This window comes from Butyrivibrio sp. AD3002, from assembly GCF_000420905.1.
Taxonomy (GTDB): Bacteria; Bacillota; Clostridia; order Lachnospirales; family Lachnospiraceae; genus Butyrivibrio.
The window spans coordinates 1-57,671 of record NZ_ATVV01000021.1; the positions used below are offsets into that span (position 1 = coordinate 1).

At 43.4% G+C, this 57,671-nt stretch carries 45 protein-coding genes, 2 tRNA genes and 2 riboswitches (1 of these 49 running past the window's edge); of the genes, 7 read left to right on the forward strand and 40 right to left on the reverse strand.

Going from position 1 to position 57,671, the window contains the following annotated elements:
- From tnpA to G596_RS0114070, 5 genes are all read right to left on the reverse strand, one after another.
- On the reverse strand, nt 1–212 hold a 212-nt coding region (gene tnpA, locus G596_RS0114050), incomplete at its 3' end, for an IS200/IS605 family transposase (protein WP_022762471.1).
- A gap of 178 nt (nt 213–390) precedes the next feature.
- Nucleotides 391–786: a response regulator gene (locus tag G596_RS22290; protein WP_022762472.1), complete on the reverse strand. Its 396-nt coding sequence runs from the start codon at nt 784–786 to the stop codon at nt 391–393.
- 137 nt (nt 787–923) lie between these two features.
- Nucleotides 924–2,417 carry an alanine/glycine:cation symporter family protein gene (locus G596_RS0114060; protein WP_022762473.1) on the reverse strand — a complete coding sequence of 498 codons (1,494 nt, stop codon included), beginning with the start codon at nt 2,415–2,417 and terminating at the stop codon, nt 924–926.
- A 116-nt stretch (nt 2,418–2,533) separates the two neighbouring features.
- Nucleotides 2,534–3,775, reverse strand: a complete 1,242-nt coding sequence (locus tag G596_RS0114065) for a DNA polymerase Y family protein (RefSeq protein ID WP_026671352.1) — start codon at nt 3,773–3,775, stop codon at nt 2,534–2,536.
- A gap of 27 nt (nt 3,776–3,802) precedes the next feature.
- Nucleotides 3,803–5,314: a leucine-rich repeat protein gene (locus tag G596_RS0114070; RefSeq protein WP_022762474.1), complete on the reverse strand. Its 1,512-nt coding sequence runs from the start codon at nt 5,312–5,314 to the stop codon at nt 3,803–3,805.
- A gap of 106 nt (nt 5,315–5,420) precedes the next feature.
- Between G596_RS0114070 and G596_RS0114075 the strand changes: the two genes are divergently transcribed.
- A complete protein-coding gene (locus G596_RS0114075) occupies nt 5,421–6,779 on the forward strand; it encodes a hypothetical protein (protein ID WP_022762475.1) in 1,359 nt (452 codons plus the stop codon).
- Between the two features lie 88 nt (nt 6,780–6,867).
- On the opposite strand, the gene G596_RS0114080 is transcribed toward G596_RS0114075, so the two are convergent.
- From G596_RS0114080 to G596_RS0114100, 5 genes are all read right to left on the reverse strand, one after another.
- Nucleotides 6,868–7,914, reverse strand: coding sequence for a M42 family metallopeptidase (locus tag G596_RS0114080; RefSeq protein WP_026671353.1), 1,047 nt, complete (start codon nt 7,912–7,914; stop codon nt 6,868–6,870).
- A 63-nt stretch (nt 7,915–7,977) separates the two neighbouring features.
- Nucleotides 7,978–9,342: an MATE family efflux transporter gene (locus G596_RS0114085; RefSeq protein ID WP_022762477.1), complete on the reverse strand. Its 1,365-nt coding sequence runs from the start codon at nt 9,340–9,342 to the stop codon at nt 7,978–7,980.
- Nucleotides 9,343–9,468: 126 nt separating this feature from the next.
- Nucleotides 9,469–9,984, reverse strand: coding sequence for a hypothetical protein (locus G596_RS0114090; RefSeq protein ID WP_022762478.1), 516 nt, complete (start codon nt 9,982–9,984; stop codon nt 9,469–9,471).
- A 32-nt stretch (nt 9,985–10,016) separates the two neighbouring features.
- The gene (locus G596_RS0114095) at nt 10,017–10,739 is read right to left on the reverse strand and encodes a hypothetical protein (RefSeq protein ID WP_022762479.1); all 723 of its coding nucleotides are present in this window, start codon (nt 10,737–10,739) and stop codon (nt 10,017–10,019) included.
- Between the two features lie 136 nt (nt 10,740–10,875).
- Nucleotides 10,876–12,540 carry a sensor domain-containing phosphodiesterase gene (locus G596_RS0114100; RefSeq protein WP_022762480.1) on the reverse strand — a complete coding sequence of 555 codons (1,665 nt, stop codon included), beginning with the start codon at nt 12,538–12,540 and terminating at the stop codon, nt 10,876–10,878.
- Nucleotides 12,541–12,707: 167 nt separating this feature from the next.
- On the opposite strand from G596_RS0114100, the gene G596_RS0114105 reads away from it, so the two are divergent.
- Nucleotides 12,708–13,145 (forward strand): PH domain-containing protein, encoded by a 438-nt coding sequence (locus G596_RS0114105; RefSeq protein ID WP_022762481.1) that lies wholly within the window; start codon nt 12,708–12,710, stop codon nt 13,143–13,145.
- A 46-nt stretch (nt 13,146–13,191) separates the two neighbouring features.
- On the opposite strand, the gene G596_RS22295 is transcribed toward G596_RS0114105, so the two are convergent.
- From G596_RS22295 to G596_RS0114165, 12 genes are all read right to left on the reverse strand, one after another.
- Nucleotides 13,192–14,322, reverse strand: coding sequence for a D-alanyl-D-alanine carboxypeptidase family protein (locus G596_RS22295; RefSeq protein WP_022762482.1), 1,131 nt, complete (start codon nt 14,320–14,322; stop codon nt 13,192–13,194).
- A 6-nt stretch (nt 14,323–14,328) separates the two neighbouring features.
- Entirely contained in the window at nt 14,329–15,393 is a 1,065-nt protein-coding gene (locus G596_RS0114115) for a tetratricopeptide repeat protein (protein WP_022762483.1), read from the reverse strand.
- A 48-nt stretch (nt 15,394–15,441) separates the two neighbouring features.
- A complete protein-coding gene (locus G596_RS0114120; protein WP_022762484.1) occupies nt 15,442–15,816 on the reverse strand; it encodes a RidA family protein in 375 nt (124 codons plus the stop codon).
- 30 nt (nt 15,817–15,846) lie between these two features.
- On the reverse strand, nt 15,847–16,089 hold the full coding sequence (locus tag G596_RS0114125; RefSeq protein ID WP_022762485.1) for a hypothetical protein: 243 nt from the start codon (nt 16,087–16,089) through the stop codon (nt 15,847–15,849).
- Between the two features lie 12 nt (nt 16,090–16,101).
- A complete protein-coding gene (locus G596_RS23955) occupies nt 16,102–17,406 on the reverse strand; it encodes a GDSL-type esterase/lipase family protein (RefSeq protein WP_022762486.1) in 1,305 nt (434 codons plus the stop codon).
- Nucleotides 17,407–17,430: 24 nt separating this feature from the next.
- The gene (locus tag G596_RS0114135; protein WP_196805231.1) at nt 17,431–18,705 is read right to left on the reverse strand and encodes an MBOAT family O-acyltransferase; all 1,275 of its coding nucleotides are present in this window, start codon (nt 18,703–18,705) and stop codon (nt 17,431–17,433) included.
- Nucleotides 18,706–18,814: 109 nt separating this feature from the next.
- On the reverse strand, nt 18,815–20,227 hold the full coding sequence (locus G596_RS0114140) for a tetratricopeptide repeat protein (RefSeq protein ID WP_022762488.1): 1,413 nt from the start codon (nt 20,225–20,227) through the stop codon (nt 18,815–18,817).
- A 33-nt stretch (nt 20,228–20,260) separates the two neighbouring features.
- Nucleotides 20,261–20,428 carry a hypothetical protein gene (locus tag G596_RS25275; RefSeq protein WP_022762489.1) on the reverse strand — a complete coding sequence of 56 codons (168 nt, stop codon included), beginning with the start codon at nt 20,426–20,428 and terminating at the stop codon, nt 20,261–20,263.
- A gap of 46 nt (nt 20,429–20,474) precedes the next feature.
- Nucleotides 20,475–21,875 (reverse strand): bifunctional folylpolyglutamate synthase/dihydrofolate synthase, encoded by a 1,401-nt coding sequence (locus G596_RS22310; RefSeq protein WP_022762490.1) that lies wholly within the window; start codon nt 21,873–21,875, stop codon nt 20,475–20,477.
- Between the two features lie 10 nt (nt 21,876–21,885).
- The gene (locus G596_RS0114155) at nt 21,886–24,558 is read right to left on the reverse strand and encodes a valine--tRNA ligase (protein WP_022762491.1); all 2,673 of its coding nucleotides are present in this window, start codon (nt 24,556–24,558) and stop codon (nt 21,886–21,888) included.
- Between the two features lie 492 nt (nt 24,559–25,050).
- Entirely contained in the window at nt 25,051–27,459 is a 2,409-nt protein-coding gene (locus G596_RS0114160; protein WP_022762492.1) for an ATP-dependent DNA helicase, read from the reverse strand.
- A gap of 78 nt (nt 27,460–27,537) precedes the next feature.
- Entirely contained in the window at nt 27,538–27,768 is a 231-nt protein-coding gene (locus G596_RS0114165; protein ID WP_022762493.1) for an HPr family phosphocarrier protein, read from the reverse strand.
- Nucleotides 27,769–28,039: 271 nt separating this feature from the next.
- Between G596_RS0114165 and asnA the strand changes: the two genes are divergently transcribed.
- Together asnA and thiT are read left to right on the forward strand one after the other, a co-directional pair.
- A complete protein-coding gene (gene asnA, locus G596_RS0114170) occupies nt 28,040–29,050 on the forward strand; it encodes an aspartate--ammonia ligase (RefSeq protein WP_022762494.1) in 1,011 nt (336 codons plus the stop codon).
- A gap of 98 nt (nt 29,051–29,148) precedes the next feature.
- Nucleotides 29,149–29,251: riboswitch (TPP riboswitch) on the forward strand.
- A 63-nt stretch (nt 29,252–29,314) separates the two neighbouring features.
- A complete protein-coding gene (thiT, locus tag G596_RS0114175) occupies nt 29,315–30,007 on the forward strand; it encodes an energy-coupled thiamine transporter ThiT (RefSeq protein WP_022762495.1) in 693 nt (230 codons plus the stop codon).
- Between the two features lie 14 nt (nt 30,008–30,021).
- Here the strand turns inward: thiT and addA are convergent, their stop codons facing one another.
- The 12 genes from addA to G596_RS0114235 form a co-directional block, all read right to left on the reverse strand.
- Nucleotides 30,022–33,702 carry a helicase-exonuclease AddAB subunit AddA gene (gene addA, locus G596_RS0114180; protein WP_022762496.1) on the reverse strand — a complete coding sequence of 1,227 codons (3,681 nt, stop codon included), beginning with the start codon at nt 33,700–33,702 and terminating at the stop codon, nt 30,022–30,024.
- Nucleotide 33,703: 1 nt separating this feature from the next.
- Entirely contained in the window at nt 33,704–37,294 is a 3,591-nt protein-coding gene (locus tag G596_RS0114185; RefSeq protein ID WP_022762497.1) for a PD-(D/E)XK nuclease family protein, read from the reverse strand.
- Nucleotides 37,295–37,432: 138 nt separating this feature from the next.
- Nucleotides 37,433–38,611 (reverse strand): phosphoribosylaminoimidazolecarboxamide formyltransferase, encoded by a 1,179-nt coding sequence (locus G596_RS0114190; RefSeq protein WP_022762498.1) that lies wholly within the window; start codon nt 38,609–38,611, stop codon nt 37,433–37,435.
- 188 nt (nt 38,612–38,799) lie between these two features.
- The gene (locus G596_RS0114195) at nt 38,800–39,507 is read right to left on the reverse strand and encodes an IMP cyclohydrolase (protein ID WP_022762499.1); all 708 of its coding nucleotides are present in this window, start codon (nt 39,505–39,507) and stop codon (nt 38,800–38,802) included.
- Nucleotides 39,508–39,557: 50 nt separating this feature from the next.
- A riboswitch (ZMP/ZTP riboswitch) is annotated at nt 39,558–39,641 on the reverse strand.
- A 50-nt stretch (nt 39,642–39,691) separates the two neighbouring features.
- On the reverse strand, nt 39,692–41,080 hold the full coding sequence (locus tag G596_RS0114200; RefSeq protein ID WP_022762500.1) for an amidohydrolase: 1,389 nt from the start codon (nt 41,078–41,080) through the stop codon (nt 39,692–39,694).
- Between the two features lie 345 nt (nt 41,081–41,425).
- Nucleotides 41,426–42,202 (reverse strand): amino acid ABC transporter ATP-binding protein, encoded by a 777-nt coding sequence (locus G596_RS0114205; protein WP_022762501.1) that lies wholly within the window; start codon nt 42,200–42,202, stop codon nt 41,426–41,428.
- Nucleotides 42,186–42,974 (reverse strand): amino acid ABC transporter permease, encoded by a 789-nt coding sequence (locus tag G596_RS0114210; RefSeq protein ID WP_022762502.1) that lies wholly within the window; start codon nt 42,972–42,974, stop codon nt 42,186–42,188. The genes G596_RS0114205 and G596_RS0114210 overlap by 17 nt, the downstream gene beginning before the upstream one ends.
- A 152-nt stretch (nt 42,975–43,126) precedes the next feature.
- Nucleotides 43,127–44,050: a transporter substrate-binding domain-containing protein gene (locus G596_RS22315; protein ID WP_022762503.1), complete on the reverse strand. Its 924-nt coding sequence runs from the start codon at nt 44,048–44,050 to the stop codon at nt 43,127–43,129.
- 306 nt (nt 44,051–44,356) lie between these two features.
- Nucleotides 44,357–45,160, reverse strand: coding sequence for a response regulator (locus G596_RS0114220; RefSeq protein WP_022762504.1), 804 nt, complete (start codon nt 45,158–45,160; stop codon nt 44,357–44,359).
- A 20-nt stretch (nt 45,161–45,180) separates the two neighbouring features.
- Nucleotides 45,181–46,473 (reverse strand): sensor histidine kinase, encoded by a 1,293-nt coding sequence (locus tag G596_RS23960; RefSeq protein WP_022762505.1) that lies wholly within the window; start codon nt 46,471–46,473, stop codon nt 45,181–45,183.
- A 51-nt stretch (nt 46,474–46,524) separates the two neighbouring features.
- Nucleotides 46,525–47,493, reverse strand: coding sequence for a hypothetical protein (locus G596_RS0114230; RefSeq protein WP_022762506.1), 969 nt, complete (start codon nt 47,491–47,493; stop codon nt 46,525–46,527).
- Entirely contained in the window at nt 47,490–48,158 is a 669-nt protein-coding gene (locus tag G596_RS0114235; RefSeq protein WP_207637798.1) for a hypothetical protein, read from the reverse strand. The genes G596_RS0114230 and G596_RS0114235 overlap by 4 nt, the downstream gene beginning before the upstream one ends.
- Nucleotides 48,159–48,358: 200 nt before the next feature.
- On the opposite strand from G596_RS0114235, the gene G596_RS0114240 reads away from it, so the two are divergent.
- A tRNA-Pro gene (locus G596_RS0114240) sits at nt 48,359–48,432 on the forward strand.
- A gap of 21 nt (nt 48,433–48,453) precedes the next feature.
- Nucleotides 48,454–48,524, forward strand: a tRNA-Gly gene (locus G596_RS0114245).
- Nucleotides 48,525–49,331: 807 nt separating this feature from the next.
- Here the strand turns inward: G596_RS0114245 and G596_RS0114255 are convergent.
- On the reverse strand, nt 49,332–50,954 hold the full coding sequence (locus G596_RS0114255) for a leucine-rich repeat protein (RefSeq protein ID WP_022762508.1): 1,623 nt from the start codon (nt 50,952–50,954) through the stop codon (nt 49,332–49,334).
- A gap of 166 nt (nt 50,955–51,120) precedes the next feature.
- Here G596_RS0114255 and G596_RS0114260 point away from each other — a divergent pair, with 166 nt between their 5' ends.
- Entirely contained in the window at nt 51,121–52,350 is a 1,230-nt protein-coding gene (locus G596_RS0114260; RefSeq protein ID WP_022762509.1) for a transglutaminase domain-containing protein, read from the forward strand.
- 2 nt (nt 52,351–52,352) lie between these two features.
- Here the strand turns inward: G596_RS0114260 and G596_RS0114265 are convergent, their stop codons facing one another.
- From G596_RS0114265 to G596_RS0114285, 5 genes are all read right to left on the reverse strand, one after another.
- Nucleotides 52,353–53,378 carry a helix-turn-helix domain-containing protein gene (locus G596_RS0114265; RefSeq protein WP_022762510.1) on the reverse strand — a complete coding sequence of 342 codons (1,026 nt, stop codon included), beginning with the start codon at nt 53,376–53,378 and terminating at the stop codon, nt 52,353–52,355.
- 257 nt (nt 53,379–53,635) lie between these two features.
- Entirely contained in the window at nt 53,636–55,414 is a 1,779-nt protein-coding gene (locus tag G596_RS0114270) for a DNA/RNA helicase domain-containing protein (RefSeq protein ID WP_196805232.1), read from the reverse strand.
- A 200-nt stretch (nt 55,415–55,614) separates the two neighbouring features.
- Entirely contained in the window at nt 55,615–56,550 is a 936-nt protein-coding gene (locus G596_RS0114275) for a DUF1848 domain-containing protein (protein ID WP_022762512.1), read from the reverse strand.
- Nucleotides 56,550–56,933, reverse strand: coding sequence for a hypothetical protein (locus G596_RS0114280; RefSeq protein WP_022762513.1), 384 nt, complete (start codon nt 56,931–56,933; stop codon nt 56,550–56,552). Before G596_RS0114280 ends, G596_RS0114275 begins: the two co-directional genes overlap by 1 nt.
- Nucleotides 56,934–56,963: 30 nt before the next feature.
- Nucleotides 56,964–57,671, reverse strand: partial view of an InlB B-repeat-containing protein gene (locus tag G596_RS0114285; RefSeq protein ID WP_022762514.1) — the 3' end only. The gene runs 2,334 nt beyond the window's last position; 708 of the gene's 3,042 nt are visible here — the last part of the coding sequence; its start codon lies off the right edge, out of view; it ends in the stop codon at nt 56,964–56,966.

Sequence of the window (57,671 nt, forward strand, 5' to 3'; positions counted from 1 at the left end):
ATACTCGGTGGGATCCTTACCAGCATATGTATGTGATCGGGGCATACCTCTGCCTCTATTATCTCTACACCTTTCCTCTTGCATAATGTACTGAGAATATTTGCAATGTCCTGCTTGATCTGACCATACGCAACCTTTCTCCTGAACTTAGGTGCAAATACTATGTGATACTTACACTCCCATCTAGTGTGTGATAAACTATTCATGTCCATTTTGGACTACCTCCTGTGCTTTACTTTGGTTGGCGAACCGTAGTAATTCTAGCACGGGAGGTTTTTTACTGTAAGCTGAAGCAGCTGTTGTCCCCCTGCATAGCAGGGGGTTTTATTAAAGATGCTACACAATAAAACAGCCCGGTGGCGTATACCACCGGGCGTCTTGTTCTCATAATTATTGCATGCCGTTCTGCTTCATGGCATCAAGTCTGTCCATGCAAGCTCTGATAGTCTGGAGCAAAGTCTCCGATTTGATCGGCTTTCTAATAAATTCAAGAGCTCCGTGCTTGTAGACTTCAAACTCGGTCTCTTCCTGCTCATTGGCAGTCATAAAGATAGCAAAAATATTTCTTCCGAAGCGCTCATGCATCTTATCCATCATCTCGAAGCCGTTCATCTTCGGCATCATGTAGTCGGAAAGAACGATATCGGGATGATACTGCTCGTATTCCTCAATAGCTTCCTCTCCGGAAATAGCAGTTATTGTCTTGAACTCTTTGGAAAGAATCTTCTCGAGCATCATCAGAATCATGTCATCATCATCAACAATCAGTATAGTCTTATCAGCCATTTGTCATCTCCCTCATAAAGATAAATCTTAATTGAAACGGATAAAACAATCATTATTTAATAACTAAATGTTCATACAAACATTGTAACTGATTGTGTAGACAATTTCCATATTATTCTGTGAATTTTTTAGACATATCAAATAGCGATTTCTTCCTCGTGCACCTTCTGAATCTCTTCAATAGCGGAAAGCATAGGTTTTACGTCTTTTCCCTTAATTTTTCTATCCACATAGTTCTGTGTAATCTTCATAACGGTGCCGCTAAGTGTAACTACACCGATAAGGTTCGGGATCGCCATCATGCCGTTGAAGGTATCGGACAGATCCCATGCAAGTGAGAGATCCATAGTAGAACCTACAAGGATGAAAAATACGAACAGGCACTGATATAGCTTGACCGCCTTTGTTCCGAACAGGTACTCAAAGCCCTTGCTGCCGTACTGGCTCCAGCCGAGAACTGTGGAAAACGCAAAGAACAGAATCGCAATTGCGATAAATGCCGATCCGAATTTTCCGAAGATAGTTGAAAAAGCCTCAGCTACAAGAGCTGTTGAAACCTGGTCTGAGATAACCTCTCCTGTATCGAGATTAACAAGTCCGCTGGATAAAACCGCAAAAGCTGTAAGTGTGCAGACAACGATTGTATCGGCAAATACTTCAAATATTCCCCACATTCCCTGAACAACGGGCTCTCTTACGTTGGAGCTCGAGTGAACCATAACCGAAGAACCAAGACCTGCCTCGTTGGAGAATACTCCTCTTTTCATACCCCACTGCATAGCGTAAGCGATTCCGCTTCCCACGATTCCGCCGCCGACAGCTCTCATTCCGAATGCACCCTTGATGATGGATGTGAAAACAGCACCGGCCTGATCAATGTTCATAACAACAACTACGATTGCTCCGATGAGATAGATGACTGCCATGAAAGGAACGAGTCTCTCGGTAACGGAAGCAATTCTCTTAAGACCTCCGACGATAACAAGTCCTGCAAGCACCATCAGTGTCACACCCGTAACGACATTAGGTACTCCGAATGCGGAATTCATATTTACGGAAATAGAATTGATCTGGCTCATATTACCGATTCCGAAGGAGGCAATAACGCAGAACACACTGAACATCACTGCCAGGAAAGCGCCTATAAATGCACAGCCCTTCTTGGATCCGAGTCCGTCCTTGAGGTAATACATTGCTCCGCCGCACCACTCATCTCTCTCATTTCTTCTTCGATAGTAGATACCGAGTACATTTTCGGAGAAGTTAGTCATCATTCCGAAAAATGCAACAATCCACATCCAGAAGATAGCTCCGGGACCACCTGAAACTATTGCGGCAGCAACACCTGCAATATTACCGGTTCCGATTGTAGCAGCCAGCGCGGTACACAGACTCTGGAACTGTGATATCTGCATGTCATCCTTATCGGTATGAGCTGTGACATGCTTATCTTTGAAAATACCGCCGATGGTATTTTTCACCCAGTGTTTAAAATGCGAAATCTGGAATACTCTTGTTAGTACAGTCATAAGAATACCGGTACCAACAAGAAGAATCAGCATGGGAAGTCCCCATACAAAACCATTTACCGCACCGTTGATGTTTTCAATGTTTGTTAGCAAATTCTCCATTAAAAAATCCTCTCCTACATCATTTTGAAAAAGGCGCTTCGGTTTTCACTCCGAAACGCCTTTGTTTACATTGGATAGTATATCACAGTAAAGTGCTAAAGTAAAATCTTTTTTATTTAATTTCCCTTTTTTATCGCGCCATCGCCAAACTTACCCTTTATTAGGCGTTCCATCTCCTCAAGTTTTTCACGCTTCTCTTCGCGCTGTTTTTCCTCCCTGATCTCCTGCTTGCCTGTTGTCATCCAGTCAAAGAGATTACCCTGGCGGTACTCACCGTTGTCAAGATTATCAACACCGACTCCGACTAGCCTTATTCCGATATCGTAATTGAAAAGTCCGTCCTCACCGGTTAGGAGTTTTCCCAGAAGAATCATCGCATTTTCATAGATGACATCTGCATTGTCCGTTGATTCCGACAGCTTCATCTGTCTGGAAAAACGCTTAAAGTCTGAAGTCTTAACCTGTGCTGTGACAGTTCCTCCGAATACTCCGTCCTTTTTAAGTCTGCCGGAGACTTTTTCCGAGAGCCGCCTTACAACAGGCGGCATGTCATTGTCATAGGACGCTGAGGTTATGTCATTAGCCATGGTGGTCTCGTTGGAGTAGCTCTTGGCATCCTCGTGCTCCGGATGAACGACGTCAGAGCCAAGGCCGTTTGCCGCATTATGAATGTATTCGCCAAACTTATCACCAAGCTGAGATTTTAAAAGCATCTCATCCATGGTTGCTGCATCGCCGATAGTCCTTATTCCTATTGACCTCAGCTTCTCGGCGCTCTTTTTACCACAGCCATAGAGATCGCCGATGTCGAGCGGCCACATTTTATCTTTTACTTCGTGAGGATATAATGTGTGGGTTCTGTCCGGCTTTGTAAAATCGCTCGCCATTTTCGCAAGAAGCTTATTCGTGGATATTCCCACATTAACCGTAAAGCCAAGCTCGGTGCGTATTTCATCCCTAATCCAGCCCGCAAGGGCAACGGGAGACTCACAGTTTAGATCCGTCACATCGAGATAAGCCTCATCTATGGAGACCTGTTCCAAAAGCTCTGAGTAAGACCTCAGAATGCCTATGAAGGCACGGGAATACTCTCTGTAGGTCTGAAAGTCACCCTTTACCACAACGAGATTCGGACATTTCTGCAGCGCACTGGTGATAGGCTCAGCCGTGTTTATCCCATACTTTTTAGCAGGAATAGACTTGGCTGTGACTATGCCGTGCCTAGTCTTTATGTCGCCTCCCACAACCGATGGAATAGTCCGAAGGTCAACCGCATCCGGGTTTTCCTTAAGCTGCTTGACCGCAGACCAGGACAGGAAGGCTGAATTTACATCAATATGAAAAATTGTTCTATTCACAGCGCCTTAATTATTCTGGATTGCTCTTTAATGTGCTTTCTTGTATTTCAGTTTTCCGTTCTTAGCTCCGCCAAACTTGTTGAGCTTTGACATTACAGTCTGTGCCTTCTTTTTAGACTGAGCATAGATTGTGAACTTCGCTTTTTTCTTAATCTTCTTGAAGCAATTCTTACCGATTGTTTTCAAGTTTCTGGAATCAATCACTACATTGCCTAGCTTCTTACATTTATAAAAAGCTTTTGCACTGATTTTCTCAATTGTAGAAGGAAGAATCACTGTTTTAATAGTGCTGTTTCCGCTAAATGCATTCTTCCCGATTGATGTAACATAGTAGGAAGCCATGTTCTCATCACATGCGTAATCAGGAATCACTACCACTTCATCACCGGTTTCAATTCCAATAACTTCAACCTTTGCATATTCTACTGCGCTATAGGTAACTCTGTACTTTATGCCGTTATAGGCGAATGTCTCACCCTCCGCCTTACGTGTAGGAGGCACCATGATGAGTGAGTTGGCAGGTGCACCGTATAAATTGTCATAGTATATTGACCCAAATCTTCCATTTACGAATTCACACATCTTATTGGGAAGCCTTCCATCTTCAGCTTCTTTTGGTGTATAGATAGTTGAAAGGTTTGAACAGTTCTTAAACATATAAGTATTATAATATAATGTAAGTCCATGCAAATTGACTGTTTTTAATGAAGTGCAATCTTGAAATGTATATAAAGCATTGCATTTTGCACCTTCAAGAGGGCTAAAATCAATATTTTTCAAGTTTGTACAACCTGTAAACATATAGTCAAAACCATAGCCAACCAGCTGGGCACTTCCTTTAAGTGAAGTTCCTTCGAATGAACTCAGATCAACAGTTTCCAAACTGGTACATCCATTAAACATATTGGCAAAGCTGTATGCCAACTTTGTATTAAATCCGTTTACATTGACATTTTTAAGAGATGTACAATCCTTAAACATGGATTCAAAATCAGAGACTCTTGATGTATCAAGCTTTGACAGGTCTATGCTTTCAAGGCTGGAACATCCTTCAAACATATGCTTCACGATATCAAAGCTCTCATTATCCCAATTTCCACCTTTTACACTTTTTAAATTGGTACACTGCTGAAACATTCCATATGCACTATCAAGTTCTGACCAGTCAACGCCGGTAAGATCTACTGTTTCAAGGCGACTGCAATACGAAAAAAGTCCTGGGCCTCCAAGAAATCTATATCCCGTATTTGTTATCTTGCATCCCTTTTCAAATTTTACATGCTTAATATATGTGTTTTGGGAAAATGTCTCTTTATATATTTCTGTTTCTCTCATTACACCATCGTACATAGCCTTAGCAGGAACAGTAATACTTTCACTTTTTCCATAGTACTGCTCGAGTATAAGTTTTCCATCTGAACTTAGATAATGACTGTATCCATCCAGTGGATCGCCCGATGCCTTCGAATCAAAACCAAACAACAACATTCCGGACAGCAGCAAAACAACTGCCATCAGCATTCCTTTCACCTTCTTCATAACTTTTCACCCTCCGTTTTGTGAACTATAATTTAACATTTATTCTATCATAAAAAGTGCTAAAATAATTGCATAAAACTATTTTCAGAATCTATTGGAGGGGGCCATGAAATTGAGTTATTTCAAGCGTATATTTATCTGTTTTTCTGTTATTTTTTCATTGCTTTTTTTATCTACAGTCAATATGATTTCTTACGCTGCTGGCAGTTCAAAAACTTTCACGAAACATTATGACACTTATAAGGACTGGTGGATCTACGACGGAAAAATTCCTGATATAGTAAGTAAGGATTTTAAGCCCGACAGCAAAACGCAAAAGCTCTTGGATGAAGCTGAGAAGAAGGGAATCGTAGATTTTGCTCCTGAAGATACTAGTGGGTATGAGGGAAAAGGTGAAGTCTATTATAAGGTAGTAGCCCAAACTCCTTCCTTCACCTTGTTCTTTGTTGGTGAGACCTGTAGGATGCTTCTGAAAACCGAGGATTCAAGCTATGTATACATTGATGTACCGGCTGTTTCTCTTCGCGGAATTTTCCCTGAATGCACTGAGTACGATCTTGACAGCGATGGCGATCCCGAGCTTGTCATCAAGCCTCAAATTCTGCATGGCACAGGTTACTATGAAGAATTTGTTCTCATAGCGGATATAGATAAAAAGTCCAAATGTACAGTGTACTTTTTAAATCCGGAAGCCTATCTGTCGGAAGTTGCTGAGCATGTTGAAGCCAAGGAGTCAAATGGCAATGTGTCACTTTACGTCGATGGAATAAAAGAAGGCACTGAAGTCGCTTCATCGGATCTAAGGGATGACTTTGAGCCCGGTCTTTATCTTGAAAATATAATATATTTCAGAGTCTATGACGGCATAATATGGATAGGTATAGAGCCTATGTTTGACGCCGCCAGCTTAAACAGTCCGGACGTGATGGTCTGGTATCCCGTAACCTATGAAGGGGACGGCAAATATTCCGGCGGCGAAATTGTATGCAGGCCCTTTGGCTACGATGTATATCAGAAAGTTACTGAATCCTTCACAGAAGACGATATGTACACCATCTGGGATAATCCGATTTTTCAAAAGCCGCTTCTTATAACCGCAAACAAAAAAGACAGCATCGACAAAAGCAAGACCTACGAAATACAAGTTTCTGCCTGCAAAGTCTCCATGATGAAAAACGGAAAGTTCACAGAACTTGGAACAATTGAAAGTGCCGACAAAAATCCCGTCTCAATGTCACCCGACGGAATCGTGGCAAAGGGCAAGCACTTTTTATATGTATACGAAGCCACTCCGGATTGCCGCGAGCTTGTAATCAAGGATGGAGTTGAGGACAACACAATCAGCAATTTCAACAATCACAAAGGATATATTCGAATCCGCAACGGAAAGGCCGAGAACATTACCAAGAACGAATATGAGGCGATTTATAAGACTTATGAAAATGCAGTTCCGATAGAATTCTAGAACAAGAGCCCCTCAATTTAGGAGTTCTCAAAAAAAATGGTGATCACTTTTAAGGAGTGGTCACCATTTTCACATAGTTCAGTTTTCATCAGAGCGCGTACTGAATAAGGAGTCTAAGCACATTCTCTGCTCCGTCTCTGTGGCTTCTCTCATAGCCGTGGGAAGCATACACGCCTGCACCGATAAGTCCGTGCTTGAGGTCACTTCCTGCACAGAGGGTTGCTTCTACATCACTTCCGTAATGAGGATAAATATCGATTGCATAGTCAGCGCCGCTATCTTTTGCAGCCTTCACAAGCCCCTGAACAACTGGATAGCTGTAAGGGCCACCGCTGTCCTTTGCGCAGATGGAAACCTGCTTTTCAGTACAGGTAAGTCCATCACCTACGCAGCCCATATCTACAGATATAGCCTCTGTGCAGCCTTCAGGTACATTGCCACATCCGCCGTGTCCAACTTCCTCAAACACAGTTATATGAGCATAAAGTGCTCTCTTGGGAGTTATCTTCTTTTCCTTGATATACTTGGCAAGACCAAGCAAAATTCCGACGCTGAGTTTATCATCAAGGAATCTTGATTTGATATATCCGGTTTTTGTTACTCTGACATTTGGCTCAAAGCAGACGATGTCGCCCACTGAGATGCCAAGCTTTTCGGTATCCTTTCTGTCCTTAACGTCCTCATCAAGCACAACCTCGCAGTTTTCCCAGGTTCTCTTGGTGTCGTTATACTCCCCGTTTACGTGAATGGATGCATTGTTGAGCTGGAAGGTACCCTCGTATATTCCGTCAAACTTTGTGATTACGCGCACATTCTCGGTCTCAGCATTATTGGGATTCATGCCTCCGAGATTCGTGAGCTGAAGTCTTCCGTTATCCTTTATGGTTGCCACCATTCCCCCAAGAGTATCTGTATGAGCCTCAAGCAAAAGGCCGTCCTTCTTGTCTTTTCCTGTGAGGTCAACGATCACACCGCCTTTATTTGTGATGGTCGCCTTAAAGCCAAGCTTTTTGAATTCCTTCTGAACCCACGCTGCGGCTTCTTCCGTATAACCTGTGGGAGAATCGATGTTCAGAAGCTTTGTGGTCTCATCGACTATAAAGTCTGTGTATTTTGTTAGTGATACTTTTTTCATATATGCCTCCGTTCTTTTATTTTTCATAAAAAGTCAACGTATAAAATATACCCCCAGAAGTCGTTACCCTTCCTCAATCTCTGCAATTCTTCTGCCGTAGACTCTCTTAAAGAAGAAGCCCGAAAGAATGAGTGAAGCAATCTCGGCAATGGGGAATGCCCACCATACAGCATTGACGTTGCCTGTCTGAGCGAGGAGCCAGGCGGCGGGGATAAGGACCACAAGCTGACGGCCTATTGAAACAGCCAGCGAATAGATACTCTCCGAAAATGCCTGGAATACCGAACCAAGTGCGATGCAGACACCGGCGATGGGGAAGCTCAGGCTGATAACACGAAGCGCCGGTTTTCCGATACTTATCATGTCATAGGAAGCATTGAACAGGCCGAGTAGTCTGTCCGGGATAATCTGGAAGGTTATGGTTCCGATTATCATGATAGTAGCTGCCAATGCAATCGAGAACTTCAGAGCCTCATTGATTCTGTCTTTCCTCTTTGCCCCGAGGTTATAGGCAAGAACAGGAATAAGTCCGTTGTTCAGGCCGAATACCGGCATGAAGAAGAAGCTCTGGAGCTTGAAATATACACCAAACACAGCAGTTGCAGTTGTTGAAAATGCAATAAGTATAAGATTCATGGCATAGGTCATGAGCGAACCTATGGACATCATCAGAATCGAAGGAACACCAACGTAGTAGATTTCCTTAACTATGTCTGCCTTGGGACTGAAAATAAGCGGAATTCTGAGATTTACATCTGGATTAAGCTTAAGGTTACAGTAAAGTCCGATACATGAACCTACAACCTGTCCGAAAACCGTTGCAAGAGCTGCACCGGCAACTCCCATCTTAGGTGCACCGAACATACCGAAGATCAGGATGGGATCCATGATAATGTTGATAATAGCGCCGGACATCTGCGAATACATACTGAAGAGTGTACGTCCTGTTGACTGAAGCATTCTCTCAAAGGTCATCTGGCAGAATACTCCGATTGAGCAGCAGCAGATGATGCTAAGATATGAAACACCGTAGCCTGCAATCACCTCATTATCAGTCTGTGTCATGAGGAACGGCTTTACGGCAAATATTCCGATCATAAGGAATACAAAATAATTTATGAAGGTCAGCATAAGAGTGGTGTTGGCTGCTCTGTCTGCCCTGTCGAAATTTTTCTCACCAAGTGATCTTGATAAAAGGGCATTCATACCTACGCCGGTACCTGCGCCGAGTGCAATCATCAGATTCTGAAGCGGAAATGCCAGGGTCACGGCAGTCAGCGCATTTTCATTGATCTGTGCTACGAAAATACTGTCCACCACGTTGTAGAGCGCCTGCACAAGCATGGACGCCATCATCGGCAGTGACATTGAAACAATAAGCCTTTTAACGGGCAAAACGCCCATCTTATTTTCTTTGGAATTTGACATCGATAACCTCTTTCAACTTGTTTTAATGAAAAAAGAATGCCCAGAGACATTCTTTTAACATGCTTTTCTATACTACTATAAACAAGTCTTGTTCACAACACTTAATGTCCTGTTTTCAATATATACTCAGTTTCTGCCATTATTGGTACTTGTATTATTGTTTGTACCATTTGTGCCGTTTGTACTGTTTGCATCATCTGAGTTCAGATTATTTGGATCGTAGGTGCTTGTGATTCCTGCGGCCTTATTAAAAATAGTGGCCAGCGTCCTTCCGTCATTTATGTGAAGCTCATGCCTGTACCAGCCTCCGGATACCTTTATGAAAAGAAATCCGTCACATCTTACGCTGGTTCTCCTCGTGCGTCTTACAGCCTTATCAAGGAAGTTGGCAAGATCGCTGCCGCTGTAGATATAAGCTGCGGGGATGTACCAGCCGTTGTACTTGCGGGTAAAAGTGTACTTACCGTAGGTTACGGTAGTATTACCTTCCTCGTCAGTACCGACTGTGATATTCATCTGATTTTCCTTGATAGACGTATTCGACTGCTTCGTAGTCGCTGCCTTCGCCGGTATGGACACCAGCGTGATCGCGAGAACGAAAGCAAACATCAACGCTCCAAGATTTCTAAATAATTTCTTCATAGCACTTACCCCATTAGAACAATCCGTAACAATTATCCTCTTATAACAAACGTCTCCTTTTCCTCTCCTATTATCTTCTTAAGTTTCTCCCTGGCTTCATCTCTCGAATCAGCCTCTACTTCTATTCCGAAAGCGAACATTTTTCTGTTCGCAAATCTCGCATTGTGTTCGTCGAACTTTTCCTGCATCGCCGCAAGTGAGTAGTGCCTTCGAAGCTCGACAATATCCCTGGCAACAAAATCGATGTATTCCTTTTTCTCTTCCTCTGACTGTGAATACTTTTCAATGATTCGCATAGTATCCACAACATTGAGATAATCGCTGGATAAATATTCCTCCAGCCCCTTCCAGTGAAATCCCTCATCCTTAGTCAGATGTGACATTCTGCTGTCGATGTAATCATCGAAGGATATACCCTGGTTTTCAAGCCAGTCCATCGCATACATCTTCCAAACATGCTCGCGCTTACTGAATACCTCCTGATCGTTAAGAAGCTGCATCTTTCGGAAAAGATCCTCAACAATCGGCACAATATCTTCCGCGGCTGACTTTTTTATATTAAAAGCTCTGCCGGAATATTGCGCTCCGTCCTTCACATTTTCAAGTGAAAGTGCAAAGGAATTCTCATCGATAAGGGACATGTTTACCGCCAGATCGCCTAAGCGGGCAACACAAATACTGCGGTCTTTCAAAGTTGTATCCCGCTGCTTAGTAAATGCATGAATCATGAACTCAGGCTTAATGTAGGTAAACATTATTTACATTTGTATCCACCTTTCACGAGCACTTATACATAGTAATTATAGCTTTTTTTGCCTTTGGAAAAGCGGTTTTTATAAAATGTTTATTTTAATATCAGATGGAGTTTATAATTCCCCAAGGGGAAGGCAGTTATTGATTTGTCTTATATATCGGAAGCTTTTTGAACTCCTCGAAGCTGACCGGTCTGGAATAGTAGTAGCCCTGATAGTGATCCACGGGGTACTTGAAAAGCCTGAGTTCCGTGTCAGCGTCGCCTACTCCGGTGGCGCATACGCTCATGTTCATATTTGCGGCAAAACCGGTTATAGCCTCAGCCATGTAGCGGCTAAGCGGACTCTTGCTGATATTTTCAGTGATCTCCGGCGCCAGTTTTATTATGTTGATAGGAAGCCTCGTGGCCAGATCCAGTGTGGAAAAATCTGTCACATCAAGAGCAATCCTTATGCCGCAGGACTTAAGGAAGATTACCTGACTCTTCAGATAATCGAAGTTGATATTGCTGGTGACGTTGGAGAGCTCGATACACAGCGCTGTTCCGGGATATCTGTTGCCCTTAAGAAGTTCCACAATTGATGTTCGAAACTCACTTCGTTCCAGCTGCACGTACGCAAGATTAATGCTCAGATAGAACTCGGGATGGTCCTTCAAAATCGCCAATCCGTCCTTCATCGCTTTATCGAGGATCCATATTCCCAGCTTATAAAAAGTGCTGTCCTGTTCAAGCCACGGCACAAATTCACTAGGTGCCACATCCCCGTAAGGCTGTCTGTTCCAGCGAAGCAGAACCTCCGCTCCCGCGAGCTTACCGTCATTCTTGGCCAGGATCGGCTGATAATTCAGATAGAATCCCTTGCAGTGGTCGATAACGCTCTCTCTCACCGCTCCCACAAGCTCTATTGTGCTCTTGTTGTACTCGAGCTCATTATTATGAAAAATGATAAGATTTCCGTGTTTCTCCGTCTTGGAATGGGCAAGTGCATATTTAGCACTGGTGTAGACTGCATGCACATCTATTCCTGACTCGTCGACAACGATGACCCCACCGCCAAGCTCTGCGGAGACCTTGGTGGTTCCGACCTTCATATTCTGCCTTACATGCTGGCGCATCTGCTGATAGAGGTTCTTCACCTCCTCCAGTGTCATGTGAACTGTGCAAAGTCCGAGAATTGTTCCGTCACCTCTGTATATATGCGCTTTTTCCCCAGCCTCTTTCTGGAGATAATCAGCCATGGATTTCAGCATCCGGTTACCGAACATATATCCGTACAGCCTGTTTATATCGCCAAAATCAATCACATTCACAAGAAGCAGGATATAATTGACGCCGTCGAATTCCAGGCGGTGCATGTAGTTGAACATCTCGTAATGGTTGGAAAGACCGGTGATAGGATCGGTATTGTCAACAATACCCTTGTTCATAAGGGAACACGCATAAAAAGCGGCTTTTCCCGAATAATCCTTGATAACTACTCCCCTGCACGAACATGCGACATACTCGCCGCTCTTGTTCCTGGCACGATATTCAAAGCTTGGATTGACTCGATTGCCCTCGAAGGCGGTGTGAAGATGCTCCCTGTAGGTGGCCCTGTCCTCGGGATGAATATGGGCCTCCCAGACCTGATCTGCTTTGTAGACAAACTCACCCGGCAGGCCGAAATAATTCACCGCATTTTCGGACCACCTGGCCATGTTGTTTTCGATATCATAGACATAGACATATCTACTTTTTGAAGTAACCGCAAAGGTTTCATATATTTTGCTTATAGCATCATAAGCCCCCTGATTAACCAGCATGACTTGCTCCCTCCGACAAAACCTGTTCTTTCAAGAAATAAAATCTGATAAATCCCCAAAATATCACATTGTTTGTGTTAAAATACTATAATAAAAGTATAAGTATCCAATTATTTTACTTCAACTGTTTTTTGAACTGCAAATCAAAGCAAAAAGGAGCAAAAGAAATGGCAAAGATATCTAATCCCGCACAGAATGAGGCTTCACTTACAGCAAAAGGCGAACTTCAGTACAAGGAGTACGGAAGGCTTCTTCTTTTCGGTATCCCGTGGCCTTTTAAACGATATGAGGTTTATGACAACGAGATGACAATCATTTCAGGTTTTCTGAGCATCAAGGAAGATGATTGTTTCATGTACAAGATCACTGACGTAGAATTATCGCGTTCATTTTTCCAGCGCCTGGCAGGACTTTCCACCATCACGCTCTTCACCTCCGATGTAACCGACAAGACGATCGTGATGAAGAACATCAAGCACGGCCGCGAGATCAAGGATTTCATCAATCAGGAATCCGAGCGCGCCCGCCTTCGCCGCCGCACCGTCAACATGCAGAATATCGGCTTCGACAATGATGGCGATGGAAATATAGATGATTTAACTTAAGTCGTAGAATACGTCCCGGGATATGACAACTTCCGGGGCGTATTATTTATTTCATATATTTAGTATATATCTCTACCTGGTCGTAGATGCAGCGCCAGGAGCTCCAGGCGTTGGCGGATACGCATATGTAGTGACCGCCGCTGTTTGAAACAGTATAGCTTGCTGCGCAGCAGCCGGACTGATTAACGAAGCCGGTTTTCGCGCACATTACATTGCCGCCCGTATCCTTATCCTCGATCCTTCTGAGGAACCAGTTGGATATTGTTATGCCCTCTGGATGCTGCTCAGTTGCGGAAGTTGTGTACTTATGGGCTGACAGGATTTCTCTCGCCAGGTCATTTTCCACAGCGGCCTTCATTATCATCGCCATATCCGTAAGAGTACAGTAATGATCCTCATCATAGATTCCGACACAGTTGGTGAAATGCGCAGAGCCGGAAAGTCCAAGCTCATCCAGTTTTGCATTCATCATATCCACAAAAGCTTCATGAGAACCCGCAACATAATTTGCAAGCGCAAGACCTGCATCCGCACCTGAAGGAAGAATAGTACCGTACATCAGGTCTCTCACGGTAACGGTCTCATCCACATCGAAGCCCACAATACTGCAGTCATTTGAAAAGGTGAAATCCGTGATGTCCCTTGTAATGGTGTAGGTGTCATCAAGATTTTCTACATGCTCTGCTGCCACCAGAATTGTGAGTATTTTGGTCATGGATGCGGGACATATCCTTACATCGGCTGCTCTTTTCGCAACAACCTCTGCCTTGTCCACATCTATAAGGACCGCATTTTCACTAATCACTTCTTCGCTTACTATATCAGCGGTCGAATCCGTGGTATTGACGGTGTAACCCGGTGCAAAGCTCGCAACCTCCGGGGAGAGCTCTTTAACCTCTACATCAGGCTCGGGTTCAGGCTCAGTCTCCGGCGCTACTTCCTGTGGCTGTTCCGGAGCTACCTCCTCCTGCGGAATTTCCTCCTGAATTGTAGATAAATCCGCAGCATCCTCCGTCGTTTTATCCTTATGTAACACTAAAAAAATCACAGAAATAACAGTTATCAATATCAGAGTCGCCGCAACACCGATAATTACCGGTGTGTGTATTCTTTTCTTCTTGGGTTTTCTCCTGATATAATAACTGCTATCCAAATTTCTATATTTATTATTACCCAATACTAATTACCTTGACGAAAGGAAAATCTCCTCTCTCTCCGCATCCTTGTCATCCGGATACGCCTTCCTGTATTTTTCCATTAAAGTTTTTGCCTGCGCATAATTGCCGGCATACTCATAGGCAGTTATCTCATTCATGAGAAGCGCCCTGCTGTATTCGTTGTTACCAAGCGCAAGACCGGCTTCAAATGAATTCACTGCACTGTCATAATCCCCAACATATGTCTGACACAGTCCAAGCTGATTATAAATATCAGGGTGATCGGGATCCTCTGCCAAAAATGTCTTATAAACGCTTATGGCATAGTTGTAGTCTCCCTGCTTTTCTCCTGTCTGTCCAAGCAGCAAAACCACCGGTGCTTTCTGCGCATCTCTCTCATTTCTTGCGAGCTCGAGATAGCTCTGTGCATCGGCATTATTGCCCAGATAATAGGATATCTGTCCCTTTTCATAATTAGTCATATTAGGGTCAGTGTTATTGAGGCAGGCTTCGAGAATCTCTCTGCCCTCTTCCTCAAATCCGTTAGCTGATAAAGCTTTGTATATCATTATTCTGAGGTCATAGTTGCGAGGTGACAGTGTCATAGCCTTATTAAAATCGGCAGTAGCTCCATCGTGATCACTCATATAAAGTCTCGCCATTCCGCGCATGTAATAAGCATCCTTGTCCTTCTTTCTAAGCGCAAGGATAGCGTCATATACCTTAATGGCCTCATCATATTTTTCCTGTTTTATATAAGTGTCAGCCAGATAGTAATTGGTGTCAAAATCCATATCACCGGGGATTCCGCTTGTGGCTGCAAGTGATTTCAAAAAGTTCTCAGCTGCAGAATCATATTCTCCGAGGGTCTTGTCCAAAAGTCCTTTTGCCCTGTACAAGACTCTGGCGTTTTCCCCCGCCTTCTCAGCAGCATCAAAGCACTGAGCTGCCTCTTCATACTCATGGCTCTCGATATATGCAAGTCCACGATCAACGTTCTTGTGGCTCGCTATGTTTCCACATCCGCTGCCAAAAAGCAGTGCCCCCAACATTACTATCACTGTCGCTGTCATGTTACTGCGTACAGTCATTATCATTCCATCCCTTTAATCCGCTGGCAGTTCTGCCAGCTCATTCGATTATTTTAAATATGCGATGATCTCTACTTCGCAAAGGACATCCTTGGGAAGTTTCTTCACTGCTACGCAGCTTCTTGCGGGTTTGCTGGTGAAGTATTTCTCATATACAGCATTGAAAGCAGCAAAGTCAGACATCTCTGCAAGAAAGCAGGTTGTCTTTACGACATGACTAAAATCGGTGTCTGCTGCCTTTAAGATTTCCCCAATATTTTTGCACACAAGGTCAGCCTGCTCAGAGATGTCACTTCCCTCGATTCCGCCTGTTGCGGGATTGATCGGGATCTGACCTGAAGCATAAAGAAAATCCCCTGCCTTGATTGCCTGTGAATAAGGTCCGATTGCTGCCGGTGCCTTGTCTGTTGATACGTATTCCATACTTTTCTCCTCCGTTAAAAAGTGCATTTTTTATTGTTTATCAGAATCGAACGCGGCTGTAACATAGAAACCGCGGTCGTTTTCCTCTACCTTAAGAACCACTCCCTTGCGCTCGCTCATCCTCTCTCTGAAGGGATAATTAGCTGACATGGCCAGTGAAGGATCTATCGTATAATACACATTACTGGGGAGTTCACCCTCAGTAACGGTAATCTCATCCCCCTCCTTCAACAGCCCGGGGCGTTCCATTTTAAAAACCATTTCTCTTACCATAATCTGTCTTCCTTACTGTGCCGGAGCTTCCGGTTGTGCCTCCTGTGGTTGTTCTGCAGGCTGTTCTGCTGCCTGCTCCGGATTTTCCTGCTGAAGTCCCTGCTGAATCTGCGGAAGATCATTCTCATTTACATAAGCATGTTTTTTCAAATAATCATACCATAATGCGTAAGATTTTGCTTTCAAATGTACGTTATCAAATGAAAGATCTTGTCCAAGCGCACCGTGCTCATCATCCGTAGCACTGTTCATGTCTATGTAAAATACATGCTCGCCGTCAGCCAGCGTGGAAAGTGCCTCATTTCTTGCATTTATTGTCGAGTTTTTGAAAACTCTGTCGCTTTCACTCTTTTTATGAGTTACATGCATTATTCCCTGAATATAAATGATCGCGTCAGGCTGAAGTTCTCTTATTCTTGAAACAACTGCGCCGTAATCGGCAGCAAAACTCTCAGCAGTTCCACTTCCGAGCTCGTTTAAGCCGAGCATTATATAAATCTTGGCAAATTGCTTCCTTGTAAGAGCTTCCTCCACCGTAACCTTCTCTGTAGGAAGGTCTTCTTCGGAGCCCTCATATCCTTCAGGCGGTACGACCCTGGCTGTCACGAAGGGCTTCTTGTTAAAGCCGTAGATAGTCAGTGATACTTTAGCATAGAAGGTTGCACGCTCATCCAGCTCCGGACAATATTCAGACAGTCCCACGGTTCTTGAATCACCAATGAAAAGTGCATCATCAAAATAGGAATCGGGAACAGCTGTCTCGACATAGTTTATGTGTTCCGGTGCAGTAGCTTCCTGAGGTTCCGGAGGTACTGTGTTGTCTTCTGCAGCCGCGGGCGCTGCATTGCCATCACTTACTGCAGCATCGCCGTCGCTAACAGCCGCTGCATCTCCATCACTTACTGCTGCATTGCCGTCGCTTACTGCTGCATTGCCGTCGCTTACTGCTGCATCACCGTCACTAACTTCCGGCGCTGCAGCTTCATCGGATGCTTCCGCCACCTGTTCTTCAGGATTCGCATCTGCCCCCGTATTCTCATCCGATAATCCGGAAGCAAAGTCCTCCTCATCACCGTTATCTATTGTATCATCCAAAGGCATCGGGATTCCAAAGAATTTTGCCTGAATTAGAGATACAAGATAAGGCATCTCCCCGTTCATTATTTTTCGAAGCGGGAAGCTAAGGAGCGGTGCATCTGCAGCATTATATTCAGTTTCATCATACACACTCTTCTGTCCAAGTGCGGCATCCGCAGTAAAAAACAGTGCCACAACAAGAATGCCTACGGACAGGAAGTGCCTGCCAAATTTTTTCATAAATGCTCCAATGTAGCTCTTCTCTTAAAATGAGAAATACAAAAACGGATTGCCGGCCTTTGTTGATACGAAAGCCGCACATATCCAAAACAGAAAAAGCATTACTACCTTTATGTGTAAGTCTTTTCTGTGTTTTTCAAAATAATCGTAAACAGCCGGAATAAGGAATATGAAACCTCCCACGAAAAACGGCCAGTACATCGACAGGAGTTTTACGAGGTCTCCGGGATTTACCGCAATTCCGCTTCCGGAAACAGGAATCATTCTTCCCAGATAATTAAACAAGTCCTCCTTAACAGGAAGGGCAAATATAACCCAAGTTATAGGCACCATTATTAGTACATGGACTCTGCCGATCACTGAGAGAAGCTTTTTATTAAAAGTCCAGACAAACTTCTCGAATATGATCATTATCAAAAGCAGACCTGCCCATACCAGGAAGTTAACTGTAACACCATGCCAGAGTCCGGTGAGAAGCCACACAACAAAGAGGTTTCTTATTGTTAAAAACTTACCCTTTTTGCTGCCACCCATAGGGAAGTAGATATAATCCCTGAACCATGAGCCAAGTGTCATATGCCATCTTCTGTAAAATTCGCCTACTCCTTTTGACGAATAGGGATGATCGAAATTACGCACAAACGGAAATCCCAGCATCACACCGATTCCGGCAGCCATAAGTGAATATCCCCAGAAATCAAAGTAAAGATTCATGGAGAAACATACCACTCCTACCCAGGCGAGAGGTGTTGAAATACTCTCATAGCCGATTGTACCTATCTCATTCCACATCATGGCGAGATAATCAGCGAGAAGTGCTTTCATGGCAAAGCCAAGTGTGAAGAACATAAGTCCCTCTTCAATCTTATCAAGATGCAGACGTTTTCTGAATTTAAAAGCCATAAATTCATCTTCTGTGCCCGATAAAATCTTATTTTTTTCAAAATCGGAATATCTCATGATAGGGCCGGACATAACCTGCGGGAACATTGCAAAATATGCTGCTACCGCAATAATCCCGGGACATTCACGTATTTTTCCCTTATACAGATCTGCCTGATAGCTGACCATTTTGAATGTAAAGAAGCTGATTCCGAGCGGAAGCGTCTGTATATTCCCATAGCTTACAAGGAACTTGAAAGCAAGAAGAAGTATTACATCAGACGCGATAATGAGGAAAAGAAATAACTTACTTTTCTTATGACATTTATATGAGAATAAGATGTTTACCACGATTGCAGCTGCAAAGACCACCATGCTCATGGGGTCTCCAATTGCATAAAATGCAAGACTGCCCACCAGTAGAATCAGTGGACGCAGCCTTGCCGGTAATACATAATATGCAAGTAGAAAAATCGGAAGAAATCTAAATATAAAAGATAAATCCGAAAAATTAATAATATTAGGGTTAATCTGAAGCATTATTAATCTCTGCTAACTTGGTCTCGGCGGAGCTTGCGCTACGTGTATCCGAGAAATCATTCACAACCTGGTCGTATACGACCTTTGCATTGTCAGTGTCGCCGCTTTCATAGTAGGCATTTCCCAAATTATAGAGTGCATCGACATTGGTGTTATCATACTGGAATGCCTTGGATAACAGGCTGATGGCTGTTTCAAAGTCACCATTTCTGTATGCCTCGTATCCTGTATTGTAACTTCTCTTCGAAAGTTCACTACCCACAAGAACCATAAAGGAATTGTAGAGCGCTGTAAACTGCGCGGAAGGTGCTCCTTCCATGTTGTTAAGATCAACTCCCTGCATCTGAGTTTCGATAGTATCCATATCCTCCGGATTTGAAAGATATGCTGAAACCGCAGCCATAAGATCGTTAGGTGCAGAGCCGGTTGTCTCCGTCTCTTTGTAGGAATCAACTTCCGTTTTCAATTCATCAAGCTCAGTAGTGAGGGATGCTATCTGCTGTTCGTATTCACCCATCTTGGCTGATTTGGAATCGGATTCCTCGCTTATAGCAGAAATCTGCTCTCTGAAGCTCGCGTTCATGGACTGAATTCTGGCAGGTAATATCAGATAATATGCCGCCGCCATACCAAGAACAACGCCTAGCACTATTCCCCAGATTGATCCACTCCTTGTAAATACATTGGTGCGAACAGGTTGGATTATTGTTTCGTTACCGCTCTGATAACGGATAACATCACCCTTAACCTTTGCTTTTTCCTCTCCCGACTTGGCTTCCTGAGGATCCATCATTGCCTCAGCTTCCTTAAGATATCTGGCTGCCATAACATTGCCCGTATCAAGCTTCAAGCTCTTTTGAGCTTCAGTCTTAGCCTTGGCATAATTGCCATTGTTCAGATATAAAAGAGCAAGTAAAAGGTGTGCTCTGATAAATCCGGGATTCATCGACAAAACCTTTTTAAGCTGGATTATAGCCATGTCAAGTCTGTCCTGATGACAGTGATTAAGTGCAATATTGAACTTTTTAATAGTCTGGTTGAAAGTCTCCAATCTGGACGGATCATTTCTAACAAGATCCATGTAATCGTCCGCTGCGTTGTCCTCCGGCTTAAGGTTTTTACTTATAACCCATTCGCTCAGAGCAGCAACAACTTCACCACACTCATAATAGACCAGTCCCAAAAGGTTTCTGGCCTGAATATTACTCTTATTAAATTTAAGACTCTGATGCAGTGATTCAATGGCTCCCGAAAGATCACGAATCTCCGCTCTCTCCAAACCATCGTTATAATAGCGGTTGGAAAGCGACATGATCCTTTTGTAAACTTTTACAGCTGCACCACAGTTCGGGCAGAAATCGTGCTCAGTGAGCTCCGCCCCACATTGATAGCATTTCATAATATGAAGTCACTCCCTATTGTATGCAGAGTATCAGTGGATACGTGTCTGACGGCTCATCTCCTCAGCCTTCGCATCCTTTAACAGGCCAACCAGCACGTCGGCCATGTCATCCAGATCCTGATTATAAATAATCTCTTCTGCATCCTCTATCTCGAGGCTAGGACGAAACTTCTTAAGTTCATTCTCAAAATTGATCATTGTAAAGCTCCCAAAGAAACAATCTCATAAGAAAAACAAATATACATCAGTGTCCGGGTAAAATACCCAGTGTCTCCCTCACCTGACCGACAAGATAAAGCGATCCGGCTGCAAATACCACATCTCCGGCTCCGCGCTCGGTTATGATGTCCATAAGAGCATCCCTTACACTTGTATAGTAGGAAAAACGAATATCGCGTTCAATATTCGCATTTCGCATCTCAGATTCAAAAGCGGCACGAAGCTGTGACTCGGAAACGGATCTGCCGGTTTCAAGCACTGAAACACAGACCTCATCAAAAATTCCGCTCTCCAGTATCTGCCTTATCATAAGATGGTATTGTTTGTCGGCAACAGCTCCAAACAGCAGCGTTCTCTTCTTCTCACAGGGTACTTCTCCCGCGCATTCAAGGAAAGCCTCCATACCATCGACATTATGTGCACCATCAACATAAAAGCCCGGAAGAATAAGTTCCATTCTTCCTCCCCATCTGGCCTTTTTCAAGCCATAGCTGATGTCTTCATCTGCTATGTTAACGCCGATATCTCTAAGGGCTCTTGCACACATTATCGCAATAGCGGCATTTTCTATTTGGAATTTTGCGACAGTCTGCAAGCGCAGACCGCAATATTTATCATACTGAGATTCATAAGAAAAATCAATGCAAATATTACCCGCATCATCCGGTGCGGTTTTAATATCCTTCACATAATCAGGCTCTACCTTGTAAACCTTGGCAGATAATTCCTCTGCACGCTTTTCAATAACCTCAGTACTCTCATCACGCCTGTTGCAGAAAACAAGCGGAGTATTGCTGCGTATTATTCCTGCCTTCTCCCCGGCAATCCTTGAAATGGTATTGCCAAGGTATTGCATGTGATCCATGCCTATCTCTGTGATCACGTCAAGTACAGGCTGGTGAATACTGTTTGTGGCATCAAGTCTTCCTCCAAGTCCGGTCTCAAGGACAAGATAATCCACCGGATACTTTTCATATAGAAGCATCGCCATAAAAAACAGAAACTCGAAATATGACGGAAAATCGTCATCGTAATTATATTCTTTTATTTTTCTAAGAAGGTCTCCGAATATCTCGCAGAAAATCGAATCCTCTATGGGTTTGCCGTTTATACAAAACCGCTCCGTTACCTTTACCAGATGCGGTGATGTAAACATTCCTACAGAGAAACCCGCCTGTCTCAAAATCTCCGACAGATAATTGCACACAGATCCTTTGCCGTTGGTACCGGCAACATGGATTATGTGCATTTTCCGGTCAGGACTTCCTATAAATTCCAGGAATTTCCTTGTCTCCTCCACAGAGTGTTTCTCCGTGAAAGCCGGTATCTGATCTACAAAGCGGTCGCATTCGTAGAATCCGAGCCTTTCCCCTGCATCAAGACGCGTAAGCAGCTCATTGATGCTGTTTTTCAACTCTTCCATCATAGTATTATCATCACTTTTTCAGCTGAGCCAGTCTCTCTTCAACCTGTGCGAATGTCTGCTCGTACTTCTTCTGCTTCTCTTTTTCTTCCTCGATCTTCTCAGCGGGAGCCTTAGAAAGGAACTTCTCGTTTGAGAGCATATTCTGTGATCTCTTAAGCTCGCCTTCGAGGCGCTTCTTTTCCTTCTCAAGTCTCTCAATCTCGGCCGAGATATCTACAAGATCTGAGAACGGCATATATATTGTAGCTTCAGCAAGAACCACCGATACAGCATCCTCGGCAATGCCTGCCTTATCGTTCTGGCAAACTGACTCGGAAGCGCTTGCAAGTGTCTCGAAGAAAAGCTTACCTGTACGGAAGATATCAAGAACCTCTTCCTTTTCGGATACTACGTAAACCATGGCTTTTCTTGAAGGAGCAACGTTCATCTGTGTACGGATGTTACGGATTCCTCTTACTGCTTCCTTGATAGTCTCAATAGACTTCTCGTCAGCGGCATAGTTCCACTCCTCCTTGTACTCAGGCCACTTGGAGATCATGATTGACTCCTCTTCGTCCTGAAGTGTGCAGAAGATTTCCTCTGTTACGAAAGGCATAAACGGATGAAGGAGCTTAAGTCCGTCAATAAGTACTGTCTGAAGAGTCCAGAGAACTGCCTCGTGAGATTTCTTATCATCCGAATTGTAGAGGCGGGGCTTAACCATCTCAATGTACCAGTCGCAGAATTCATCCCAGATAAAATCGTAAACCTTCTGAACAGCGATTCCAAGCTCGTACTTATCCATGTTTTCGGTAACTTCACGGATTGTATTGTTAAGTCTGGAAAGGATCCAGTGATCTACAGGCTCAAGTCCCTCAGGTGCGGGCTTGTTGATCGCACTCTTTTCATCCTCGCCCATATTCATCATGATGAAACGTGATGCATTCCATACCTTGTTGGCAAAATTACGGCTGTTCTCAACACGCTCGTTGTAGAAACGCATATCATTACCGGGTGCGTTACCTGTGATGAGTGTAAGTCTGAGCGCATCTGCACCGTAGTTATCGATAATATCAAGCGGATCAATTCCGTTGCCGAGGGATTTACTCATCTTTCTACCCTGAGAATCCCTTACAAGGCCATGGAAAAGAACTGTGTGGAAAGGATATGTTCCCATGTTTTCATAACTGGAGAATATCATTCTGATAACCCAGAAGAAAATAATGTCATAACCTGTTACAAGTACGTCTGTAGGGAAGAAGTACTTGAGTTCCTTAGTATCATGAGGCCATCCAAGTGTCTCAAACGGCCAAAGTGCTGATGAGAACCATGTATCAAGTGTATCGGGATCCTGAGTCAAATGATCATGTCCGCACTTAGGGCAAACTGTGGGTGCCTCTTTTGATACAACTACCTCTCCGCACTTGTCGCAGTAATATGCAGGGATTCTGTGTCCCCACCAAAGCTGTCTGGAAATACACCAGTCACGGATATTGTCGGTCCAGTTGAAATAGGTCTTATCCATTCTCGGCGGGATAAGCTTGATCTCGCCTTCCTTAACAGCCTTAACTGCGGGCTTTATAAGCTCGTTCATCTTTACGAACCACTGAGCCTTGATCATAGGCTCAACAGTGGTGTGACATCTGTCATGTGTACCTACGTTATGAGAGTAGTCCTCGATTTCTACAAGAAGCCCCATCTCATCGAGTTCCTTTACGATGGCATCTCTTGCAGCATATCTGTCCATACCCTCGAACTTGCCACCGTTGGCATTGATTGTGGCGTCATCGTTAAGTATGTTTATCTCCTCGAGATTGTGACGCTTACCTACCTCGAAGTCGTTAGGGTCGTGACCGGGTGTGATCTTAACTACGCCGGTACCGAATTCCATATCTACATAAGAGTCCTCTACAATAGGAAGTTCTCTATTTACAATAGGAAGAAGAACCTTCTTACCCTTGAAGCTCTTGTATCTGTCATCATCAGGGTTTACTGCTACAGCAGTATCTCCAAGCATTGTCTCGGGACGTGTTGTAGCGAACTCGATGAACTCGGTCTTGCTTACTGTTCCGTCCTCATCAATTACAGGATACTTGATATGCCATAAATGACCTGCCTGCTCCTCGTACTCAACCTCTGCATCTGAAATAGAAGTCTTACATACAGGGCACCAGTTTACGATACGGCTTCCTTTATATATGTAGCCTTTCTCATGCATTTTGCAAAAGACCTCTGTAACAGCTTCGTTACAGCCCTCGTCCATTGTAAAACGCTCTCTGTCCCAGTCGCAGGAAGAACCGAGCTTTTTAAGCTGCTGAATAATGGTTCCGCCGTACTCTTTTTTCCACTCCCATGCTCTCTCAAGGAACTTCTCACGTCCGAGGTCTCTCTTATCGATGCCCTCTGCCTTAAGAGTGTCAATGATCTTAACCTCCGTAGCAATGGAAGCATGATCTGTGCCGGGCTGCCAAAGCGCATTGAAGCCCTGCATTCTCTTATAACGGATAAGTATATCCTGCATTGTGTTATCAAGGGCATGTCCCATGTGGAGCTTACCGGTGATATTCGGAGGCGGAATTACAATAGTGAAAGGTTTCTTTGTCTCATCCACCTCTGCATGGAAATACTTGTTATCTTCCCATTTCTTGTAAAGTCGATCCTCAATTCCCTTGGGATCATAGGTTTTTGCCAATTCTTTTCTCATAAAAATATCCTCTTTATCTATATCAGCATATATTGTTCTATGATATTGCAAACACCAGCTTTTTGTCAAATAAAGTCCCCATTATGAAGCATAATTTAGAAATAAAAATGTGAGTAGATTTTGTGTGTGACACTTATGTCATGTACTTAAATAGGTTTACATAGTTTTATTGACTATGTTAGTATCATGTTGATATTTCGATTATCTTTAGCCCAATATCGTAAACCACTCCGAATTCCCATTTTATGCCACTTTTGAAAATAGCATTTTCGGAATATCCCCAATTTCCACAGAGTTATCCACATATACACGAGTGTCATTTTTCTGGTATACGAGGGTCATATTGTATTAATAAGGGCATTATTTTTCAAATAATTCAAACTATTCAGACTATTGTTTGGTTAACATAATATATTTACTTTCTATAATTATGTTAACTATACCCTTTATGCGCTTGAAAAACACCTCGATTTATATGATAGTTTCCATTTTTTATTTGGCTTCTATCCGCTTCCAGAGCGCCTTCACATCATTTTTGACTCTACTGGTCGATGTTCTGATTATCCCCTTCCACTCCCTTGGAAACATCTCATAATATGACCGTTGCAAAAATCTCTCATCAAGAAGAGCTACTATCCCGGCATCAGTTTCCGTGCGTATTACTCTTCCTGCTGCCTGAAGTACTTTATTCATCCCGGGATATCTGTAGGCATAGTCAAAACCATCCTCATCACTAAGCTCAAAGAACTCCTTTATTATCTCTCTTTCGTTACAAACCAGGGGGATTCCTGTGCCTACTATGATAACGCCTATGAGGCTGTCATCCTTCAGATCTATTCCCTCTCCGAAGATTCCACCCATCATACAAAAACCGAGAATGCTTTTGGAAGGCTCCACCTCAATCTCCATGTTGATAATACTTTCAAGGTCAATATCGTTAGCCGGCGAAAAACGGGATAGAAATTCCTCTCGCTCCTCCTCACTCATAATCTCCTGCTGAACAAGGATTTCCTGGGTATTCTCATCATAATATTCCTGCTCAAAAATATATCCTACTTCATCCATGAATACCCTGGATGGAAAGAATATCATGTAATTACCGCTTTTGGCGCTTACAATGGCATCAATATACGCCGCTATTTTCCTGTATTCATTCTCGCTTCTTCTAGTGTATTTGCTGGTGACATCGGAGGCAATCAGCCTTCCGCACCTCGAAGGATCAAAGACAGAGTGCGCATAGATTTCATAATCTTCAGATGTTCCTCCAAGAAGCTTCTTATAGTACTGAATCGGAAGAAGGGTTGCAGAAAACAATATTGTAGATTTAGCCCTCTCCATGCATAGAGAGAGGTTATCTGAAGGATCGGCACACAAAAGTTTAATTCTGAAGCCGTTTTCTTCATCATTTTCCGCAAAAATCACATATTTTTCATTAATTAGTTCATATATTGTCGCAAATCCGGATATATCGAAATAAAACTCGAGAATTTCATCCCTGTACATCCCCTCTGCGTGGTCCTCCAGCCATGAGGATATAACATTGATGATCAGGTTGATCTTCTTTATCAAAGGTGAGATATCATCAAGCACAATGGCTGTCTCGCACTCATCACGATATTTCTCCATCTCCGTGCATATAGAAGCCACGATATTGGCAATCCTCGGATGCACAGCTTTTATCAGGCTCTCAAAGGCCCTTAATACTTCAAGGTTAATCTCCTTGCTGTACATATCCCTTCCTCTGTCCAGCAGATTGTGGGCTTCATCTATCAGGAATATATTCTCTCCCTTATTACCGGCCGCAAAGAATCTCTTCAAATATATAAAAGGATCAAATACATAGTTGTAATCGCAAATAACAGCATCCGTAAAAAGACTGAGATCAAGTGAGAGCTCAAAGGGACACACGCTGTGCTTTTTTGCATAATGCTCAATAGTCTGCCTGTCGAAGCTGTCCGCCTTGGTCAAAACCTCGTAAATACAGTCATTAATCCTGTCAAAATGACCTTCTGCGTAAGGGCAGGCCGCGGGATTACAGTCGCTCTTTTCAATAAAGCATATCTTATCCTTGGCGGTGAGTGTCACCGTCTTGAATTTAAGGTCCTGCTCCCTTCTAAGTATCTCAAAGGTCTCCTCGGCCACTGTCCTCGTGATAGTCTTCGCCGTCAGGTAGAAAATCCTGTCAGCCTTGTCCTCACCGATAGCCTTAACAGCAGGGAAAACAGTACTAATGGTCTTGCCTGTGCCTGTAGGTGCCTCGAGAAAAAGCTTTCTGCCATGGTAGATGGTTCTATACACGCTTGCTGCAAGATCCTTTTGTCCCTCTCTGTAGGGGAAAGGAAACTGCGCTCCCTGTATGGATTTCTTTCTCACCTCATCCCAGGTTGCAAGGTACTCTGCCCATCTGTGATACAAAGAAAGCGTATTTTCAAACCACTCTATAATCTCCGCAGCAGTATGATCTTCCTCAAAAAGCTTTATTTCCTCTGATTCTATATTGCAATAGGTGATCCTGACGCTTACCTTTTCAAGCTCATTTTGCATTGTCAGGATTGCAGCATAGCATCTGGCCTGAGCCAGATGAACGTAGTCAGGCTCCTTTATTTTCTTCAAATCCCTGTAGGTGCCTTTAATTTCATCGACGAGAAGAGGCTTATCCTTCCTCTCCATTACTCCGTCGGCTCTGCCATCTATGGTCAATATGTAGTTAGTATCCGTGTGTGTGTAACTAAGCGGGACTTCCGCCTGATAATCCGACCCCATGCGCTTTTGGATCATGCGGTGTATTCTTCCGCCCTCCTGCATCGCAGTGTCAGGTGCATGATGTATTCTGTTGTCCAGATTGCCTGATCGGAATAGGAACTCGACCAGGGCTCGAACTGAGATTTTAATTTCCTTCATAATATGAAAACTCCCCATGACAGTATATCATGGGGAGCCCATCGTTTCAGATAAAACTTTATGCGCAATGATATATAATTAGCAAGCTACAGCGTGCTCACTAAGATAGTTTTCGAATTCCTTGTTGAACCCACGATAGCGAACTGTAAGCGGGCAGTCAAAGTTAAGGCCAAAGACACCAAGTATAGACTTAGCATCTACTGTAAAACGGTTGTACGAAACGTCTACATCGAAATCGCACTTAGTTGCAGCGCTAACAAAATCCTTTACCTGATTCGGTGTTAATTTGATTACTTTCTTAATTTCCATAGTCTTTAATCTCCTTACAATGAGAAATTATAAATCAAAAAAACGAAAAAATATTGTAGATTTTCTTAGGAATTTCTTAAGACTTTCTTAAAACGATTAAGTTGCGGATATTATGCGTTTTTTTGAGGTTGTTAATTCAAAATTTACTACCATTTCATGGCTCTTTTGGTGTGAATTATTAAAAAACCGCATGAAATGCAAATATTTTGCTTGCATGAAGCGAAAAAAAGCGCTTTAATTTTAAATATATTTTATCGAGAGGAGCATTGTTATGGAAAATCTTATTATTCCCCAGGATTACAAGTCTGCATTAAACCTCCACGACACGCAGGTCGGTATCAAAACAGTTAAGGACTTTTTTCAGAATACTCTTTCTGAGAATTTGAATCTTCTCCGTGTTACCGCGCCCCTGTTTGTTGCGCCCGAGTCAGGACTTAATGATAATTTGAACGGCGTTGAGCGTCCCGTAGCCTTTGATATCCGCGAGGAGAATGAGCGTGAAGCTGAGATAGTTCACTCACTTGCTAAGTGGAAGCGCTACGCACTTAAGAAATACGGTTTCAAGGTCGGCGAAGGTCTTTATACCGACATGAACGCTATCAGAAGAGATGAGATTCCCGACAATATCCATTCGGTATTCGTAGATCAGTGGGACTGGGAGAAGATCATCAGTAAGGCAGACCGCAATTTTGACTTCCTTAAGGACACTGTTCGTACAATATATAAGGTTCTTCGCAAGACTGAGAAGTATATGTCAATTCAGTATGACTATATAGAAGAGATCCTTCCTCATGATATTTTCTTCATCACCTCACAGGAGCTTGAAGATATGTATCCGGGAAAAGATGCCAAGGAGCGTGAATATCTCATCACAAAGGAAAAGGGTGCTGTTTTCATCATGCAGATCGGTGATCTTCTTGCATCCGGCGAGAAGCATGACGGAAGAGCTCCGGACTACGATGACTGGGCATTGAACGGCGATATTCTTGTTTACTATCCCGTGCTTGATATTGCACTTGAGCTCTCATCCATGGGTATCCGTGTAGATGAGGATTCTCTTAAAGAGCAGCTCGAGAAGGCCGGCTGCACAGAGCGTGCAGAGCTTCCTTTCCAGAAGGCTATTTTGGAGAAAAAGCTTCCCTATACCATCGGTGGTGGTATCGGTCAGTCAAGACTTTGCCTCTTCTTCTTAAGAAAGGCACACATTGGTGAAGTACAGTGCTCACTTTGGGCTGAGGATTACACCGACTATGCAAGAGAAAACGGTATACCGCTGTTATAATATCGCTATTTGATTTTCATTGAAAACACCCAATAATTCTGTTGACAAAGATTATGAAATAGCATTAAATTAAATCGAAAACTACATATAAATTATAAATATTTTGCTAGGGGAGCTTTGCTGAGATGGTGTTGAGCCCAACATCGACCCTTATTACTTGAACCGGGTAATACCGGCGTAAGGAAGCATATATATCGCGATGCGGTAAATATGATGAAAATGAAGCCTCCCCCGTGCAGAATAATAAACGGAGGAGGTTTTTATATGTCCCTATTTTTTAAGCTTGTAGACGATACCTACCAGCCCACCTCAGCAGGCTACGGCCTTCTGGTTATGTTATTTATTTTTGCGCTTATAGCTACATGCTTTTTCACAGGAAAAGATCATAAAAATCATTTTTCTGTAAAGCAGCTGGTATTTGCGGCTATGTGCGTTACCCTGGCAATGATCACATCAATGATCAAGATATGGGAGATGCCCATGGGTGGAGCCGTTACACTGTTCTCGATGTTCTTCATTACATTCGTAGGATATCTGTACGGTGTAAGAGCAGGTCTTACTTCTGCACTCGCATACGGACTACTTCAGCTCATCATCGGACCCTATATCATCAGTATTCCTCAGCTCATATGTGATTATATCCTTGCGTTTGGTGCGCTTGGAGTTTCCGGATTATTCTCACGTTTCAAGCATGGCATGAGCTTAGGTTATATCGCAGGTGTTTTAGGTCGTCTGTTCTTTGCAGTACTCTCAGGAGTGATCTTCTTTGGCCAGTATGCACCTGAGGGTATGAGCGCTTTCAGATACTCACTAGTATATAACGGTTCCTACCTCGGAGCTGAAGCAGTGCTCACATTTGCTATTCTCTGTATTCCTGCAGTCAGAAATGCATTCACAAGAATCAAGTATCTTGCAAATGAAGAAGACGTAAGAGAACAGCTTCATCTTGCATCATGATGAGAACTACATAATTACAAATTTATAGTTTCGCCCAGGGTGAAGGAGTAGATTATTCTCTCCTTCACCTTTTTATGTGTGATCCTCTCAAGCGCATCCTCATAGTATTCCAACTGAATTTTGTATCTCTCTGAGAGTTCGCTTCCGTCCTTTACTCTATCAGTCTTATAATCCAGGAGAACGAGTCCATCGTCCTCTTCAAACCAGACGTCAATAATCCCCTGAATAAGAACCTGCTCGGAGTCGGGGAATTTGGAATTAACCTTATTCGCACTTATTCCCATCATAAAGGGTGACTCTCTGTGAAGCCTTCCCAAATCGTGAGCCTTCTTCATACGCTCTCCGATGTCGCTCTTATAAAAGGCAAGTATATCCTTCTCATCCACACTGTCAGAAGCTCCTTCGGGCATTCTGCCGAGAGCTTCCATCTTCTTCATCCAGTTTACAAGGTCACCTGCTCTATCATCAGGAGTCAGATCTCCCTCATCATACAAAAGCTCCATAACTCTGTGGTAGATTGTACCCCTTGCAGCACCTTTAGCCTGTTTCTCCTTTTCGGCGATGAAGGAAGGAACTATCTCTTCTTCGTCAAATATAAAGTGAGTAGGCTCATCCTTTTGCTCCAGCATAGCTTTTTTAAGCTCTGTAACCGTAGTCTTTACATAAAGGCCTTCGAAAGAGTCAAATGCGTAGCTGTCGCCAAATCTCTCACCGAAAAGATCTGCATAGCGCAGTTTCTCCGGACCGGCAGGCATAAGAAGATTATCCAGGCGCACCTTGGCTGTAACATCTCTGTTTATCTCTTCTGCTGTCAGTTCATCCTTAGTCATAACCCTGAAACCAAAGGGGACCTCATCGCTTCTGTTTAACGGATCACAGGACACTCCAACACTCTCGCAAAGCTTCGCATAGTCAGGATGACGGGCAAGTGCCATCAAAACCAGATCAAGATAGCTTCCGGCAGAACTCCTTAGATAATACGGAAGAATGTAGGGCATCTCTCCGGAAAGTGCCTCTCTGTTTCTCAGAAGCATATTCCTTCCTAGCCTTCCTCTAAGGCTTCCTTCAGATGCCTTTTCTTCATCGCCTATCTCTATCTGACCGGTCATAATAAGCTTATCCTTGGCTCTTGTCATGGCAACATAAAGAATACGCATCTCCTCACCGAGAATATCCATCTTCATATTCTCGCCCATGATATTCTTTCTCAGCGTCTTATATTGAATACGCCTCTCGAGATCAATGGCAGGTGCTCCAATTCCATAGTCCATGTCAAGCACAACGGAGTCTTTAGTATCCATGAAGTTAAAGGATTTTGCCATTCCCGAGAGGAAAACAACGGGGAACTCAAGTCCCTTACTCTTGTGGATACTCATTATGCGTACAACATCGGCATTTTCATCAAGAATATTGGCTTCGCCGTAATCCACTTCGTATTTCTCAAGCTGCTCTATATACCTTACAAAATGGAAAACTCCGCTAAAGCTGGTCTTCTCGTAGTCTACAGCCTTCTCCTTAAGCATATTCAGATTTGCAAGGCGCTTCGTGCCTCCCGGAAGTGATGCGCAGTACTCTGCAAAATGAGTGTCGCTTAAAATCGTGCCTATAAGCTCACTTACGGGGAGATATTCGGCCCTCTGCCTGTAGTCTTCTATGAGATTTATAAACGCGCTTATCTTATTCTCCAAGGGCTGAAGCTGTTCGAGATTCTTGCATCTAAGAAGAATATCGTAAAAGCTGTCACCCTCGAAGCCGGTCTTCTCTGTATCCCTGTCGGCTGCCTTAATAAGCGCAAGATCCTCATCGGTAAAGCCGCCTATATCAGAGCGCATCACACTTGCAAGAGGAATATCCTGTCTCGGATTATCCAGAATTCTAAGGAAATTCAGAACCGTCACCACTTCTGTCGCTGAGAAATATCCCGTTCTCGATTCAACATAGGCAGGGATTCCCCTGCTTTCCAGAGTTTTCCTGAATATGTCATCCCAGCCCTTGGTAGTCCTTAGAAGTATTACTATATCTCCGTATCTGACCTTTCTGAAACTGTCTTCGCCCTCAGTTACAACTCCGCTCTCAAGCAGCTCCTCTATTCGCGTCGCTATCATGGAGGCCTCAAGCTCTCTCCCTTCATCAGAGGAAAGGTCTGTTACATCTCCGAGTAAAAGCTCTGTGGCAAAGGGATTCTCCCCCTCCGGCTGCGGAAATGTTCCGCCCACCACAAGTCTGGCATCTTCGTTGTATCTTACGCGTCCTAAATCCTCATCCATTATCTGCTCGAAGATATAGTTTACGCTGTCTAAGACCTCACTCCTACTTCGGAAGTTATTGTGAAGAGAGATCTTCCTCTCCGGCTGTCCCTCTTCCCATGAATACTTCGCCATTTTCTCCATGAAAATCTCAGGTCTTGCAAGTCTAAACTTATAGATACTCTGCTTTACATCGCCCACCATGAATCTGTTATATATTTTTTCTGATTCACCTGAGACTGCAGATAAAAGCAACTCCTGAACATTATTCGAGTCCTGGTACTCATCTATCATAACCTCTTCAAAATAATCCCTGTACTGGGCTGCTCCGCCTTTAAGGATTATTTCAAGAGCAAGATGCTCCATATCTCCAAAATCTATTATCCCCTTCTCTCTCTTCTTCTCATCGAATTCCTTTTTGAAGTTAAGTGCAAGAAGAGCCAGCGTTTTCACGGGCTTTGCAGCAAAAGCCATATGAGCGCAAATAGTCTTTTTATCCTCGGCAAAATATTTCTCTTGAAGCTTCCCTATAAGTTTTTTTGCCTTATCCCTATAGTTCTTTGCAAGTTCTCTCTTATCAGCATTAACAGAATCATCCTTCTTGGTAGAAAGCCTTGCAAAATTCATATTCAAAACCATGGCTCTGACTTCATCGAAAGATTTATCTCCGCTCTGTCTGATTGCAGATGCCTGGTCAAGCTCATTCTCCAAAAGATCTCCAAAAAAGTACGGCCCGTCAGGATCCATAGCAAGTTTAAGGGCTATCCTGTAATACTCTACGCACTCCTCCATAGAGGCTGCAAAACCGGCCAATGCCTTTTTCACAAAAGGTGCACTGTCGAAATCTTCCTCGCTAAGGCTGTAGTCATCTGCCCTCTCAGTAAGCCACTCCTCCGGAAAAGGCATACTCATTGCGTAGTCATAAAGTTTTAAAATAAACTCTTCAACCTTGTCGTCCCTACTTCCTGTTGCAAAATATTCCATACATTCAAGGAAGTCGGGATCCGCCTCTTCATATTTCTCCTCCAGAAGTTCCTCAAGAACATCCGCCTTCAGGAGTTTCATCTCTCCCTCGTCTCCAACCCTGTAGGAGGGATCGAGATCGATATCATTGAAGTTATTCCTGATTATGTACTGGCAAAATGAGTCAATAGTGGTAATCTGCGCTCCGTGAACCAGCGTCTCCTGTCTCTGAAGGTGAGCATTATCCGGATCCTCGGCGAGCTTTTTCTGTATTGCCGCCAGTATTTTTTCCTTCATAGAAGCCGCAGCAGCCTTGGTGAAAGTTACCACCAGTAGTTTATCTATATCTATCGGGTTATCGCCCGTTATACGCTGTATAATGCGTTCTACAAGCACAGTAGTCTTACCGGAGCCCGCCGCTGCGGAAACCAGTACATTCGAATTTCTCGCATCTATTACAGCTTGTTGTTCAGGTGTAAATCCCATATCAAACCTCCGATGCAATACGCTGCATCACTTCATCGTCTTTCATCTTTGGGAGTTCCCTACAGGAATATCCCGGAATGCCCTGCTCAAATCCGCAGACAGATTTGAACCTGCAGTACTTGCACGCCGTATTGTCTCCCTGAGAATAGGGGTTAACCTCTATATCCCCCTTTAAAATATTTCTGCCACTCTTCTTTATAAGGTGACTTACATACCTGGAAACCTGCTCAAAGTCATCGGCACTCATGACATCCGAGCCGTTCTTTGCGAAACTCCCGTCCTTATTGAACTTCACAGGAATTACATCAGACTTCTGCCCGGCCTCATGATCCAGAAGATCAATAATCTCCCTGTCAGCCTGCACAAGTCCCCTTGTACGAAGCTCCTCCCTAATCATTGCGTTGACCTCTTCGCCTGTGGCATCCGGATTCACCTTCTCCCCGTCGAGAACGGGATCTGTCAGATGATAATACAAAATAGCTGCCGGAACCGCTTCCTTCCCACGATTCTTAGCCTCTGCCATTCCTCTTGCCACATTCATATACATGACAAGCTGAAGCTGCAATCCATAATATAATGCACACAGATCAAACTTCTTATTACCCGATTTAAAATCTATTACCTTGATATAGACATGGTCAGCATCCTCATAGGTATCTATTCTGTCGATGCTTCCCGTTAGCTTCATGCGCTGCAAAATCCTGCCGCGCTCATCCTCTGTCAGGGCGATATTGATTGCATCGATCTCACCCGCTTCATCGAAGGAAGTCTCCATGCTCCTTGGAACAAAAGAACCCTTCTTAAGCTGATACTGGAGCGTATCAACACTTCTGAAAAGGATACGCTTTATCCTCTGCATCAGATATTCATTTCTCTTCGTGCTCTCAAGGATATTGCCGTTATATCCATCGGTAAATTCGGTGAGAGCTTCCTCCATTATCCGCTCTCCGTCCTCCTTGGAAAAACTGTCCCAGGAAAGATTTTCCTCCTCCAGCTTTTTCGAAAATTTCTCCAGGGCGCCATGGAAAACGGTACCGAGATCTGCCTGATCAAAGGTGAACTCCTCACGCTCATCAAGCCTCAGACCATACTGAAGGAAATGTGCATAGGCGCACTGAGCATACTTCTCAAGTCTGCTGACAGAGTTGACAAGGAAATTCCCATACAGCATCGATGCCACAGCATCGGAAAGGGGCTTATGATCGTATCTGACGCCCGCTGCCTCCACCATTTTAAGTAGTCTCTCCCTATGACCCGAAAGAGCGTTAAACAGCCCGCAGAAGGCATTCTCCTCTTCCTCGTTCATATATCCTCGCGAGTAGTCCTGAATGTGCTCTGCGATGTAATCAAGGCCATTTCCGGCCGTCTGAATAATGTCACCCTCTGCTCTGTCATCAAAGCGCTCGGTAACCACTCTGGGGAAAAGCGCCGTTATCTTGCCTATAAGGTACGCCGGTCTGATACTCTTACCATCCGGATCAAGATGTGCAAAGGACAAATAGAGTCTCTCAGAAGGCTTCGTCAGGTTCATGTACAGATAAAGTCTCTGTATATACATCTGCTGCCTGGGCGTAGGCGCAAGCTCAATACCTGTCAGAGAATCAGCAAGGAACTGCCTCTCGATATCCGAGATAATGCCGCCCGTTCCCGCCGCCTTCGGAATCAGGTCATCATTAACTCCAAGAAAGAACAAGGTCTTAACTTCCTTAAGTCTCGTCCTCTCGATATCTCCGACAACAATTCTGTCTACGCTCTGCGGAATGGTACCGATCTCGATGTCCGAAAAGCCCACATCGAGAATCTCCGCATATTCCTTCCAGGCGATCTTCTCATCGCCCATAAGCGCAGTCACCTGATCAAGGAGTGCTATTACCTTGCGATAAATAACGGAATACTCCTTTGCCCTTATCTCATCCCCCTGCCCTCGAAATCTATTCTCAAACTCCGCCATTTTCCCCTGGGCGCCAAGGCCTGTCAGGAACTCATAGAGAGCGCGGGAATAATCAAGCACCTTCTTCCCCTCAGCGCAAAATAAGGGCGCCAGTGCCTCCACTGTTTTTTGTCTCAGGGAATTCAAATCACTCAGGTATGCTTTTTTCTGCTCCTCGATTATATTATTTTCACTGTCCTTTTTATTGGACATTTTGAGTTTCCTCATTATCTGTCCGGGTATACGTTCAAAGTCAGTCTCCCATCCCTTTATTCCGCGGATACCCAGGGCACGAACATAGTTCTCAAGCCTGTCCGTCTCATTTGCCGTAAGAGGTGACAATCCGCTGCGCAGAAAATGGAACACAGACTCATAGCTATACCTGGAAGTCACAGTAAGAAGCGCACTTCTTATAGCTTCAATAAGGGGATTCAGCTTGATATTACCGGTCTGGTCCAGATAAATCGGGACCTCATACTTCCCGGCTTCATTGCTGATCACCTCGCCATACCTTTCAAGGCTTCCGCACACTATGGCAAAATCGCGATAGTGCAGCTCTCCGTTTTCCCTAATGAGCTTCCTGATCCTCGATAAAACCATCTGAACCTCGCGGCTTACCGTGTCCGCCTCGAGAATACCAATACTTGTGCACTTTGCAGTTTCACCTTCCTGCGAATCTCCATTCTCCGAAACTCCATACTTAGCATTTCCGTATCTGAAAAGATGCTTCTCCAAAAATGTGAGCTCCGGATTTGATGCATGCCTTCCCTTCTCAGTGTTTTTCAAAAAGACATCGCGTGAGTTTTCGTTCCTATAGGCTGCCCATCTCTCAAAATCAGGCACAGTAGAAGGATCCGAGCTTTTTTCATTTTCATATTCAAGGCGCAAAAGGTCATGAACTGTCTTCTTCGTAAGTAAAAACAGCTCCTGTTCCTCATTCCTGTCATAGTTATAGGGATTGTCCTCCTGTCCGAGAGTAAAGGAAAAGATAACCTCTGATGATAATCGCTGTATCTCGGCAATAACCCTGTACTGAATCGGTGTAAAGCCGGTGAAACCATCAAAGGCAATCACACTGTCGGCGATAAGCTTCGATGATGGAAGCGCCCTGCAGAGGACATCAAGAAGCTCCTCCTGGGCGATATAATTTCCCTTGATGTATTTTTTAAATTCGGAATAAAGGAGCCTTAAGTCCGAAAGCTTGGCCTTGAGAGCGCCTTTGTTCCCGCAAACATCCATAATATCATCCAGCATCTCCGATTCGATGCCATACTGCATAAACTCGGAAACAGTGGACTTCACTTCATCTATATAGCCCATCTTGTGCATACTTCCGCCTATTATGGGGAGATCACTTTTTATCTCCTCCGCAACATGCCTAAGCACAAGGCTTTTACCCATATCATCAAGCACCTTCTCATGGCTCTCTCCGACCTCCTCGAAAATACGATGGGAGAGTCTGGAAAAGCTGACAACATCAATATTCATGATGCCGTGGTCAGGGTGCTGTTTTACAATATCCATCTGCGTCTGCATGGTGAACTGATCAGGAACCACGATAAGAAAATTCCTGTCAGGCTCAGCAATACTTCTCTCAATTATTTCTTTCCTCAGGTGATAGCTTTTCCCCGCTCCCGAGGCGCCAAAAATAAAACGCAGCATGTCAATAACTCCTTCACTAATTGGGTGTTTATACAGTCTAAATTTTACCACAAAAAGAGACCCATACATGTCCAATATATGGGTCTCCAAAAATGTTAGTCTGTTTAATTGTGCTTCCGGAAATGCTTCCCGAAATGATTAATGATGGAAGAATCTCATGCCTGTAAACGCCATTACCATATCGTGGTCGTTGGCTGCCTGAATAACGTTGTCATCACGCACAGAACCACCGGGCTGTGCCACATATTTTACGCCGCTCTTAGCTGCTCTCTCGATGTTATCGCCGAAGGGGAAGAATGCATCAGAGCCGAGTGCAACGTCCGTATTTCTATCAAGCCATGCGCGCTTATCAGCCTCTGTGAAGACTTCCGGTTTTACCTTGAAAAGATTCTGCCACTTGCCCTCTGCAAGAACATCCATATAATCAACGCCGATATAGAGGTCGATGGCATTGTCTCTGTCTGCTCTTCTGATGTCATCAAGGAAAGGAAGCTCAAGAACCTGGGGTGACTGTCTGAGGAACCAGTTATCCGCCTTTGAGCCCGCAAGTCTTGTGCAGTGGATTCTCGACTGCTGACCTGCTCCGATACCGATTGCCTGGCCGCCCTTTACATAGCATACTGAGTTGGACTGAGTATACTTAAGAGTTATGAGGGATATCAAAAGATCCTTCTTAGCTGCATCGGTGAGGTCCTTATTATTTGTCACGATATTTTCAAGCATCTTGTCATCAATCACGATGTCATTGTGTCCCTGCTCAAAAGTGATTCCGAATACCTGCTTCTTCTCAAGAGCTGCGGGCTTGTAGGAGGGATCGATCTTGATTACAGCATAGTTACCGTTCTTCTTTGCCTTAAGAATTTCAAGGGCTTTTTCTGTGTAATCGGGAGCGATGATTCCGTCTGAAACCTCTCTCTTGATAAGTCTTGCGGTATCCTCATCACAAGTATCTGAAAGTGAAATGAAATCACCGAAGGATGACATTCTGTCAGCGCCTCTTGCTCTTGCATATGCGCTTGCCATAGGTGAGAGGTCGCCAAGGTCCTCAACCCAGTAGATTTTCTTCTCAATATCTGTAAGAGGAAGTCCTATTGCAGCTCCCGCAGGTGATACGTGCTTAAAGGAAGTTGCTGCAGGCATTCCTGTTGCTGCCTTTAATTCTGAAACAAGCTGCCAGCCGTTAAATGCATCAAGAAGGTTGATGTAGCCGGGCTTGCCGTTTAAAACTTCTATCGGAAGGTCACTTCCATCCTCCATGAAAACTCTTGAGGGTTTCTGATTCGGATTACAACCATACTTAAGTGCTAATTCTTTCATTTTTTCTTCTCCTGTAGTCCGCGGCCGTTGTCATAAGCTATATTCTTTCTTAGCCTCGTTGCAAAATACGCATAATCGGCTAAGAAAGAATATAGCTTACTTCGCCGGCCGCTCACTCATACAATAAAAATTTTGATAGGTTCAGTTTAATATTATCGTTTATACAAGGAATATTTTACGTAATAGTGTTATTTATTTTTGTTTACAATGCGGGTTTCATATTTGCCTGTAGCGATGTCGATGTAGCGGGTGAAAAGGGAGACTTTGTTGTCTTCGTTGAGGTTATCCCATACAAGTTTTGTGAACTCGTCGATATCACCGGAGATTTCTACCTCTGTGGGCTCGCCTTCGTAGCTCGGAAGCGGATTGCCATCGCCCATGTAGGTGTGGATGAAGTAACCTTTTCCTGCCTTGGGATTCTCATAGTTATATGTAAATCTGAGGCATGAAGAAGGATCGTTATGGTCGCTCTTAAGAATAGACATAGAGATGTCGTACTTGCCGTCATCGATGTGCATAAGTCCTGAAATACGAGGTGTATAGTTAGGCGCATCGGGCTCAAACTCTCTGGTTCTGAGGGACTCCTCGAAGGACTGTCCTGCCTCCATAAGATCATAGATGGTATCTGTCTGATCACCGTTTGTCACAATTGTGTACTCACCGCGCACGCGAACAGGTGCATAGATGATAAGGCTCGGATCCTCAAGCTTTGCGGGATCGAAAGCTTCTGTGCGAATGCCCTCTCCCTCTGTAACAAACACTCTGTTTCTGCTGTTCTCGCTTCTGCCCATGATGAAGTAAGCAGTAACAGCATACTTTCCATCGGCACTTGTGCCAATCACAATGCCGCGCCCCGGATAAGAATTTGAGCTAAGTTCTGTTGCAAGATTTACCATAAAAACCTCCGTTTTATATAAAATAAAAACCGCCTGAGCATACCATTACAAACGGTTGCCCAGGCGGTCGACATTCAAAATATTTTCGCACTCCCCTGTGGTTACCCACATATCCGCCAGTTGTGCGACACACATACTTTAAACTAAAATCGCGCCAAATGCAATTGGTGTTTTTCAACAAAAATTATACTTCCGGAATAGCGTCTTCGGGAATCGGGCAGACATACCCGCTCTTCGTGCGCTCCGCAAACTCTTTTGCAGCTTCATCAAGAATATTTTTATCCTCAAAAATATCGATAGCCGCAGCACACAAAACCTTGCCCGCATGAACTGCTGCCTTATATCCTATCGAAGATCCGGCACAGGAAACATTCTGCCAGCTGTGTCCGGGACACCCGTCAGGCCAGGCTGTAACACGAATCTGTGCTGTCGGAACATTCCAGCTCACATCCCCGACATCGGTTGAAGTTGGCTCAAACGCCTCGCCCATAAAATGCGGACAAAGGGCCACATTCATCCCGTTCCCATCCGAATCAAAGGTCTTTGAAAGCGCACTCGCAAACTCGAGTTCCTCCTCATTGAAGGTCGGCACCCCAAGCTCTTCGAAATTCTTATAGAGCACTTTTTCCAGCGCGCGGTTCGTCACAGTATCCGACATGCCATCAACAAACTTCCTGACAAAAGTCGTCTCGGTCATCAGTGCAGCACCCTCCGCGATCTTATCGACACGCTTTTGAAGCTCCACCGCCTCCGCCACGTGATTGGAGCGAACCATATACAGCACCTTCGCATTGGGCTGAACCACATTAGGACTCACTCCGCCCGCATCGGTTATAGCGTAGTGCACCCGCGCCCTGTCACTTATATGTTCTCGTAAAAACTGAACGCCGATATTCATCAGCTCTACCGCATCCAGTGCGCTTCTTCCCTTTTCAGGGGCGCCGGAGGCATGGGATGCTATTCCATGAAAAGTGTACTCCACCTGTATGCAGGAATTCGACGATCCCGTAACAACCTCGTTACTGTCAGCGGGATGCCAGGTCAGCGCAGCATCCAGTTTTTTCCATTCTCCGTCCCTTGCCATGAACGCCTTGGAAGCGCAGCCCTCCTCACCGGGACAGCCGTAGAGGATTACAGTACCGACTTCTGCTGCCTGTTTATCTTCAGCATTCTTCAATCGTTCCTCAAGATACTTCTTTATTCCGATCGCTGCCGCCAGAGCTCCGGCTCCCAAAAGGTTGTGACCACATCCGTGTCCTGAACCGCCCTGCTCTATCGGTTTTTCCTCAAGTGACGCAGCCTCCTGTGAAAGCCCGGATAGTGCATCATACTCCGCCAGAATTCCGATCACCGGCTTCCCGCTTCCAAAGCTCGCCTTGAATGCTGTGGGAATATTACAAATCCCCTTCTCCACCGTAAAACCTTCCTTCTCACACACCTCGCAGTATAAATCGCAGGACTTATACTCTTTCAGAGACAGCTCCGCGTACTCCCAAATACGCCCCGCCACCTCTTTTATAAGATCACTTTTCTTTTCAATTTCACCAACCGCATCCTTTTTTATTTCAGTCATCACACACCCTCTTTTAATCCATATCCTGAATTAGTTAATATTCTCACCTAGAATAGCCTAATAAATATTATTACCTCGTAGAACCACTCTTATACACACCCCATCACCTTCGCCATTCATTACTCCCGGCAAAGACTGTTATAAATTCCAGAGCCAGCCCGCAGCATAAGCAGCAGAAATTTGTAGGTCTCGGACGAGGAGATGGTTTATAAAATATAAAAATAATGGGTTCCGACTGCTTTGAACAACGTGAAAGAAGGAATCCATTATTTTTATATTTCTTATAAACCACGACGCAGACGAAAACACAAATTTCTGCTGCTTACGCTGCGTGCGTCCCTGAATTTATAACACCTTGCTCAGGAATTCCTTAAGGCGCGGGTGATTGGGGTGGTTGAAAATCTCATCGGGAGAGCCCTGCTCAAGAAGCTTACCGTCAGCCATGAAAAGCACACGGTTACCCACTTCGCGTGCAAAGCCCATCTCGTGAGTTACCACAACCATCGTCATACCCTCGTCTGCCAGCTGCTTCATAACATCAAGAACCTCGCCGACCATCTCCGGATCTAAGGCGGAAGTAGGCTCATCAAACAACATTACTTCGGGTTCCATCATAAGTGCCCTGACGATAGCTATACGCTGCTTCTGACCGCCTGAGAGCTGAATCGGATAAGCGTCTGCCCTGTCAAAAAGACCTACGCGGCCCAAAAGATCGTACGCCTTTTTCTTTGCCACATCCTCCGGCATATGCTTAACCTTAACAGGTGCGAGAATCATGTTCTCCATTATTGTCTTGTGTGGGAAAAGATTGAAATGCTGGAAAACCATTCCCATCTTCTGCCTGTGAAGATCCATATTCACCTTCACCCACTTACCGTTTTCATCTTTGTATTTCTTCTTGGTGATATCGACATTATCAAAAATAATTGCGCCGCCCGTGGGCTCCTCAAGGAGATTCAGTGAGCGAAGAAAAGTCGATTTTCCGCTTCCCGAAGGCCCGATAACAACCATGACATCGCCCTTATCAATGTCAACGGTCACACCGTCGAGAGCCTTGATTTTTCCGAAATTATAATGTTTTTCAAGATTTGTAATCTGTATAAGCTTATCTCTTGTCTCCACGGCTCATCCTCCTTTCGAAATATGCGATTACCTTACTTGTAGGGAAGCACAGGCAGAAATAAATTGCTGTTGCCACAAGCAAAGGCTCGATAATAATGAAGGTTGCACCGCGCACAGCGTTAACCGCAGACATAATATCCTGAACGCCGATGGTATAGGTTATCGCTGACTCCTTGATGATAACAACGAACTCATTCGCAATCGCAGGAAGAATATTCTTTATCGCCTGCGGAAGAATGATATATTTCATATTCTGGAACTGGCTCATACCAAGAGATCTCGCAGCCTCAGTCTGACCGCCGTCGATCGACTGAATACCGGATCTCATGATCTCGCACAGGTATGCACCAGAGTTCATACCAAGAGCCACAACTCCGGGGAAAAATCGCTCGAATTTAATAAATCCAAGAAATGTAAAATTGGGAAGTTCTATGAGCGCTCCGAATACGCCATAGTAGATGATCGCCACCTGAACGATAACGGGAGTCGATCTCAAAATCTCAACATAAGCAGTCGCAAGGAAGCTTATCGGATTTAACTTTCCGATTGTTACACCGATTCCTTTCTCCTTCTGATGTCCATCCTTATCGAGCCCAAGAAATGCAAGAGGATAGAACTTTGTCATTCTCATTGCCGAAAGAATAAGTGCCAACACGAAACCAATGGCCACGGTGAAAAGCGAAAGCATGATCGTAACCGCCATGCCCTGCCAGAATAGTGAAGCATAAGGTGAGATTTTTGAAAAATTCTCAATTTGTATAAAACTGTCCATAACGTATTTTTATCTCCGAAATTATGTTAATGTGTCATTTCTAATATATCATAAAACCCGGGTGAAAATGCAGAACATTTCCGCAAAATTAAACGAACCCGGAAACATGACATCTCCGGGTTCGCATTCTTGTTTTTCAATCCGATCAATTATTACTGATCAAGAAGTCCCTCGATAATCTCGCCTGAAGCCTGCTCGTTAGCTGTTGCTACAAACTCATCCATTTTTCCTTCTGCCTTAGCCTTGGCAATTGCCTCGTTAACGCCGGCCTTAAGAGCATCATTGCCCTTGCTGACACCGATAGCTGAACCCTCTGCTCCGTCATAAGGTACATCAAGTACTACGCAAAGCTCGGGATAATTCTTGGCATAACTCTCTGCAACTGCTGTCTCGATGTATGCACCGTCAAGCTTACCTGCAAGAAGCTCTGCAATAATATCTGTAACCTTTGTCAACTGGATAAGCTCTGCATCAGGGCTGTTAGCCTGTGCAAGGTCAACCTGGATGGCACCTGTCTGAGCGCCTACTTCGATATCAGGGTTATTGGTATCCTCAAGGCTTGTGAACTTATCCTTATTGGACTGAAGACATACGAAGGACTGACCTCCCTCATAATAGATATCTGAAAAGTCCATGATGGATTCACGCTTCGGATCGGGTGAAAGTCCTGCAACTCCAAGGTCAACTGCCTTAGTCTGAAGCTCCATAAGAACACCGTCAAAGTCAACCGGTACTACCTCGAGCTCAAGTCCGAGATAATCTGCGATGTACTGAGCAAGTGCAATATCAAAACCTGCAAGAGTAGGTGTTCCGTCATCGCCTACTGCATAAAATTCATAAGGTGCAAAATCGGGTGATGTTGCTACTGTGAGCTTTCCGGGTGTAACTGTGGAAATCTCTGCGCTTGCAGAAGCCTCTTCGCCTGCTGCCTCCTCGGTAGCTTCTGTACTCTCTGCTGTCTCTGCGCTCTGCTCTGTCTGTGCGGGAGCTTCTGCATCCTTAGATGCGCCGCCGCATGCTGTCATGCTAAAAGTCATAGCTCCGATTAAAATAGCTGAGATAAGTTTCTTCTTCATAATAGCCTCCTTCTTTATACAAGTTTTATTCATGAATTATTGCATATTTATTCATTAATCACTTTGTTTTATACATAATAATACACTTGATGTATTTTATCAACCCCAAATATTAAAAAACATCAAAAAAGGCATGAAAAAAGCGCTTGCAATGCAAGCGCTCTTCCCATCCTTAATTATTATAGAGGGAACTATATAATAGAGGAAATCATTTGGGACTTTATTGTCTCATATTATGCGTCACAAAAGTGTCACAACGTTTAAGTTCACTGTTTATGCGGCTTCCCAGACTTTACTGAAACGTTTTTACCAAAAATCATCGGAAAGCTGACATAATTTTCCAAGTGTCGGCTCCGCCCAACTGTACTGATTCATGTACTCACCCGCGAAACCCGAGTCTTCACGCTGTCCCGCGAGATAATTGAAATAATCGCAGTCAAAATATTCTTTATTAATTCCGGCCTCGCCGCGCCTTCTTATAAGAGCATTTACGCAATCGTTTTCGTTAAATATTCTGCTCATATCGGCAAAGAGGTTTCTCATATAGGATCTGTGGCCGCTGGGATCATCCTCATCCTGCCAGATTCTATCCATGATCTGATCAAAGGTTCTCATCGCTCCGTTGGCATCAATCAGAACCGCAAGGAGTTCCTTGGTCTTACTGTAAGCAAATTCAAGCGGCAGCCCGTCCTTTGTAAAGGCCTCAAACTCCCCGAAGGTGTGAATTCGCAGCTTTGCATTTTTTTCTGCCTCTATTGGGAACCTCAGGTGTTCAAACTCGCTCTTAATCTTGGCAGGCGTAACAGGCTTCATAATATATCCGCTGGCATAGAGCGCAAAGGCTTCCTTCATATATTCAGAATAGCCCGTGACAAAAATTATATTGATTCTTGGATTTATTACCTGCAGTCTTTTCGCAACTTCCACGCCGTTGTCCGTTCTCATCTCCACATCAAGAAAAGCTATCTGTGGTTTTATATCCACAACCTTTTCAAGAGCGGCCTTTCCACTGGTAAATCCCTCAACCTGGGCACCCGGAATCGCTTTTTTTATGGCACTCATACAGCCTTCAAGCGCAAGGTCCTCATCGTCAATTGCAATTATTCGCATTATTTTTTCATTACTCCTTTTTAATTAGATCCACGGGGGATCGTGATGGTCGACTTCGTTCCGACTCCCGGAGTGCTCTCAACAACAAGGTGTCCGCCGCACATTCTAAGGAGCCTCTCCCTAAGATTATCAAGGCCTATGTGAAGCCCGTCGCCCTCTTTGTACTCATCGGGGTTAAATCCGACTCCGTCATCCTCCACTATCACATAATAGTATTCCGAATCGGAATAGCTTTCAATCCTAACCGTTCCTCCCTCTTCTTTTTTATGGATTCCGTGCTTAACGGCATTTTCCGCAAGCAGCTGCACCGAAAGGGCCGGAATATCGAAGCTCTCGTCTTTGATATCGTATTTGATGGTCAGCTTTTCACGAAAACGCATCTTCTCAAGGCTGAGGTAATTGGTGACATGCTCCATCTCCCTAAGGAAGGTGATGCAGTCCTCCTTTTCAAGGTTACTTAAGTTTCCGCGAAGGTAATCCGAAAATCTTCCGATGGCCTCCTGTGCCTTTTCGGGATCCTTTTCACAAAGGACATAGATCGAGTTCAGCACGTTATATAAAAAATGCGGCTTGATCTGTGTCAGAAGGATCTTGATTCTGTCTCTGGATATTTTATCCTCCTGCTCAAGAAGGAGCCTCTCCTGCTCATATTGGAAGGTATTATCCATAAGAATAAGAGACAGGCAGATCATGTAGGGCATGATCTCGATTCCCGGCACGAATGCCCTGAGTATTACTCCGATAAGCGGAAAAAATACGATGGACAAAAGCGCAATGACATTATCCTTCTTGAGGTATTTTCTATAAACAATCATGTAGACAAGGACAAGAAGAATGATCAGATAGCCGCCGACCTGGCCCGCAAAGTAAAGCGGTCCCTTTTCAAAATTGATTCCATCGAAGGATACTACAAAACCGTAAAAGAGGCAAACCACCCAAAATATGGAAAATATTGTGGCCAGCGGTATTACAAACTTCTTCATCTCAAGCTTTCTGCCGCATCGCCTCGAAATATAATATGAAACATATATTCCGTAAAATCCAAGGAGTGAATAAAAAGCGATAAAATATACAGAATATGCAATTTTGGTAATAAGCACCAGCTCGTCGTTATCAAAGTCCTGGCATACCACAATTTTCACAGCAAGAACAGAGATAAGCATAAGCATATCCGAAATGAGCATTTTGGTAAACTGGCCTCTTTCCTTGTTGGCATTCTTCCTCATGTGGATGTCTCCGAAAAGCTTGATGCCAACTATCGCCAGTAGGAACGACGATATTCCTATATTTACATAATCCATGGTATGATTCATAATATTCATCCGCCTTACAGTTCTTAAAGAGCTTACGTTCTCTATCCTTACTTATTTCCTGAAGACAATCCAGTTGTGAGACCACGGCACAGGAAGCCCAAAGAGTGTTCGCACTTTTCCATTCGCGCTTCTGTACCAGGAGTAGTTCCAGCCTGCGCCCATGTCCATGTACACTGCGTTAGTTACGCCAAGCCTTCTAAGCTCTGACATAAATTCATTAAAATGCATCATTTTTACGGAATCTATCACGCAAAGGTTCCCGTTAAGTTCCGCAAGAGCCCTGTAGCATCTGGCTCTCGGTCTGTCGAAATTCATGACATTTCTTTTGTCTTTTATCATGGCAAGCTGCATAAAGCCGCTGCCACCCGCCTTGGCTGCTTCCTGAACTGCCTCGGTTTTATTTTCAAATTCAAATCCAAATTTGCCGTTTGCAAAAGTGAAGGCTCCGTCCGCATCCCTGTCATAGGGGCTGTCGTAGAATTCGCCGTGGGATGCGTGATCCCCCTCAATGTTATCCTGGGCGAACTTTATCTGCACAGCATGCTGAAAAGCGGCGCCGCAGCACCAGGTGATCGATTCATCGGATTTTGACGGGCGTTTCCCGCATTCGAGATCCACCGTGGTATATTCAGGAAAAAACACGTAAACCTTATCGGTTTTGAAAATAAGCGTCTCATCCCCCGGAAGGATATCTTTCACAGGAATATTTCGCGCATCTATGCTCTCTTTTATATTCACATGATACTGGGATATCAGTCCCATGAATATAAATACAAACGCCGGAATAACCAGGAAGGAAGTTGCATAACAAAGTCTGTACATGAGCCTTAGCGGTTTTAATCTGATCTTATCAGGTCCCCACAAATAAATCACAAGCGCTATACTCTGGAAAATCGGAAGCGTCCAGTAAACGATGTAGGGTGCCGACATCTGCGCAACAAAGAAGGTTGTATAAGCTCCAAATGAAAGCAGTGCCATCGCCATCAGCCAGATTCCGGTAAGTCGTTTTCTCAAGGTCATTTGCTCTTCCTCCTCTCTTTTTTCTGTTTGAGGAGTTCTTCCCTGAGCACCTTGAAGGAATCCATCTTGGATTCAATGCTGATGATAAGAAGAATTATCGCGATATCTGTGATGTACCTAAGTCCATTTTCCCAAAGGATTGTCTTGGCAAAGGTAAGCTTGCTGTTTGCGATGATCATAACTATAGTGACAACTATTTTATAGACAATCGCCATTCTGTTAAGGATTACATTCTCGGGATTGCCTTTTTTCGCATAGTTAATAATGAAATGATTGATGGTGATGATGATCGTCATTATGAAGGACATGCCTGCTGCCGCAAGGTATATGCTTCCCTGAACGCCGATGATCAGGTAGGTGTCGAAGTCTTCCTTACCCCAGAGCTGCTCAAGTACAAGATGGGCTTCCTGGTACATAAGGCAAAACAGCACGCCGCCCATGAGGCCCTTGGTAACATCCCAGCTGAATCTCTTGTATGCTACGTAAGTACAGCAAATTGTAACGAGCTTGAGGATATCCTCGAACATGATGAACTTATCATCTACGGTGCGAACGAGGAATATGGTCATAAGGCTTGCACATACAGCGATGATGCAGGCCGTGGTCATCATATTGTCACTTAAAAATACCGATTCTTTTTCATTGTCCATTGTTGTTATATCCACCTTTTATGTATTATTATGATATCATCATCAGGCGGATTTTACCCTATTGTTTTCCCTTTATTCAGGATGTTTTATAGCTTTTTAATTTATGTGGAAAATTTTTTTGAAAAAAATTTCAAAATCGTGTTGACAATTACTTTGATAAGGATATATAATCGTACTTGCGTTGCGGGTCAGGTAATGAACAAAACGCTTCCAAACGGGGTGTGGCTTAGCTTGGTAGAGCGCCTGGTTTGGGACCAGGAGGTCGCAGGTTCGAATCCTGTCACCCCGATTTAAATTCAATATTGTACATGCGGGTGTAGTTCAATGGTAGAACACTAGCCTTCCAAGCTAGATACGTGGGTTCGATTCCCATCACCCGCTTAACAAAATAACCTAGGTCGTATGACCTAGGTTATTTTTGTTAAGGGAGCGGAGCCCTCGAACCCATGGTTCGGTCTCCGCTCCGCTCCGGTCGGCGCTAAGCGCTCGTCCCCCGGACGAGCAGCGCCCCATCACCCGCTCTCCCCGATTTACTATTGTTCTTATCTCGCCTGCCGGCTCGGTCGGCGGCTAAGATGATCGCCACTGGCGCTCAGCCGCCCCATCACCCGCTTTTAAATAATTTACGTATTCTAAGTTCGGTCTCCGCTCCGCTCGATGGCTAATTTTCTATTGGTGCAATAAATGAGTTTGATTCTTCTTGATTTGTTGTACCCATATTTTGCGAGTACAATAAATTCACTTAATTCTTCTATATTTGTTGTATCTATTTTCTGCAAGAACAACAATTTCGCCTGTTTCCTCTCCGTTTGTTGTATCCATTTTTCTCTGGAACAATAAATCAACTAATTCTTATATATTTGTTGTTTCTATTTTCTGTAGACACAACAATTCCGGATGATTCTTCTTAGTTTGTTGTTAGGCGTTTTTTCACATACAATAAATCTGAAGAATCCTCATGATTTGTTGTATCTATACTTTGCCATGTGCAACAAACCTCAGGCCTTCTTCCTGATTTATTGTTCATCCCACTTAACGGCTTTGTGGATATACATGGGGCGCTTGGAAGTTATCGTTTCGCATAAAAAATCCAAAGAATATACAACGGTCTTTGGGGGCATGTACAAAAAATCATTCTGTAAACAAAAAGACAAGGAAACGCTCATCGTTTCCTTGTCTCTGTAAGAATTACTTCTTTTTTTTGGAAGATTTCTTGGATTTGCCTTTGAATGGCTCATTTGTTAAGTTCGCATCCCAACTATCTCTATACGGAACACCCCATTTGGTCTTAGCTTTCTTTTTAGCTTTGCCTTTAGCTGAAATATTCTTGATGAATTTCTTGGCATAAGATCCTTGTTCGTAAGTCTTTACTGTAATCTGCTTTTTGTCTTTCTTAAAAGCGTTCTTGTCGATTTTGATTTCAGCATAAGCCCCGTAAAGCTGGAACTCTTTCAGTTTTGTACATCCGGAAAATGCACCTTTTCTTATGCGTTTCTTGGTCTTTGAGGTGATGGGGCAGCTTCTTTTGAAGATGTCATCTTTTTCATAAGCTTTGAGTGCATTGGATCCCCACGCAACGACTTTAAGGTTCTTACAGTTTTTGAAACAGTCAGCAGGGATTTCCTTTACAGAATCGGGTATATACGCATAACGTATATCGCTTCTGTTCTTGAAAGCTCCGGGTGCAATACTGGTCACAATGAACCATTCATGGTTGTAACGGCAGTATGCGAACATTCTGAAATCAAACTCTGCAAGTTTGTTATTTTCAAGAGATGTATATCTGTTACTGGGATCTCCTAGTCTGACCATTCCTCCGCCGACACGACTATTATCCATACGGCAGTCATCGATATAATTTGAGATTGCGTTAACGCTGAACCTTGTTGAGTTGGACGCAATACCTCTTTGGGGACCATTCATGGCCCATATATCTGATGTGGTTGCATTTTCCCATTCTGAATCACTGGGTGTGTCCCATGATTCATATCCGATGATCTGTACTTCACCAAAAGTACTTCCTGTTCCGGCTTTGGTCACGCGGTAATGGATCATGTCTCCTTTTTCCCAGAACTGTGTTCCGACAGGTGCAAGCCATCCGTCTTCTTCAAGTTCTTTTGCAGTCCAGAACCAGCTTTCTCCACGTATTCTCCCAAACATGGCTTCCTTGCTGTCCGCATCTGCCCAGTTTGGTGTTCCGAGTATGGATTTTGGTGAACCTTCGCGATAACCTGATGTTGACTGATTATCAGCAGCATTACTGTTATCTGTGTTAGAATTATTATTATTTGAATTGTTTGGGAGACCAGGAATTGCTTCATCTGTTTGACTTATAGCATTAGATATAGCATCTTGACGTGCCTTTTCCTCTTCTTCGAGCTTCTTTTTTTGCTCGCCAACATACTTCATGCATTCACTGTATGTTCCGTACACCTCATATAGGTGGCTCTTCTTATCTTCCGGTTTCTCTGACCATTTGTAAGTGTCATCGGAGTAATGAAATAGTGCATTATACTCCATATCCTTGGCAAGCTGGTTGTACTCATCCTCGGTAAGCTGTTCCAGGAGACAATATAATTCATACGAATTCTCAACAAGGTGTCTGTCAAACCATACATACTGTACATCTTCAGTATCATAGCTGTCTTTTTCTTTTATAGTTTCAAGTCCAGCCTTAAGCTGGTTATAGGCGTCTGCCGATGCATGGGATGTAATAGAAAACCCTGCGAATGCTCCCATGCAAAGTGCAAAGGCAAGGCTAAAGGATAAAAGCCTGTTACAAATTGTGTTTCTGAAACAGTTCTTGTTCATAACGTTGTTCCCTCATGATATGAAAATAGTGATAGTTACACCAACTCTTTTTTCACACCAAAAATCACAATAACATATTTATATTATATTTACAATATATTTCTATTTTATAATCGCAACTTGATATACGTTGTCAACTTGGCGTAATCAGGAATAAAATTATCTTATGAAAAATGACAGTTATAATTTCACTAACAACAGCATCAGCCCCAACCACGAAGATAAGAAGAGTCAGAAGCACTCACATCTTCCATTAATTATTCTCGCTCTTTTTCTGGTAATAGGTCTTTGTTTGGGTTATAGGATGATGCAGAGCGACACTTCCGGGATTTTCTCTCTTCCGCCGAACGTTATCTTTTCTCTGAGATCCACAAATGGAAAGACACTAAATTATGATGCCCCCATCGTTCCCGATGAATATGATGATATTTTCGTACTATATCAAAATCTTAGCGACGCAGATAAAAATGTTTACAACCTTTTCATGGATCTTGTCGAGAACAGGTCTGCGGAAGAATATGAAAGTGCAATTGTTTTCTCAAAAGATACGCTGGAGAAGTTTGGAGAAGATCGTCTCCTTTGGGATATCTACTATGCAATGTGTTATGATCACCCGGAATATTTCTTTCTTTTTACGGATACCAGTGCTGTAGATTACAGAACGTTAGAAATGCGAAACCACATAATTTATTTCATTAAAATAGAAGTGGTAGACCCTTCAGAGAATGAACAGATAGCAGCGTTCGAAGAAGCTGCTTCAGACTTTTTAGAAGATATAGATTTAACAGGAACAGATGAAGAAATAGAGCTTGCCATTCATGACAAGCTCATTGATGTTGTTACCTACGATGATCCAATTTTGAATGATACTGATGAGACCTGGGATCTTGGTCACACAGCGTATGGAGCGCTCGTGTGCGATTCTGAGGGGCGTCCAAACCATGCCGTCTGTGGAGGTTACTCGTTTGCTTTTGAATACCTTCTGCACCGGGCAGGAATCCCCTGTGGTTATGTGACCGGCGCCGCGCACTCAATACCATCATCGGAGTACGACACTGACACTCACGCATGGAACGTTGTCCAGATCTCCGGCAAGTGGTACGAAGTAGATTCCACCTGGAATGATATAGCATACGATGTATCGGAAGATCCGCAGTTCTACAATGCACTTCTTTCCGATGATGAAAAAGTTTTTAATGTATGCCATCACTATTACAACCGAACGACTGCCGAGATGCAGAATCTGGAAGCAACTGATGACACACTTTTTTGCATAGAAGGTTACGAGCCCTACAACGCCGTGTATGACACCTCACATATACGAGCAGGTCTGTCAGACCACGAATCGGACCAGTTGGATATATTCCTTAATTCTCTCATTCCGATAGCGGAATGATATCACAGCTGGTATATCCTCTCTCTGAATTCCTTTGCAATGGATTCGTATTCCTCTTTAGAATACTCATTCTGCGTGCTTATCGTTTTCAGATATTCCTCGCAGATTTCGTTTGCTTTCTCCTTCTCTCCGGCCTTGTCGTATGCGATCACGAGGTTGTAATAATACTTCTTCCAGAAGTGTTTCATATCATCAGTCGTATATTCCGGAATCGTCGAATACGCTTCGATGACCTTCCTGCACCACTCAAGATTCCGCAGCGCCTCATCAGTTTTGCCCCAGTACGCATAGTTTTCCAACATGCATTTGAACTGCCTAAGCAGGATAGCGCACAGCATCTTATTGGTCGCCGTAAAATTATCCTTCATCTCATCAAAGCCATGCTCAAAGAACATGAGCTCAGAATATAGCAGTTCCCTGATGCTTGTCATATCAAGACTTGGCAACACATTGATATGCTCTCTGGCATTTTCAAAATCTTTTCTGTGAATATATATCCAGGCCAGCGCACAATGAGCTTTTTCAACGAGTTTCCTACAGTCGGAATATCTGATTATGTTTACACCCTTCTTTATTCCGTCTTCCAGGATATCATTTGCTCTCTCGGGGTTGTCAGACAGCAGTCCCTCCATATCAATGTAATAGCTAAGTCCTGCCACCTGCTGAACATACAATAGATTTATGTCAAAATTCATCGGATTTCTGCTGACTTCACCCGCAAGATACTCCGTCCTTTTCAAAGCGCTTCCCCCGGTATCGGAGATATCGTACATATTCTCAACTTTGTTCTTTACAGTCTCCACAAGGTAATCATCTTTGTCAGCGGCATTATATCCAAGCAGCATATCGGTTGTGACATTGAGTGCCCGTGCAATCGGCACAACCATCGAGATGTCCGGCAGCCCCGCTTCCGACTCCCACCTGCTTACTGCCTGAGGAGTAACTCCGAGCATCCCCGCCAGTTCTTCCTGTGTAAAACCTTTGTTTTTTCTAAAGTTCCTGATATTTGAACCCAAATTGTTTTTCATGTTTTTCCCTTTCCCGATTATTTTCATCAACCGTCCAAACTTGCTGTTTCTCGGAAAATGTCTGCAGAATCATCTTCTGTACTTAGAATACAGAACAGCTCACAACTTATCAAACAATGGATACTTGAGAAAAAATCAATTGCCAGGAATTTCCAGTTCCTTTTTATAAATCTTAAGCCTTTCTTAAAATTTTCCTCAGAAAATCTGAGGGTATTTTTATGCATCCTATTTAGCGAAATAGATTATATCCAGCCTTTTCATATAGTTCTTATATATTGAATCTTTTTGATGTCATGTAAATAATTACGCAAAGCATTATTTTCACAATATATATAGCATGATTTCATAGCTCTGGTTAACATAACGCGATAGGCATTTTTCACGCATTCATCCCCACCCAGATGATTATTCTGAGCATCAAATGGTAAATCATCATCTGCTATATATACAATTGTATGATCTGTTTCTAAACCTCTTATCGAATTAACTCCACTGTATAAATTGCTTCCATCTTCCGAAACATTATTTTGCAAAAAAACATTATCATACCTTACCGGCCATTGTTGAATAATTTGCTCCTCATCAATTTCACTCAATCTTATAACCCTATCTCTGGCAGCATATTCCGGACCAGTCAATATTACATAATTATTGTCATTTACAAGATTTAATAATGAATCTTTATTTCTAACTAATTTAACATCAAAATCCAGATATGTAGCCGTATGAAAAACATCATCTACATTATCTAAAATCCCATCAATAAAACTAAGATACCCATCATCCATGTTGCAGCGAAATTGCGAAGTAAGTCTATAGTCCGCCCTTATTTGCCCCCGGTCAAATATTGAATTCCCTGTTTTTTGATAAGGATCATAAAAATATATTATTAGTGACCTATCTTGAATTCTTTCAAATATCCTTTTGGTCGATGGAAAAATATTATGCCCCTCGTCAAAAATAATGACACGAGCAGGGTTATCTGTTTCTGTATATTGGTTCGCCAAGGTACACACCCCCGGGCAAGTATCGTTATATGCGTTAACCGGTGCTCCTTCAGAAATCAAGTATTCAACACTAAAATCATTTTCTCTGCAATATTTCAAAACCTCAATAGCTACAACGCTTTTACCACTTCCAGCTCTTCCCTCAATATGTAATACACCTGTCTCATTTTCACTAATCCTTCTTTTGATATCATCAAGGCAGGCTTTCTGATCGCAGCGAAGTTTAATATTGTATCCCCCTCTTAGAATTTCACCAATCTTTTCATGTAGTGGCGGTATTTCAAACCCCTTTCTAAATTCTGAAAATATGTCATTCTGTCTTTTATAAATATCAATAAAGAATTCTAAAACCTCACTTCTCTGGTTCTTATAAAAAACCTTCATTTCTCCGTTAGTATTATATCTTTGTTCAATTTCATATCTTATAACATCAATTTCTACATTCTGATCTATTATCTGATTCTGATAATCAAAATTATACATCCATACTACAGGAATTATCCGTATATCGCCTGAAACAATTGCCTGATTATCCAATCTTAGTTGATCACAATATTCCTTAACCTCTTTAGCCGGATTATCTTCATCCCCCCTTCCCCAATATGATATTCCAACATCATTTATATATGTGAGATGATGATTTTGGTTTTGATTATCGTACTCACCTCCCCATCCTTTCATCTCAACAACAACTAACGTTTTCTGGCCATCCTTATCATATCCACCTACAATAACGTCAATTCTCTTATTATATCCGCTTAACCCTTCTTCAGTTTGGCCAGGCATGCGATAGTCCATCATATACTCAAATGATATTCCTATATCATCTCCCAACTCATACATGATGTCCTCAAATAATTCCATTGAAGGAAACCATGTTCTATAATCTGAAACACTAAAATTTCGAATTCTCAGTTGATCGTTAATCTCATTGCGCATCCCATTTATTATTTCCGGAATATTATCACCCTCCAATGAACTGATTTCTTCTCTCATCCTGTTTAAATCATTAAGAAAATCCTGTCTCATTCTTAGATATGTAAACATTATCTTTCTCCAATTTTTTCACAAAGCACAAACAAATCACGCAGACACTTAATTTTCTCACATACAAGATTACATTTCATCATAATTGCAAAAAATGATTATCCATCTTTTAGAAATCGAAAAAGCAGTAGACCAAATCTATGATCTACTGCCTGCAATTTACCTTTATATTCTCTTTTCCATCAAAACATATTAAACAACGACAGCTGCCCGTCAATCCAACTCTTCTGCTCAACAGCATGAACCTCATCTTCCGGTCTGATGTTGCCGATAAGGAGCGGCGAGTCCGGATCGTGATTGGCGTTATTTTTCATAACCGTCTCCACGTCGTAGTTTGCGTAGCAATAGCGGCACATGTGAAGGCAGGTGTTGTACATTCCGATGTCGTTTCCAAGGAAGCATGCGCAGGTATTCCTGGCGTTTTTCACCTTGGGGAAGACCATCGTGTTATGGATCGCCTTTTCATAAATAGGCTGTGTCATGCAGCCACTGCAGTCGGCACCGAATACCTCAAGCTCATTGCCCTCGCTGCAGGGGCGAAGTGTCATACCGTGCTCTCTTGCTATCTTCGCCATGCGTTCGCCCAGATACAAGCGATCCGCTTTTTCAAGTGGCTTTGCCTCCGGGAAATTCTTCTTCACCTTCTGATATATGTCGATGAAGCTTATGACGCAGTTTTCAGTGTAGCCGTCAAGCGCAGCTGCGATCTCCGAGAACTTCGTGAGGTGATAATCTCTCGTATATTTTTCATCCAGGAAAATAGGGTCATATCTCCATCCCATGGAGTCTACTCCCGCAAATTCAGAGAGTCTCTTGAAGGTCTCAATAACCTCGGGAATCTCCGGGACATTTGGCTCAACATCTTTTCCATAACCGGTGATAGTCACATACCAGTACATCCCATAGGGTCTTAGGAGATCAAGATACTTCAGCATCGGCGCGGGATTCTTGGAGCAAAAGCTTATGAGATCCACCACCGACGGATGCAATATGAATTTGGTGACATAAGTCATGTTGTAGGGATTTCGCACGTATACATATCCCTCTTTCAGCCTATTTGCAAACCAGTCTGCATAAAAAGCAGGAATGTCGGTACGCGAGCCTGTCTGAATAATCATTATTGTATCTTCCTAACCAGCATCTGCAAATCATCTTCCCAGTCGCTGTTTTCCAAAAAATAGACTGTTCCCAGGATTCCGGGAACCCTCAGATTCTGCGACGATATGAGAATGATCGGGATGTCTATACCAAACTCTTTCATTTTTGATATAAAGACCTCTCCGGAGGGAGCATCTCCCGAGCCTGGTCTTTCCGGGTAGTACATATCGGTGACCGCAATGTCGTAAGGCTTTCCACTCTCGATTGCTTCCCGGATTTTCTCTATTCCGTCCTCAAGATTGGTTACCCAGTCGATATCGTCTTCCTTAATGCGAACCTTTTCGAGCTCGTTGCAAATTTTTCTGTGCTTAATCGGTTTGTCTTCCAGGTTGATTACTCTCATCTTTCCCCTCATTTCAAATGTTATCAACCATTAACCCTTTTTGAATTTGAACTTTGCTTTTTTAGCACCGGCTTTCTTCAGTTTCTTAACAAGCTTATTGTACGTCTTTTTATCCTTACAAACCACCGTGATTCTGGCGCCTTTTTTGATTCCCCTAAAGCTTCCTGAACCAATGGATTTTAGGTTATTACCCCTTATTGTTATTTTTCCAAGGTTCTTGCACCCACTAAATGCACCGGATCCAATCTTTTGAATATTTCTTCCAACAACAAGACTCTTAAGCTTTGTTCGATTTCTAAATGCATTACTTCTGATTTCGGTAACTGTATAGTTCTTACCCTTATGTGAAATCGTATCACTTATTACTACAGATGTCGCGTCACTATCTTCAGAAACCGCAGTAACATTTTCTGAGCCTGTTATTTCGTAGTTACAATTGTTGGATGATATGAGATTATCATTTTCGTTATTATCGAAAATAATTAGCTGGTCATTTCCCATATCTTCTTCGGAAGAATTATTTGCATAAGGATTATCATAATTCTCTTCATGAGAATTGTTTATATAAGAATTTTCAAAATCTTCTTCCTGATAATAGTCTGCATTTTCATTTTCCGAATTATTGGAATACGTGTTGTTTTGCTCTTCCTCTGAACTTTCGTACCCGCTGTATGGCTCCTGCCAAACAGCATAGTATGTCATATTTTGTGTTGTATAAACATACCTATTGCCAGCAAG

Coding starts and splice junctions, on each gene's coding strand:
- G596_RS22290 (WP_022762472.1), bottom strand. CDS start 786: ATGGCTGATAAGACTATACTGATTGTTGATGATGATGACATGATTCTG.
- G596_RS0114060 (WP_022762473.1), bottom strand. CDS start 2,417: ATGGAGAATTTGCTAACAAACATTGAAAACATCAACGGTGCGGTAAAT.
- G596_RS0114070 (WP_022762474.1), bottom strand. CDS start 5,314: ATGAAGAAGGTGAAAGGAATGCTGATGGCAGTTGTTTTGCTGCTGTCC.
- G596_RS0114075 (WP_022762475.1), top strand. CDS start 5,421: ATGAAATTGAGTTATTTCAAGCGTATATTTATCTGTTTTTCTGTTATT.
- G596_RS0114080 (WP_026671353.1), bottom strand. CDS start 7,914: ATGAAAAAAGTATCACTAACAAAATACACAGACTTTATAGTCGATGAG.
- G596_RS0114085 (WP_022762477.1), bottom strand. CDS start 9,342: ATGTCAAATTCCAAAGAAAATAAGATGGGCGTTTTGCCCGTTAAAAGG.
- G596_RS0114090 (WP_022762478.1), bottom strand. CDS start 9,984: ATGAAGAAATTATTTAGAAATCTTGGAGCGTTGATGTTTGCTTTCGTT.
- G596_RS0114095 (WP_022762479.1), bottom strand. CDS start 10,739: ATGTTTACCTACATTAAGCCTGAGTTCATGATTCATGCATTTACTAAG.
- G596_RS0114100 (WP_022762480.1), bottom strand. CDS start 12,540: ATGCTGGTTAATCAGGGGGCTTATGATGCTATAAGCAAAATATATGAA.
- G596_RS0114105 (WP_022762481.1), top strand. CDS start 12,708: ATGGCAAAGATATCTAATCCCGCACAGAATGAGGCTTCACTTACAGCA.
- G596_RS0114115 (WP_022762483.1), bottom strand. CDS start 15,393: ATGACTGTACGCAGTAACATGACAGCGACAGTGATAGTAATGTTGGGG.
- G596_RS0114120 (WP_022762484.1), bottom strand. CDS start 15,816: ATGGAATACGTATCAACAGACAAGGCACCGGCAGCAATCGGACCTTAT.
- G596_RS0114125 (WP_022762485.1), bottom strand. CDS start 16,089: ATGGTAAGAGAAATGGTTTTTAAAATGGAACGCCCCGGGCTGTTGAAG.
- G596_RS23955 (WP_022762486.1), bottom strand. CDS start 17,406: ATGAAAAAATTTGGCAGGCACTTCCTGTCCGTAGGCATTCTTGTTGTG.
- G596_RS0114140 (WP_022762488.1), bottom strand. CDS start 20,227: ATGAAATGCTATCAATGTGGGGCGGAGCTCACTGAGCACGATTTCTGC.
- G596_RS25275 (WP_022762489.1), bottom strand. CDS start 20,428: ATGATCAATTTTGAGAATGAACTTAAGAAGTTTCGTCCTAGCCTCGAG.
- G596_RS22310 (WP_022762490.1), bottom strand. CDS start 21,875: ATGATGGAAGAGTTGAAAAACAGCATCAATGAGCTGCTTACGCGTCTT.
- G596_RS0114155 (WP_022762491.1), bottom strand. CDS start 24,558: ATGAGAAAAGAATTGGCAAAAACCTATGATCCCAAGGGAATTGAGGAT.
- G596_RS0114160 (WP_022762492.1), bottom strand. CDS start 27,459: ATGAAGGAAATTAAAATCTCAGTTCGAGCCCTGGTCGAGTTCCTATTC.
- G596_RS0114165 (WP_022762493.1), bottom strand. CDS start 27,768: ATGGAAATTAAGAAAGTAATCAAATTAACACCGAATCAGGTAAAGGAT.
- asnA (WP_022762494.1), top strand. CDS start 28,040: ATGGAAAATCTTATTATTCCCCAGGATTACAAGTCTGCATTAAACCTC.
- thiT (WP_022762495.1), top strand. CDS start 29,315: ATGTCCCTATTTTTTAAGCTTGTAGACGATACCTACCAGCCCACCTCA.
- addA (WP_022762496.1), bottom strand. CDS start 33,702: ATGGGATTTACACCTGAACAACAAGCTGTAATAGATGCGAGAAATTCG.
- G596_RS0114185 (WP_022762497.1), bottom strand. CDS start 37,294: ATGCTGCGTTTTATTTTTGGCGCCTCGGGAGCGGGGAAAAGCTATCAC.
- G596_RS0114190 (WP_022762498.1), bottom strand. CDS start 38,611: ATGAAAGAATTAGCACTTAAGTATGGTTGTAATCCGAATCAGAAACCC.
- G596_RS0114195 (WP_022762499.1), bottom strand. CDS start 39,507: ATGGTAAATCTTGCAACAGAACTTAGCTCAAATTCTTATCCGGGGCGC.
- G596_RS0114200 (WP_022762500.1), bottom strand. CDS start 41,080: ATGACTGAAATAAAAAAGGATGCGGTTGGTGAAATTGAAAAGAAAAGT.
- G596_RS0114210 (WP_022762502.1), bottom strand. CDS start 42,974: ATGGACAGTTTTATACAAATTGAGAATTTTTCAAAAATCTCACCTTAT.
- G596_RS22315 (WP_022762503.1), bottom strand. CDS start 44,050: ATGAAGAAGAAACTTATCTCAGCTATTTTAATCGGAGCTATGACTTTT.
- G596_RS0114220 (WP_022762504.1), bottom strand. CDS start 45,160: ATGCGAATAATTGCAATTGACGATGAGGACCTTGCGCTTGAAGGCTGT.
- G596_RS23960 (WP_022762505.1), bottom strand. CDS start 46,473: ATGAATCATACCATGGATTATGTAAATATAGGAATATCGTCGTTCCTA.
- G596_RS0114230 (WP_022762506.1), bottom strand. CDS start 47,493: ATGACCTTGAGAAAACGACTTACCGGAATCTGGCTGATGGCGATGGCA.
- G596_RS0114255 (WP_022762508.1), bottom strand. CDS start 50,954: ATGAACAAGAACTGTTTCAGAAACACAATTTGTAACAGGCTTTTATCC.
- G596_RS0114260 (WP_022762509.1), top strand. CDS start 51,121: ATGAAAAATGACAGTTATAATTTCACTAACAACAGCATCAGCCCCAAC.
- G596_RS0114265 (WP_022762510.1), bottom strand. CDS start 53,378: ATGAAAAACAATTTGGGTTCAAATATCAGGAACTTTAGAAAAAACAAA.
- G596_RS0114270 (WP_196805232.1), bottom strand. CDS start 55,414: ATGAGACAGGATTTTCTTAATGATTTAAACAGGATGAGAGAAGAAATC.
- G596_RS0114275 (WP_022762512.1), bottom strand. CDS start 56,550: ATGATTATTCAGACAGGCTCGCGTACCGACATTCCTGCTTTTTATGCA.
- G596_RS0114280 (WP_022762513.1), bottom strand. CDS start 56,933: ATGAGAGTAATCAACCTGGAAGACAAACCGATTAAGCACAGAAAAATT.